The organism is Methylobacterium sp. AC832, from assembly GCF_979256025.1.
On the sequence record NZ_CEEDMV010000004.1, the window covers coordinates 396,045 to 452,013 of the forward strand.

Here is a 55,969-nt window from a genome sequence, read left to right on the forward strand (position 1 = left end):
TGCCTGCCGATGGCCCTCGGCTTCGAGCACGGAGGCCCGCTTCTCGCGCTCGGCCTTCATCTGGCGCGCCATGGCGCCGGCGAGATCGGCGGGCGGCAGGATGTCCTTGATCTCGATGCGAGTCATCTTCACGCCCCAGGGCGAGGAGGCCGCGTCCATGACATGGAGCAGGCGCTCGTTGATCTCGTCACGGTGCGACAGCAGCTGGTCGAGGTCCATGGAGCCGACGACCGTCCGGATGTTGGTCATCGTCAGCGTCATCATCGCGGTTTCGAGGTTCGAAATTTCGTAGGACGCCTTGGCCGCGTCGAGCACTTGGTAGAACACCACCGCGTCGATCTTCACCCCCGCATTGTCGCGGGTGAAGGCCTCCTGGCTCGGCACCTCGATGACCTGCTCCATCACGTTCACGCGTCGGCCGATCCGCTCCACATACGGTGCGATCAGGCCGAGCCCGGATTCCAGGGTGCGCGAGTACCGGCCGAACCGCTCCACCGTGTAGACGTGGCCCTGCGGGATGACGTTGATGCCGATGGCGAGGGTGACGACCACCAGGATCACGAGCGCCACCGCCACCACGCTCAACCCGATCGAGAGATCCATGCCTGTCCCCACATCCCTTCAAGGAAGGGCATTGAGGCCGAGCGTCTTCCCCTATGCAAGGTGAATCATCCTCGCGTCAGCGCGCCCAAACTCCGAGGCGTTCCGTCCGCGCACGGTCTTCGGCGGCAACGAGATCGGGTGTCGCCTCCGAAGAGGCCCGGCCTCCGCCGTTGAAGAGCACGACTTCGGACAGGTCGCGGCCTTCCACCGCGCAGAGATAGGCGGCACTTCCGGCGACCGGCTGGCACGTCACCGGACGGCCGGCGAGGTAGCGGGTCAGTTCCTCCGGCTGCCCGCCACGGACCCATTCCACGCCGAACAAGCGAACGAGCTTGCCGCCGACGCGCAGGGTTGCGGTGTCGATCACTTCGGTCTTGCCGGTTACGGCATTGGACGGCTGTGGGGGATTGGCCCGGCTCTCCTCGGCCGAGGGCGGGCTCGGCTCCTCTGCGGGAATCCCGGGGGGCGTCGCCGGCGGAACGGTCTCACGCGGGTTGGTCATGGTGGATGGCTGGTTCTGGGCCTGCTGCGTTTGGGGCGGCTGCGTCGGCGGGGCCGAATCCTGTGCCTTCGTTTCCTGGCGCGGAGCTTCCGCATCCGGTGCGGAGGCCGGCCTGTCTTCCCCACCGCCCTGGGTGAGGAGCAAGATGAGGGCGAGGCTGCCAAGCAGTCCCGCGCCTGCGAGCACGCTCGGCCGGGTCAGGATCGTGCCGTCATCCCGCCGAAGGCGACGGACCCGGTCACCGGCGCGGGCGAGCAGCCCGGGCCAGCGGGCTGGTTGCGCTCCTTGGCCTGGGGTCGCCAGAGGAGACGTCGTGCCGTTCTTTGCAGCGAGGCCCGAGAGACGCTCACGAGCGATGGCGACGGTCTCGCGGGCCCTGTCGCCGAAGGAGGCCCCGATGCGCATGCCGCGCTCGCGCAGACTCGGTTGCGGCTCGGCGCCTTGCCCGTCGCTCGGGCGATCGGCCAGGGAGTGGCGGACGTTGCTCAAAGTGCCCGCCAGGGTCGCCGAGACCGCAGCCGCGGCGGACCTTCCCCTGGCGACCGAACGGGCCATAACGGAGCGGGCCAGCTCAGACTGCGTTTCCACGAACCGGGACGTGGCCGCCTTGATCTCGTCCGATGCGGTGGGCTCGGGCGGCACGTCCACCATGGGTTCGGGTGGCACCGGTACGAACAGCGCCCCATGACGCTCCCGCAATTCGGCGAACAGCTCCGATAAGGTCAGGGGGCCGGTCTCGCCCTGACGCGGTGTCCCGGAACGGTCGACGATTCGGTAGAAGGGCGGAGTGGATGTCGGCTCGACCACGGCCTCAGCCAAAAGCTGAAGCGTCCGCCGGGCCACCGGGAAAGCGTTCTGGCGCCGGATCTCCGCATCGATCAGGGATCTGACTGCCTCTCGGGCAGCCCGAGCAGCGACAATGGCCGGAGCCTCTGCCTCGTCGGACGGATTCGTTTTCGAAGCCTTGCCGGTGGCGCGCGTCTTGTCAGCGGCGCGTGACGTGTCCGTTGCGCGTGTCTTTGGGGCGGTCGCGATCATTGGTTCGACTGTGGCTCAGGCACCATGCCGTGTCGATACGGCCGCACTCAGCGGTCCAGGTGCGAAGCGGCGCAGGACGCGGCTCGACTCAGACACGATCACCGGGCGTGATCCGGCGAACGAAATCTCGAGGGTCAGTTCCGCCACGCCCTGCGAGCGGGCACCGTTCCTTGCGTTCGCGGCACGGAAATCGAAGGTCGAGCGCACGATACAGCTGCTCGTGTTGACGCTGCAGGCCGTGCGCGGGGAGCCGTCCTGCACCACGTAGCGGCGGTCCGGCCAGCGTCGGACGAAGCGGCGCTTCTCTGCCATCACCGCCGTCAGCGACAGGGTGCGACCGTGGAAGCGGACATGATCGGCGTAGAAGCGTGGTGCTGCGGCGACCATGCCATCGCCGGGCTCAGAGATCGCGTCGAGATAATCCTCGTTCAGCCTTTGGGCCTTGCGTGCCCATTCGGGAAAGCGATCCTCGGAGGCCATCGCCAAGCTCGGGGGCGGTGCGCCGGGGGAGACGGTGAGGGGAAGCGCATTCGGCGGAACTTGCGAGAGCCGGCGGGGGGAATGCCTGGTCTCGGCGTGGCGGGTGCCACGACGAGCCCGCCGCGGTGCCTCCGCGCCTCTCTCCGCGACGGATGCGGCGCGCGTCGTGGTCTCGGGCTTCGCCGCCTGGGCCGGACTGCTCTGGGGGGCCTCCTGCACCGCCTGAGGGGAGACAGGTTTCGCCTCACTCTTGGGTTCGGGCTTCACATCGGCCTTGGCCGGGGGGTCGACCCAGGCCGGGCGCCCCTGCGCCTCGGCGCTGACCGTAGAGACCAGGGCCACGAGAAGGGCGGCCGAGCAGGTGGAGAACAATCCGTGGTGCATGGCATCTCACCGCTGTCGCGAACGACGTGGAAGGCGGGCACGACCGCATCAGAGCGCCCGGCCGAAGGAAAACGTCGAAGGGAAACGTCAGGGTCGCGTGTTCGGTTGCCCGCGTCGAACCGGGTCGTTCGCCAAAGGACCTCGCCCCGGCAAGAGACCTAGCATACCGCCGCGCCGACCGGTCGGGTCAGCCTTCGTTCCCCGCGCTATGCCCGTTGTTCCCAACGGTTGGCGGGCATTCTCCGCCGCAGTTGCAGGCACGCTTTCTCCCAGGGAGTATCCTGTCCCCGGGGCGTTGCCGCCGATCTCCTGAAGCCGATCTCCTGGGCATGACCTCTTGCCATCCTCGCGGGAGCGCCCACCTCTTGAGAGCTTGACGGGTCCGGGCCCCTCTGGCGGCCGAGGCGTCGGCCGCGATGTCGGACTCCTTCTCTGCCTTTGCGCTGACGCGGCGCGAACGCACCGGGGGGTTCTGACACACGTGGTTGTATCGATGATTTTTTGCGGCATCTCGGGATGCTCGTTTTCGGAGGTGGCCTCATGAGTGCCGCATCCACTCGCCGGGCCCTCCTCCTCGTCAATCCGAACGCTCGGAACGGCTCGTTTTCCCTCGACGCCGTGCGCGATTCCCTGCGCGCCGCCGGCATCGAGCCCTTCGAGCCGCCGGGCGATCCCGATTGCACGGCAGTGATCAAGCGCCACGCGAAGGCGTGCGATCTCGTCATCCTCGGCGGTGGCGACGGTACCATGAACTCCGCCGCTCCCGCTCTGGTCGAGACCGGATTACCGTTGGGGATCCTGCCGCTCGGCACCGCCAACGACCTCGCCCGCTCCCTCGGCCTGCCCACCGACCCGGTGGAAGCCGCCGAGCTCATCGGCACGGCGAAGCCCCAGGCGGTGGATCTCGGCTGGGTCAACGGCCGCTACTATTTCAACGTCGCGAGTATCGGCTTCTCCGCCGATCTTGCGGGTGACCTCACCGCCGAATCGAAGAAGAAATGGGGCACGCTCGGCTACGCCATCGCGGCCATGCGCGTCCTGAGGCGGGTACGTCCCTTCACGGTCTATCTCGAACATGACGGACTGACCGAGACCATCACCACGATCCAGGTCTCGGTGGGCAACGGGCGCCACTATGGCGGCGGAATGACCGTGGAAGAGACCGCCACCGTCGATGACGGCAAGCTCGATTTCTACAGCCTGGAAGTCGGGCACTGGTGGCGGCTCATCGCGCTGCTGCCGGCCCTCCGTCGGGGCACCCAGGGCAAAGCCGCCGACGTTCGTGCCTTCAACACCACCGAGATCGTAGTGAAGACGAAGAAGCCTCGTCCGGTGAACACCGACGGGGAACTCTCCACTTATACGCCGGCGCATTTCAAGGTCGTGCCCAAGGCCCTCCGGATCTTCGCGCCGGAACCTTCGGAGCGTCCCGGTATCGTGCCCACCGCATACTGATCTTCCGCCGCTTTCCGACCTGACGACGTTCGAGGTTTTCTCCCCGTGGATTCGCTTCTTCAACTCGCCGCCGACCCGACCGCCTGGGTGGCGCTCGCCACCCTGATTGTGATGGAGGTGGTGCTGGGTATCGACAACCTGATCTTCATCTCGATTCTCACCAACAAGCTGCCGGCCCATCAGCAGACCAAGGCCCGCCGCATCGGCATCGGCCTCGCTCTGATCCTTCGCCTCGGCCTGCTCGGTACCGTCGCCTACATCGTCCACCTGACGCAGCCGGTCTTCGAGATCTTCGGCAAGGCCTTCTCCTGGCGGGACATGATCCTCATCGGCGGTGGCCTGTTCCTGCTGTGGAAGGCGACTAAAGAGATCCACGAGACCGTCGATCCCGATGACGGCCACGAGGATGCGTCCGCCCCGGTGGCGCTGAGCTTCGCCGCCGCCGTCGGGCAGATCCTGGTCCTCGACCTCGTCTTCTCCATCGACAGCATCATCACGGCCGTCGGCATGACCGATCACGTGCCGATCATGGTGATCGCCGTCATCACGGCCGTCACCGTCATGCTGCTGGCAGCCGACCCGCTGGCGCGCTTCATCGCCGCCAACCCCACCGTGGTGATGCTGGCTCTCGGCTTCCTCATCATGATCGGCATGACGCTGATCGCGGAAGGTTTCGGCGCCCATGTGCCGAAGGGCTATATCTACACCGCCATGGCCTTCTCGGCCGGCGTCGAGGGGCTCAATCTCCTCGCCCGGCGCCGGAAGCGCGGCAAGACCAGCGCGGGGTAGAGGCAAAGCCCCTCCCCTTCCGTTTCACGGGAAAACGAAGAAAGGCCCGACCGGGATAACGGTCGGGCCTTTCTTCGTTCGATCATCGATCGGTCTTGGCGGATGGGCTGAAACTTCCTCGCTTGCCTACGCAGCCGGCTGACGGTCAGCGGCCAACGTCGCAGGTCGCTGACGCGTCTTCGTGACCGCCTACAGGATCGGCTCGCGTAGGGCCGAGGTCTCGCGGGCACAGATTGCCGCGTCCGGTGGCAAGCCTTCTTGCGAGAGGTTCTTGCCGATCTCCACCCGTGCCTTTTCGAGATCGGCCCGGAAGCCCGCATCGCCCTGGAGCGCGCTGATGACGACGCTGGCCGTGGTGCGTCCGGCCTCCACGTCGCTGGCCCAATGCACGCCGCAAACGATGCGGTTCTCACCGTAAGCCTTGCCGCGCAGGAAGAACTGTGTGGCCTTCTCCGGAACCAGGGCCGCGAGGATGGATGCGTAGGCCCAGCCTTGAGTCGCGTGACTCGAGGGGAAGCTGAACGCGTCTCCGAGTTCGCGGGTCCGCGCCACGCAGATCTCCGCGTCGTTGCCGACGAAGGGACGCAGGCGACGGTAATGTTCCTTGAGTGGGCGGGTGGCCCGGCTGATATCGAGGCGAGTGCGTTCGAGCAGCATCATCAGGGCCGGCGAGCGGGACTGATCGATCTTGCGCCCGAGTACGCAGGCGAAATCATCGAGGATGGCCGAGGGGCCGTCCGCCACATCCGCCGTGGCGAGTTCCCAGCGCGCGCTACCCTTCAGGGCGCGGGTCGCCGAGAAGATGGTCTTATCCGCCGTTTCGGCAGCCGATTGACCCCGCGGGGGCGGAGGCAGGATCGCGACTGTATCGGGTGCTGTGGCGTCGGACAGATAGGGCGTGCGTGCCGGCATCCCCGGCGTCAACGGTGTCGCTGCGACGGCCGGTGCCGAACGAGGCTTTCCGCTCGTGGCTTTGGTGTCGGCGGGGTTCGGCGTGGGCGCCTGCGCCATGACGGGAGCCGCCATGAAGGCGCAGGACGTGAAGGCAAGCGACGCGAGAGCGGGAAGCAGAGGAGACATGGCAGCGGCTCAGGGTGAAATGCGTCGGGAATGGCAAGCGATAGGAGAGCCATAGGGTTCCTGAACGACACTCGTATGGCACTCGAAACGCATGACATTTCGCCATTCCGTAACGAATGTGTCCCTCAACGGCCGCGGGATCCCCCTAACGGATGCCCGCGCGGATCGCGGCGGCGACCTCCCACGGATATTCCTCGTGCGGGCTGAGGGCCCCCGGAACCGAAGCCTTGGCCACATGGCCGGCGGCGATGAGGGCGTCCATCTCGGCGCCGGACCGGCGCGGGGCGCGTTCGGGACGCAGGACCAGGATCGGCGGAAGCCCTTCGGCTTCGAACAGGGCCAGGAAGTCCTTGCGAGCCTTGAACGGGTCGAGCCCTCCGGTGACGAAGGCCGCCGTGCCGAAACGGCCACCCGGCTGGAGCGTCACGGCATGTTTGTCGGCGATGATGCCCGGTGTGACGTGGTCCGGATCGGCATAGACATGCGCGCGCATCATCCGGCCGATCACCGGGGGACTGATATTGATGCGGTAGAGCGCCTCGCCGAGAAGCGGAAGCTCGATGGCCTTGCGGATCCCCGAGAGCCAGCCACGGCGCGCGTCGCCGAGCGCGGTGGGCAGCGGTCCACGCCATGTGGGAGCGACGAGAGCGAGCTGGTCGAACTGGCCTGGATGCCGTTGGGCGGCTGCCACGAGATAAGGGGCCGCATGACCCGCCGCGATGCCGATGGCGTAGGGGCCCGGCACGGCTGCGATCAGCGAATCCATGAAGGCATGGAAAGTCTCCGGCTCCATGGCGATGCGGGATCGCGGATGGTTGCCGAAGCCGGGCCAGTCGGGAATGAGGCAACGGTAGTCGTGGCCCAGGATCTTGGCCAGGGGCCGCATCTCCGCCCGTGCTGAGATCGACGACAGGGCGGGCAGGAGCAGAGCGGCCGGGCCGCTCCCGACGATGTCGCACGGCGTAGGGACCTTGCGCTCCAGCACGTAGAGCTGAAAGCCACGGGTGGAGTGGGCAGGCTCGATCATCGTTGGCAACGCCTCATCCGGGACGGTCTGCATCGGATTGGAGATCTAACGCGCCGGTCGCTGCCGCATAGGCCGGCTCGGTGTCGCGCCAGGGCCGAGGACGAGCGTCCGCCTCCCCTCTTTCCTCGACGGGAAAGAGGGGAGTGCCGATCCGCGTCGAATGCGTACGGGTCTCAGGTCCGGAGCAGCTCGTTGATGGCGGTCTTGGAGCGGGTGCCGGCATCGACGCGCTTGACGATGACGGCGCAGTAGAGGCCGGGGCCGGGCGTGCCGTCGGGCAGGTCCTTGCCGGGCGTCGTGCCCGAGACCACCACCGAATAGGGCGGCACGCGGCCATACATGACCTCGCCCGTGGACCGGTCGATGATCTTCGTCGACGCGCCGATATAGACGCCCATGGAGAGCACGCTGCCCTCACCGACGATCACGCCCTCGGCCACCTCGGCGCGGGCGCCGATGAAGCAATTGTCTTCGATGATGACCGGGTTGGCCTGGAGCGGCTCGAGTACGCCTGCGATGCCGGCGCCGCCGGAGATGTGGCAGTTCTTCCCCACCTGCGCGCAGGAGCCGATCGTCACCCAGGTGTCGACCATCGTGCCCTCACCCACATGGGCGCCGAGATTGATGAAGGAGGGCATCAGCACCGCGCCCGGCGCGATGTAGGAGCCACGGCGCACGAAGCAGCCCGGCACGGCCCGGAAACCGGCCTCACGAAAATGCTTCTTCTTCCAGCCCTCGAACTTCGATGGCACCTTGTCCCACCAATTGGCGCCATCGGGTCCGCCATGGATGATCTCCATGTCGTTGAGGCGGAAGGACAGCAGCACCGCCTTCTTGAGCCACTGGTTGACCTGCCATTCCTCGCCGACCTTTTCGGCCACGCGGGCCTTGCCGGTATCGAGAAGATCGAGAGCCTCGTCCACGGCGTCGCGCACGGCGCCCTTGGTCGAGACGTCGATGCCGGCACGCTCCTCCCAAGCAGTCTCGATGGTGGTGGAGAGATCGGCGTGGGACATGGTGGCGTTCCGGTCGGTTAGGGGGAAGGGCCGTGCTTACAAAAGGCGGCCCGGCCTGTCACCTCGGGGCATCAGGCGAGACGCAGGCTCACTCGCGGCAGCCGTTACGGGTTTCCTCCCGCACGATCTCGCCGACCTTCGCCCGGTCGCGGGCAGAGAGCGGGACGTCGCGGATGTCGGAGAAGCGGCAATTGACGTTGCCGAAGGCCGAGATCGCCCGCTGCGTCTTGAAGCAGTAGCCGGCCTCCGCATAGACCGCGTTGCGCTCGCCCCAGAGCTCGTCGCAGGGGGATGCGGCCAGGGCGGGGGCGGCGGGCAGGAGAGCGAGGCAAAGAATCACGAGGGCACGCATGGGCACTTCCTGGGCAGGTGTGAGGACCTGAAGGCTTGTGGCCCGTCTGTGCCGGTTTCGCCAGATCTCGGAGCGCGCCGATCGGCCGTTAGAACGCATCGATCCTGGCGCGGACGCCGTCGAGCCCCTTCACCAACGCATCCAGGTCGTCGGCGAGGGTGGCGTGGATCGTCTCGGCCGCGTCGGGAAATTCCTCGAGCACCCGGCGCATCAGCGTGGGCGTGATTCGGACGACCTCCGCCGGTGTCACGGCATGGGCATCGGTGGGGCGCTCGCCGCGCAGGAACAGGGCCATCTGTCCGATCAGGGCGGAACGGCCCACCCGGACGGGCTCGGCTCCGTCCACGCGGGGCGCCAGTTCGATCGTTCCGGACATGACGACGAACCCGCCATCGCTGCGCTCGTCGCGGGCGAACAGGACGTCGCCCGCCGTCAGGCTGCGGCGCTCGGCGGCGAAGGAGAGGAGTCTCAGGGCATCGCGCGCCATGTGGCTGAACAGGGGCGCGGCCGCCAGGATCGCGATGTCGTCGTCGAGCCCCAATGCCGTGCGCTCCCTCAAGACGGAGGTAACCCCTCCGACGGATCAAACCTTAGCCGAAGGCGGGCGAGGGGGAAATCCGGCGCTGCACCGGCGCAGGGACGGAGCGTCGATCAAACAGATGTCATGAAACCGGTCGATAGACGCGTCTCTCAAGCAAGACGAAGACGGAAATTCCGGTGTCCAATCACTTCTGCCTGGATCCGAACGATCCCTATGCGCAATCCGAAGTCCTGGTTTTCTTCGAAGGCCAATATCCGGATATCCGCCTGCTGTCGGTCATCGACCGCAACGACGACGAAATCCTGTCGGATCTCGTCTACGAGCAGCAGCGCGACCTCATCCGGGAGATTGCGGCCTTCTACACGTCCGGCGGTGATGCGCCGAACGCGGCTGCCTGATCCTCAGGGCAGCAGCTTGTAGCCGCCGCCTTCCGTCACGAGGATGGCGGTAACGGCCGGGTTCGGCTCGATCTTCTGGCGCAGGCGGTAGATGTGGGTCTCCAGCGTATGCGTGGTGACCTGCGCGTTGTAGCCCCAGACCTCGGCCAGGAGCGTATCACGTCCCACCACCTCGCGGCCGGCACGGTAGAGGAAGCGCAGGATCGCGGTCTCCTTTTCGGTGAGCTTCAACTTCGAGCCACGCTCGCAGACGAGGAGCTTCGCGCCGGGGCGGAACGTGTAGGGGCCGATCTGGAAGACCGCGTCCTCGCTCGCCTCATGGCTGCGCAGATGCGCGCGGATCCGCGCGAGGAGCACGGCGAACTTGAAGGGCTTGGCGACATAATCGTTGGCGCCCGCCTCCAGGCCCTCCACCATGTCGTCCTCCGAATCCTGCGCGCTCAGCATGATGACCGGTCCGCGATAGCCGTTGCGGCGCATGGCCCGCACCGCCTCCCGCCCATCCATGTCCGGCAGGCCCACATCCATGATCGCGAGGTCGATCCGGTCCTCGGCCACACGGGCGAGGGCGGATTTCGCGTCTTCCGCGCTGACGATGACGAACTCCTCGTACAGATCGAGTTGCTCGATCAAGGTTTCGCGCAAAGACTCGTCGTCGTCGCAGATGAGCAGGCGATGGGTGGTCGACATCGGCCGGGATACTTTCACACGCAGCTGGGAAGACCGGACGGGCCGGTTTCGAAAACCTGAGAGATGGCCGAATCGTCGGCCGCGAGCGTAAAACAGCAGAGTGATGGATGTTTTATGTCAGAACCTTGAACGACTTCGCGGCGGGGCCAGACTTCGCACATCCTCGACGGCTCGACGCCTCGAAAAGTTTCTCGCCGGCGCGACCATCGAGCGCCGTGACGAGGAACGCGCTGGTCGGAACCGGTCCGTTCGGACGATAAGTCGGGCATGATCCCGCTGACCCTCTCTCTCATCCGCGTCCGCCGGCTGGTGGGTGACCCGACCCGCGGGCAGATTCTCATGGCGGGCTCCATCATTCCCTGTGCGCTCGGCCGCTCCGGCATCGGGCAGGTCAAGCGGGAAGGGGACGGCCTGTCCCCGCGCGGTCGTTTTCGCCTCCGGGCCGGGGCCTATCGGCCGGACCATTTCGGCGCGCGCCCCCGCACCGCCCTGGCTCTGCGCCCGACGCGGCCGAACGACGGCTGGTGCGACGACCCGCGCGACCGGCGCTACAACCGCCCGATCACCCTGCCCGCCCCCGGCGTGAGCGCGGAACGGATGTGGCGGGAGGACAGTCTCTACGACCTCGTCGTCGATCTCGACTACAACCGGCAGCCGATCCGGCCGGGACGCGGCTCGGCGATCTTTCTGCATGTGGCACGGCCGGGATACCTGCCGACGGAGGGCTGCGTGGCGGTGAGGCGAGCCGATCTCATTCGGCTCCTGCGGCGCGTCGGGCCGCGTACGCGGCTGCAGATCCTCTGACGGCCGCATCCCGCTATCCACGCGTCGGCAGGGCGACGGGTGAGACGCCCCGCCGGTCTCCCGGACGGGACAGGGTCATGACCAGGATGGCGGCGAGGATGCACAGGGCGCCGGCGGCGAAGAAGGCCGGCAGGTAGCTCGACAAGGCCGTGCGCGACAGTCCGGCACCGTAGGCGATGGTGGCGGCCCCGAGCTGATGGCCCGCGAACACCCAGCCGAAGACGAGGTTCGCCTTCTCGCGCCCGAACCGGGATGCGGTGAGCCGTACGGTGGGTGGCACCGTGGCGATCCAGTCGAGCCCATAGAAGGCGGCGAAGACCGACAGGCCGACGAAGGAAAAGTCGGAGAACGGCAGGAACATCAGTGAGAGGCCACGCAGGCCGTAATACCAGAACAGGAGCCAGCGGTTGTCGTATCGGTCGGAGAGCCAGCCGGACGCCACCGTGCCGATGAAATCGAACACCCCCATCGCAGCGAGCACGCTCGCCCCCTGGACCGGGCCGATGCCGTAATCGGCGCAGAGGGGGATGAAATGGGTCTGGATCAGCCCGTTGGTGCTGGCTCCGCAGATGAAGAACGTGGCGAAGAGAACCCAGAACACGCCCGTGCGCGACGCCTCCGCCAGGACCCCGAGGGCGGAGCCGTTCACGGCCGGCGGCGCGACGGCGCCGGTAACGGCGGTCTCGCCATAGGGGGCGAGGCCCATCTCCTCCGGCCGGTCGCGCATCAGCGCCGTGACGGCGAGCCCCGCCGCGAGCAGGAGTCCACAGATCACCAGGAGTGCTGCACGCCAGCCGAGATGCTCGGTGAGGGCAGCGAGGAGCGGGAGAACGATGAGTTGGCCGGTGGCCGAACTGGCGGTGAGGAGACCGACGACGAGGCCGCGCGACCGCGAGAACCAGCGGGTCGCGATGGTGGCGCCGAGCACCAGGGCGGTAAGCCCCGTGCCGATGCCGACGACGACGCCCCAGAGCATGACCAGCTGCCAGACCTCGCTCATGAAGAGGGAGGTGAGCAACCCCCCGACGATGAGGAGAAGCGCCAGGAGCACGATGCGGCGCGGGCCGTAGCGGTTCATCAGCTGGGCCGCGCAAGGCCCCATCAATCCGAACAGCACGAAGCGCACGGCCAGGGCCGATGAGATCGTCGCCGTGTCCCAGCCGAACTCCTTCTGAAGCGGCAGGATCAGGACGCCGGGCGCACCCACGGCGCCGGCCGTGACCAGCATGGTGAGGAAGGTGACGGCGGCGACGACCCAGCCGTAATGAACGTTCCGGCGGGCGAGGGGCCCTGCGACGGCGTTCGACAACGATCCGACGGGAGCAGTGATGGACATACGGCCTCTTCGGGTTCCGCATGGTGGTTCGGCGTGACGACCCGGCGAGCAAGCCCGGCACCACGACGCGGTCGGCCTTGCTTAGGCGCATATGCACTCGTTAGACAAGCATCTCGTCCCCGGACCCCGTGATTCCGTATATCGAGGATTTCTCACGATGGATTTGGCGTCACCGTGCCACTGCATCGCCCTACGCCAGGCATCGCGACGGCTGACGCAGCATTACGACCAGCATCTCGCGCCCACCGGCCTGCGGACCAGCCAGTACGGCCTGTTGCGCAGCCTAGGTCGTGTCGGGCCGATCTCCATCAACACCTTCGCGGAGATCATGGTGATGGACCGGACCACGATGGGGCGCGCTCTTCGTCCCCTCACGCGGGACGGGCTCGTCGCCGTCGGTCCCGGACCGGATGGTCGCACGCGCTCCCTCACCCTCACCACTGCGGGGCGGAGGCGAATGGAGGACGCGCTTCCCCTTTGGGAGCAGGCGCAGCAGACGTTCGAGGAACGCTACGGAGCAGTGCCGGCAAGCGACCTGCGCCACGCGGCGCTCAGCCTGGCGAGGACGGAGCTGTCACCAGCCGAGTGAGAGGGGCGGCGGCCGAGTGATCCGGGGGGCGGGACCGCGCATGGCGCAGCCTCCGGTTGTCCCGGTCGCCTTCAGAAATGCCGCGCCAGCACCTCGCGGACACGCTCGACCATCTCGTCTTCCTTCACCGAGAACTGGGCCGGGCGCGCCGCCTTCCATTCGGCGTTGCTGGCGATGTCGCCCGCCGCCTTGGCACCCTCGATGAGGTCCTTGATCTGGACTTCGCCGGCCTCGCGCTCGTTGGAGCCCTGGATGATGGCGCAAGGGCTGCCGCGCCGGTCGGCGTATTTCATCTGCGCCTTCATGCCGGAGCCACCGAGATAGAGTTCGGCGCGAATGCCGGCCTCGCGCAGGCGCGCTACGAGGCGCTGGTAATCGGCGATGTTGTCGCGGTCGAGAACCAGCACCACCACCGGACCGGGCTTCGCGGTGCCCTCGAGGAGAGGGCTCCCGGTCAGTTGCAGCGCCGAGAACAGGCGCGACACGCCGATGGAGAAGCCCGTCGCCGGCACCGGCGCGGCGCGGAAGCGGCCGACGAGGCCGTCATAGCGGCCGCCGCCCGCCACAGACCCGAAGCGCACGGTCTGGCCCTCCTCGTTGGTGACGGGGAAGGTCAGCTCGGCCTCGTAGACAGGGCCGGTATAGTATTCGAGGCCGCGCACCACTGAAGGATCGGCCCGGATGCGGTCGTGGCCATAGCCCGCCGCCGCACAGAGCCGCATGATCGCATGCAGTTCAGCGATGCCCTCACGGCCGGTCTCGGACGAGCCGACGACATCGCTCCACGAGCCGAAGAATTGCTCCCAGAACGCCATCCGGTCGCCCTCTGCGTCGGGAGCGGCCTGGAAAGAGACGTAGGCGAGGATGCGCTCGATGGCGTCGGGTGCGAGGCCCGCACCTTTAGCGAAATCACCGCTCTCGTCCTTTCGCCCTTCGCCGAGAAGTTGGCGTACCCCGTCCACGCCGAGGCGGTCGAGCTTGTCGATGGCCCGCAGAACCGTGAGGCGCTGGCCGGCCTTGTCCTCGCCCGAGAGGCCGATAGCCTCCATGACGCCGTCGAGCACCTTCCGGTTGTTGACCTTGATGACGTACTGGCCAGACAGGCCGAGCTTTTCCAGCGTATCGGCCATCAACATGCAGATCTCGGCATCTGCCGCGACGGAGCCCGCGCCGACGATGTCGGCATCGCATTGCATGAACTGGCGGAAACGGCCGGGACCGGGCTTCTCGTTGCGGAAGACGTAGCCGGCGCGGAAGCTGCGGTAGGGCTTGGGGATCGCGTCGAAATGTTCGGCCACGTGCCGGGCCAGAGGCGCGGTGAGGTCGTAGCGCAGGGACAGCCAGGATTCGTCGTCGTCTTGGAACGAGAACACGCCCTCGTTGGGACGGTCGAGATCGGGCAGGAACTTGCCGAGGGACTCGGTGTATTCGACGAAGGGCGTCTCCAACGCCTCGAACCCGTAGAGCTCGAAGCTCTGGCGGATCGTCTCCAGCATCCGGTGCTGGGCGGCGATCTCATCGGCGCGACGATCGACGAAGCCGCGCGGCAGGCGCGCCTTCAACGTGTCGGCCTTCGTGGGATCGGCCTTCTTGGATTCGGCCTTGGCCATGGTGTCTTCGCTTTGCGTTCGGGCTGTCGATGTCAGGCGGGCTCTATCGCGGGTGCTCCCGAGCGGCAAGCGTGCCGGGCAAAGGGCGTGACACCGGGTGCCGTCGTTAGAGCTTGAGGCCGAGCAGCGCGCATAAGCTGAGAATGGCGATGGGGATCTGCAGCGGGCGAAGTCGAGCGAAGAAGAGCGGCGCCTCGCCGGTACGGGCGGCGATGGGATCGAGGATCGCCACGGCGGTGAAGCCGGCGATGAGAAGGGCGAGGGCCGCCACTGTCTGGCCGAGGGATGCGGACAGGAGCGCGAGAAAACCGAGGCCGAACAGGCCGAACATGGTGGCGATCTGGATGAAGGTCGGACCACCCTCGGTGCGGAAGCTGACGCCACGCCGTACGCCCGACAGAAACAGCAGGATCGCACAGCCCCATAGAATGGTGAGGTAGAGGACCGCATCGCCGAGATCGTCCCGCCGCCACCAGGCGAAAGCTGCACCGAGGGCGAACGGCACCATCGGCCCGTAGCCGAGAACGATGCTGAGCCAGGGCACGCGACGGGGCTCACTCACGTTGAGCGTGCGGTTGTCATCTCGCTTCATGCCGGGAGAGCTCCTCCATTCACCCAGCCGGGCAACCGTCGCGCCGTGGCCCAGTTCCGGAGCGCAACGTGCTTGAGATCGGCGCCGGCAGGCCAAGCGCGGCTGTTTTCACGTGTAACAGGTGGACTTGCCGCTTGCTCGTATCCCGAGACGAGAACGCCCCGGCACGCTGAAGGCAGCCGGGGCGTTCTCGGGATCGATGGCGGAAATGCCTTGGCAGATCCGTTCGTGGATCAGGAGGCGAGGGGACCGGTCGGAGTGTTGCCCTGCTGGTTCTGGGCCTCGAAGGCCTTCTGGCGGTAGAGACCCACGAAATCGATCGGATCGATATAGAGAGGCGGGAAACCGCCGTTGCGCACGGCCTCGGCGATGATCTGGCGCGCGAACGGGAAGAGAAGGCGCGGGCACTCGATCATCACGGCCGGATGCAGCTGGTCCTGTGGGATGTTGCGCATGCGGAAGATGCCGGCATAGTTCAGCTCGAAGGCGAACAGCACCTCGTTGTTGATCTTTGCATCGCCTTCCAGGGTCAGTTCGACCTCGAAATCGGCCTCGGCCAACTGCTTGGCATTGACGTTGACCTGGATATTGATCTGCGGGCCGCTTTCCTGCGGCTGGAGCGAGCGCGGCGCGTTGGGGTTCTCGAAGGAGAGATCCTTGGCGTATTGGGCCAACGCGTTGATGGCGGGCGACTGGTCCTCGGCGGGAGCCGCGCCGTTGCCGTTCGGTGCCGGGGTATCGGCCATGGCGATCTCGTCCTCTTTCGCGGGGTCTACTGGGCCACCTCGGCGATCCACTGCGCGGCGTATCGTCTGATCGTCGCAGGGCCGGGGCCGAGAGCACAGCGCGCTAACACGATGGGCCACCCCGGACAAGACGAGGGGCGGGAGGAGGCGATCCGCAGGCGCGTCGATCCGGTCGAGGAACCGGAGCCGTCTCCGAAGTCGGCGGTCTGCTCTTGACCCTGAGGCCTCCGGCATGGCTCCTCCCTGCCTGGATACGGCACGCGGGCAGCCCCATATGCAGGTTGACCTCGTGGGTCGCGCCCTCCTCTCGCGGGCGGGATCCTTTGAATTCTCCGGCTCGATCCTTGCGCAACGCTCCAATAAAGGGCGTAGCGGCGGGATTCTTGGGAGCCCCCTCGAACAAGCATGTCGTGCGACGGCCACGATCGGATCGGTGATGCAGGATTCTTTCGATTTGACGACCCTGATCTTCCTGGGACTCGCGGTGTTCGTCATTTGGCGGCTCCGGTCTGTGCTGGGACAGAAGACCGGAGCCGAGCGCTCGCCGTTCAAACCGGTGGACCGGAACCACAATCCGTCGCAGCCGACCCGGTCGGAAGGCGATAACGTGGTGCGTCTGCCAGGGGCGGACCGGGTTCAGCCGCAGCCTGATTCGGCACCGGCCGCCGCTGCCGTCGCCCGCGACTGGCGCGGCATCGCCGAGCCGGGCTCGGCTGTCGCCCATGGTCTCGAAGCGATCGTTCAGGCAGAACCGAACTTCGATCCCCGCGCCTTCGTCGAAGGTGCCAAGGGTGCGTATGAGGCCATCGTGATCGCCTTCGCCAAGGGCGACCGCAAGACCCTGCGCAGCCTTCTCTCGCGCGAAGTCTGCGAGGGGTTCGAGCGGGAGATCACAGCCCGCGAGTCGCGCCGTGAGACAGTGGAGACCACTTTCGTCTCTCTCGACAAGGCGGAGATCGTTGCCGTGGATGTCCGCAACAAGGTGGCACAGGTGACCGTACACTTCCTCTCGCATCTCATCACCGCGACCCGCAGCGCCGATGGTCAGGTGATCGACGGCAATGCCGAGGCCGTGGCCGAGGTGCCGGATGTCTGGACCTTCGCCCGCACGCTGGGCAGCCGGGATCCGAACTGGCAGCTCGTGGCCACGGAAGCCGGCGCCTGAGGATCCAGGGTTTGTCGTGACCGGGTTTATCAATCGGGCATCCTTCGCCGCCCTAGCTCTCGCTGCTGGCTGTCTTCCCGGCCCGGTCGCTCTTGCGACCGGGCCGCTTCGCGTCGGAGAGGCGATTCTCGAGCCCGTGGACCCGACCGCCTTGCCGGGCTTTCCCGGCTCCGATCCGGCCGCTTCCCTCGAGGTGTTCCGCCGGACCTGCGCCGCTCCACCGGTGGAGATCGCCGCGACTGTCGCCGGCTCGGCGGAGGATCTTGCCACCGCCTGCACCCGTGCGGCCTCGGTCAAGCCGGAAGAGGCCAGGGCCTTCTTCACGCGGAATTTCGATGCCTACCGTATCGTAAGAGCGGGCGAGGCGGGTGGTCCTTCGCGCCGGACGGGCTTTCTCACCGGCTATTTCGAACCGGAACTCACCGGTGCCCTCGCGGCCGGCCCCGGCTTCACCACCCCGGCCCTTGCCCGGCCGGACGATCTCGTGAGTCTCGCCCCCGGTGAGACGAAGCCCGGCCTCGATCCGACATTGCGGGCGGCACGGGCGACGCCGGGCGGCTTCGAGCCTTACCCCGACCGTGCATCCATAGAGGATGGCTCAATCGGGGAGCGGGCCCGGCCGCTCGTCTACCTGCGCGATCCGGTCGATCTCTTCGTGCTCCAGGTTCAGGGATCGGGGCGCGTACGCCTTCCGGATGGACGGGCGGTGAGGGTGCTCTATGACGGCCGCAACGGTCGTCCCTATACGTCGGTGGCCAAGCTCATCGTCCAGGCGGGGCATCTCCCCCTCGAGGGCCTGACGCTGGCCCGCTGGACCGGCTGGCTTCGCGACAATCCGGCCCTTGCCAAGCCACTGATGCGAGCCAACGCCTCCTACATCTTCTTCCGGCTCGCCGAAGTGGAGGATCCCCGCCTCGGCCCTCCGGGCGCGGCCGGCGTCCCCCTGACCCCGGGCCGGAGCCTGGCGGTCGACTCCACTTTGTGGCGTTACGGAACGCCGTTCTGGCTCGAGGGACGGATCGCCGGGGAGGACGCCCCAGGGCGCCTCGTCGTCGCGGCCGATACCGGTTCGGCCATCGTCGGCCCGGCGCGTGGGGACCTTTATCTCGGCACGGGAGAAGCGGCGGGGATCGCCGCCGGCAACCTGCGCGATGCGGTCGGCTTCGTCGTCCTGCTGCCGAAGCCGCGTGCGGTCCCATGAGGATGCCGCGCAGACCCCGCGGCCTGTCGGGGGAGGACGCCTTCCTCTGGGGCGAAATCGCACGGCTGATCACGCCGCTGCGCGGACGTGCTCCTTCTCCGAAGGCCAAAACACTGCCAACTGGGGATCCCCTTCCTCCGAAGCTTAAACCGGAAGTACCAGCGCTCGTCGCCAAGCCTGTTGCCAAGCCTGTTGCCGAAAGGGCCAGCTTGCCCGGTGGCGTGAAAGCGCCCCCGAAACGCATCGTGAAACCTGTCCCCGCCCCCGCTCTCGTGGCGGCCCCGGCGGCCATCGTCACCCCACCTGCCCTGCCGGGCCTGGAACGCAAGGCTCGCCTCGCCCTGCGGCGTGGATCGCTCAAGGTTGAGGCACGGATCGACCTTCACGGATTGTATCAGGCCGAAGCTCACGATGCCCTGATCGGCTTTCTGATGCGCTGCCGTTCGGCGGGCCATGCCCATGTCCTCGTCGTCACCGGCAAAGGGGGCGGGGCAGGCTATGACAATGCTTTCTCGGAGCGAGGGGTCCTGCGCCGCTCGGTGCCGCACTGGCTGCGTGCGCCGGAACTGCGCAGCGTCATCATCGGCTTCGAGGAGGCGGCGCGCCATCATGGTGGCGCCGGAGCCCTTTACGTCCGGCTGAGGCGACGCTGACGTCGTGAATCGAGGCGTCTCCCAGCGAGAAGAGCGCGATCCCGCATTCCGATCGCCTATGAGGGGCTTGAGCAGGATGCGGAAACGCGATATGGGGAGGTCCCTCCTTTTACGCCGTGTTGCATCCGAGAGCCATAGGCTCCCCATAGACGATGCGCGGAACCGGTCTTTACCGCTGTTCCGACCACAGGTGCCGACAAGGCATCCGGCGCTCCTCCGACTGTTCAGCCCGATCAACCCTCGTCCATCGTCGGTTCTCATTCTCCCATGACGTCACAGAACGATTCCCTCCTTCCCGTTGATCCGCCGGCAGAGGTCGGATTGGTCGCTGCCGATCTGAGCCCGCATCGCGAGGTCAAACTTCAGGATCTGAAGTCCAAGACCCCGACGGACCTGATCGCTTTCGCGGAGGAGGTCGAGGTCGAGAACGCCTCCACGATGCGCAAGCAGGAGCTCATGTTCTCCATCCTGAAGCAGCTCGCTGCCAAGGAGGTCGAGATCATCGGCGCCGGCACGGTGGAAGTGCTTCAGGACGGGTTCGGTTTCCTGCGTTCGTCCGAATCGAACTATCTGCCCGGCCCCGACGACATCTACATCTCGCCCACCCAGATCCGCCGTTTCGGCCTGCGGACCGGCGACACCGTAGAGGGGCCGATCCGCGGCCCGAAGGATGGCGAGCGCTACTTCGCTCTGCTCAAGGTGAACACGATCAACTTCGAGAACCCGGAGAAGATCAAGCACAAGGTCCATTTCGACAACCTGACGCCGCTCTTCCCGACGCAGCGCTTCAAGCTCGAACTCGACGCTCCGCCGAAGAAGGACTTCTCGCCGCGTATCATCGACATCGTCGCGCCCATCGGTAAGGGCCAGCGCGCTCTCATCGTGGCGCCGCCGCGTACCGGCAAGACCGTGCTGATGCAGAACATCGCGCAGTCGATCACCATCAACCACCCGGAATGCTACCTCATCGTGCTGCTCATCGACGAGCGTCCCGAGGAAGTCACCGACATGATCCGCTCGGTGAAGGGCGAGGTCATCGCCTCCACCTTCGACGAGCCGGCCACCCGCCACGTTCAGGTCGCCGAGATGGTGATCGAGAAGGCCAAGCGCCTCGTGGAGCATGGCCGTGACGTGGTCATCCTGCTCGATTCGATCACCCGTCTCGGCCGCGCCTACAACACCGTGGTGCCGTCCTCCGGTAAGGTGCTCACCGGTGGTGTGGATGCCAACGCGCTCCAGCGGCCGAAGCGCTTCTTCGGTGCCGCTCGCAACATCGAGGAGGGCGGCTCGCTCTCGATCATCGCCACCGCGCTCATCGATACCGGTTCGCGCATGGACGAGGTGATCTTCGAGGAGTTCAAGGGTACCGGCAACTCCGAGATCATTCTCGACCGCAAGGTCTCTGACAAGCGCATCTTCCCCGCGATCGACATCACCCGCTCAGGCACCCGCAAGGAAGAGCTTCTGGTGCCGCCGGATTCGCTTAAGAAGACCTACGTGCTGCGCCGCATCCTCAACCCGATGGGCGTCACGGACGCCATCGAGTTCCTCATGGACAAGCTGCGCCAGACCAAGAGCAACAACGACTTCTTCGACTCGATGAATACCTGAGGGAAGCTAAATCTCTCTTCCCTTCTGTGCCTGCGGGGTATCGAGGTTTTACCTCTTGCGCGTTAAAGGTTCTCGTTCGGGTCCCTCCTTCGCGCAAGATCCGCTAGCGCGAGTCTCAAGCGTGCGCTCAATGAGAATGGTTTCCGAAAGAAACCATTCTTTTCGTCGGCTATAGAGCGGACCGACATAGGAACCTACGCGGCGTCGTGGTTGAGCTATGAACGACGGCACTACCATTTTCGCGCCCGCCAGCGGTTTCGGACGTGCGGCCGTCGCCGTCATTCGAATCAGCGGACCTGCCACAGCCGACCTGGTCACGAGCGTCGCGAAGCGACTGCCGCCCCCTCGGCGCTTATCTCTTCGGATTCTCCGCGAACCTACGACCGGCGAACCACTCGATTCCGCCCTCGTGGCGTGGATGCCGGGACCTGCGACGTTCACCGGCGAAGATATGGCCGAACTCCACCTCCATGGTGGCCTCGCGGTGCGCTCCGCTGTCATGGCCGCGCTTGCTGCTCATCCCGGATGCCATATCGCCGAACCTGGTGCGTTCAGCCGACGTGCCGTGGAAAACGGTCGGATGGACCTGACCGCCGTCGAGGGTGCGGCAGATCTCATCGATGCGGAGACAGAAGCGCAACGACGCCAAGCTCTGCGTCAACTCGACGGAGTCCTGGGTCGTAAGGTGGCCGATTGGCGTGATCGTCTCATCGATCTCCTGGCCGGAGCCGAGGCCGCCCTCGATTTCGCCGATGAGGGCGATGTGGATGATTCCGCGCTCGATGCGGCGCTTCATGCCAAGGCTCGCGCCATCCGTGACGACATTGATCACGCTCTCGCCGATAGCCGGCGGGGAGAGCGTCTGCGGGAGGGCTACGTCGTGGTTCTCTCAGGGCCGCCCAATGCCGGCAAGTCCACGCTGCTCAATGCTCTGAGCCAGCGCGATGCCGCGATCGTTTCTGCCATTCCAGGCACGACCCGCGACCTTATCGAGATTCGTTGCGATCTCGGCGGGCTGCCGGTCATCATCGTGGATACGGCCGGCTTGCGGGATACGACCGATCCAGTCGAGGCTGAAGGCATCCGGCGCACCCGCAACCGGATGGACCAAGCCGATCTCGTCCTTGCGCTCCAGCCAAATGACGAACCACACGACCCAGCGAACGTCCTGCCAGATCGCACGATCCGGGTTCAAACGAAGTCGGATTTGGGCGTTGCCATGAATGGGGTACTCGCCGTATCCGCGTTGACCGGTGCGGGTATCGACAACCTGCTACGCTTCATTGAAGCGAGGGCGGAGCAAGCCCTTGGCGGCGGCGATGCTCTCATTACTCGCGAGCGGCACCGCGATGGGTTGACCCGCTGCAGCCATCACCTCTCCAGGATCGTGTCGGGCCCTGCCCTTCCGGAGCTGCTCGCCGAGGATCTGAGGCTTGCCGTTCGCGCCTTGGGCGAGGTCGCCGGTCGGGTCGGCGTCGAGGATATGCTCGATCGCCTCTTCTCCGGGTTCTGTATCGGTAAGTGACGGGTGGCGCCAAGGCTGGTGGTCCCTGGCCGTTCGCTGCGGGAAGCTAGGCCCCGTTCGAGATCTCGAAACGGCGACACAGGGCGTCGAGCTCTTCCGGCGTTTCGTAGCGGATGCGAATTTCCCCGCTGCCTTGAGTCTTCGACTTTAGCGATACCGTGACGCCAAGCGCGCGCGCCATGGCTTGCTCCAGGCTACGGACCTGTCCATCGCGTTCCGGCTTGCGCGGACGTCCCGGGCGGGGGGCATCGCCTTCCGGCACTTCAGCTGAGGCCAGGGCCTCGACCTCACGGACGGATAACCCTTCAGCCACGATCCGTCGCGCGACGGCTTCGGGCTCCCGCACCGCAAGAAGAGCGCGGGCGTGACCGGCTGTGATTTCCCCAGCGACGACTCGGTCCTGGATCGCGCTGGACAATTGCAGCAGACGCAACGTGTTGGCGAGATGGCTGCGGCTCTTTCCGATAATCTCGGCGAGCTCCGTTTGGCTGTAGCGAAACTCGCTCATGAGCCGCTCATAACCAGCCGCCTCTTCGATGGCGTTGAGATCACTGCGCTGGACGTTCTCGAGAATGGCGTATTCGAGGGAGGTCCGATCGTCGATCTCGACGACAACGACGGGGGCCTCGTGCAGCCCGGCACGCTGAGCGGCGCGCCAACGACGCTCGCCGGCGACGATCTCGTAGGTATCCGGAACGCCTGCCAGAGCGCGGACCACGATAGGCTGAATGATGCCGCGGATTTTGATCGAAGCAGCTAGCTCGTCGAGTTCGGCTTCGTGGAAGCGCCGACGCGGGTTTCGCGGATTTGGGCGCAGAAATTCGACGGCGACCTTGCGCTGTGCCTGCGGCTTCCCCGCATCGCCGCTATCGTCGCCGAAATCTCCGATCAGGGCCGCAAGCCCACGCCCGAGTCGAGGCCGCGCCACATCATCCGCCATCGCCACCTGCTTCAACTCCGATACGCTACGCATTCACGAAAAAGAACGAGCGACCTAAGCCGCGACTGGAAGCCGCCCCTCGCGTTGGATCACTTCCGAGGCCAGGCGCAGATAGGCCTGCGAGCCGGCGCATTTCAGGTCGTAGAGCAACACCGGCTTGCCATGCGACGGGGCCTCCGAAACGCGGACGTTGCGTGGAATCGTGGTCTCGTAGACCTTGTCGCCGAGGAAGCTACGGACATCGGCCGCAACCTGATTCGAGAGGTTGTTGCGCGGATCCACCATAGTCAGCACCACACCCTGAATGGTGAGACGCGGATTGAGCGCGCTGCGGACCTGATCGACAGTGCGCAGGAGTTGGCTCAACCCTTCCAGGGCGAAGAACTCACATTGCATGGGCACGAGCACGGCATCGGCGGCTGCCAGTGCATTGATCGTCAGCAGGTTCAAGGAAGGAGGACAATCGATCAGGACATAGGTCACGCCCTCGGTGGCACCGGCCTTACCGAGATCGATCATGGCGTTGCGCAGGCGGTGAGCCCTGTCGGACGAACTCGCCATTTCCAATTCGAGGCCAAGAAGATCCATCGTCGAGGGGGCGAGAAGCAGCCGCGGTACGGCCGTGGGCACTACCGCTTGGGCCAGGGACGCATCGCCGGCAAGCACGTGGTAGGTCGACAGCTTGCGCGAGCGGCGGTCGATGCCGAGCCCGGTGGAAGCGTTTCCCTGCGGATCGAGGTCGATCACCAAGACGCGTTCCCCGATAGCAGCGAGCGCGGTACCGAGATTGATGGCTGTCGTCGTCTTGCCGACACCGCCCTTCTGGTTGGCCAAAGCAAGGATGCGCAACGGCCGCTCGGGCGTCGCCCTGGAGGCGGAGGAGGGTTCGATGGTCATGAATCCACGCGGGAGAGGGCGGTGACGCGGACGATCCGCGCGTCCGACTCAGTACGGCTCGTCACCAGATCGTAAACGAATCTCCACCGTTGCGCTGCATTGGTCAATTCCGCCTGCGCATCACGGCCCTTCGGAAACAGCGCGATGGTGCCTGTTGTCAACAGCGGTTCCGTCCATTCGAGCAATTGGGGGAGGGGAGCCAAAGCACGGGCGCAGACGGCGTGAACTCCAACGTGTTCGGCGATCGCGTCCTCGATGCGGACGTTGCGAACCCGCGCCGGAGCTTTCGTCAATCGGGCCGCCTCCGTGAGAAAGGCGCATTTGCGCGCATTGCTCTCGATCAGGTCCACCTGAAAACCCGGCCGATCACGTCCTGCGATAGCCAAGATGAGGCCGGGAATTCCTGCCCCCGAACCGAGATCGAGCCACTTGCTGGCGTCGGGGGCGAGATCGAGCAGTTGGAGCGCGTCGGCGATGTGGCGAGTCCAAACCTCCGTGAGCGTGGCGGGACCGACGAGATTCTTGACGCTTTGCCACCTCCTCAGCTGCTCGACATAGATGTCCAAAGCCTCGGCTGTTTCACGTGAAACATTTGCCTGGGCGAGAACGCGCGTTCGGTCGTCATGCCTAGCGGCCATGGACAGCCGCCGGATTCGAGCGGTCGGCGCGGCGAGCATGGGCTGCCAGCAACGTCAGGGCGGCAGGTGTCACGCCCTCGATCCGTGCAGCCTGCCCGAGCGTGCCGGGTCTCACCGTTTCGAGCTTGGCCTGCATCTCGTTGGACAAGCCGGGAATGGCGCCATAGTCGAGCTTCGTTGGAAGCGACAGGGCTTCGTCTCGTCGGAAAGCCGCGATGTCGGCATTCTGGCGGTCGAGATAGACGGCATAGGTCGCATCTGTGCGGAGGCGATCCGCGATACGAGGAGACACGCTCCGAAGCTCGGGCCACACCTCGGTCAGACGGTCCCAGCCGATCTCCGGATAGGAGAGCAATTGAAAGGCACTTCGGCGAATACCGTCCTGGTTAAGCGCGATCTCATGCCGAGCCGCTGCGGCCGGTGTCAGGCTGAGCCTATCGAGCAGCCCCCGCGCTGCCTCCAGTTCACCTTGTGACCGAGCGAAATGCTCGGCCCTCTCGGAGCCGACACAGCCGAGAGCAGCCCCGCGCGGGGTCAGGCGCTCATCGGCATTGTCCACGCGGAGGGACAGCCGATATTCCGAGCGCGAAGTGAACATGCGATAAGGTTCGCTGACGCCGTGGGTCACGAGATCGTCGATCATCACCCCAAGATACGATTCGGCCCGGTCGAAGCGCGACAGGGTCGATCCCCCGGCGAGCCGGGCGGCATTGATCCCAGCCACCAGTCCCTGCCCCGCGGCCTCCTCGTAGCCGGTCGTGCCGTTGATCTGTCCAGCCAGGAACAAGCCGGGCAGTCGCTTGGCCTGGAGGGTCGTGTCGAGCTCGCGGGGATCGACGTAGTCATACTCGATGGCATAGCCGGGTCGCACGATGGCCGCACGTTCGAGACCCGGGATCAGTGCGATGACATCGCGCTGAACGCTCTCCGGCAGCGCGGTGGAAATACCGTTGGGGTAGACGGTCGGGTCGTCCAGCCCCTCGGGTTCCAGGAAGATCTGGTGACCTTCGCGGTCTCCGAAGCGCACCACCTTGTCCTCGATGGACGGACAGTAACGCGGCCCCCGGCTGCTGATCCCCCCCGAATACATCGGGGAGCGGTGAAGATTCGCACGGATGAGATCGTGCACCGCCTGGGTCGTACGCGTGATGCCGCATTGGATCTGTGGTGTGGTGATCCGTTCCGTGAGGGTCGAGAACGGCACCGGATCGTCATCGGCCGACTGCATGTCGAGGCCCGACCAATCAATGGTGCGGCCATCGAGACGGGCAGGGGTGCCGGTCTTGAGACGTCCGAGCGCAAAACCCAGCCGGTCCAGCGTCTGGGCGAGGCCGATGGATGGCCCCTCCCCGACGCGCCCGGCGGGAATCTGCACTTCTCCCATATGGATGAGGCCTCGAAGAAACGTGCCGGTGGTCAGCACGACAGCGGAGCAGGCAACCGTTCTCCCATCCGACAGAATCACCCCGGCGACCCGCGCGGCTGCAACGTGAATATCCCCGACTTCGCCCTCAATGATATGAAGGTTCGCGGTGCTGGCGACGGCTTCTTGGATTGCCCGCGCGTAGAGTTTGCGGTCGGCCTGGGTGCGCGGTCCGCGCACTGCCGGCCCCTTGCGTCGGTTGAGCAGGCGGAACTGAATGCCGGCTGCATCGGCGGCACGGCCCATCAGTCCGTCGAGGGCATCGACCTCGCGAACGAGATGACCCTTGCCGAGACCGCCGATGGCCGGGTTGCAGGACATCGCGCCGATCGTGGCAGCTGAATGCGTGACGAGGGCGGTACGGGCGCCGATGCGGGCTGCAGCAGCAGCGGCTTCCACGCCAGCATGACCGCCGCCGACCACGACCACGTCGAAGGAAAGACTTGTCTGGGACATAGGGTGATTAGGCGCGACCGGAGCGAGTCGTCAACGAGGAGTGCGAGCGTATCCTATCCTCTGCCGAATCCGGCCGCTTCACATTCGAAGTCGAAGCCCGTCCTGCCATGGCGGCATCGCGGGAAGGACGATCGGAGACGGACGACAGATCGCGTCAGCCACGCCGACGCGCCGCCTCCGTGGCGATGCGCAGGAGCGTCGCGGAAGCATGGGCATGGGCGAGGTCAGGCGGGGAGCGTCGACAGGCGAGCACGGCCTCCTGAAGCAACTGCACGGCGTGGCGGAGGGCAACGGGAGACCAGCGCCCAAGCTGGGCTTCGACGAGCGCCTTACGACGGAAATGCAGCCCACGCCAATTGCCAACCATCATGCTCGGACTCTGTCCTTCACCTGCAATCCGTGTCGACAGCAGAGTAAGAGCGTGGCGCAGCGCAGAGCCGAGCATCATCGACGGATCCATACCTTCGTGCCGGAAGCGGCGGTAATCCCGTTCGACCTCCTCGCTCCGTCCGACGAAGGCGGCATCGATCAGCGTATTGAGGACGCTGCCGGCGACGTCGCTGATCACGGCCTCAACATCGTCGAGGGTGATGTCGGTCTGCCCTCGGGCATAGAGGGCCAGTTTCTCGATCTCCGACAGGCTCGCTCGACGATCACCGCCCAGGCTCATCGCCAGGATGTCGCGCGCCTCGCGGGCGATCCGCTGGCCATTCTCCTGAAGCGTGCGGTCGATGAGCTCCGCCAGGGCCCGCTCGTCATCGGCGTAGCAGGGCAGGGCGAGCGCCCGTGTGGATTTCTCGCAGAGTGTTCGCAACGGTGCGCTCTTTGCGAGGTCTCCCGCCTCTACGACGATGCGGGCGCCGGCGATCTCTGCCTTCAATGCCGCGTCCACGGCCGGGGCGTAATTGCGGGTTCCGGCCCGTACCCAGATGCTACGCTGACCGCCGAACAGGCCGACGGTGCCGGCCTCGTCCACGAGGCGACCTGCATCCGAGGCGAGGGTATCGCCATCGATCTTGACCAGCGCAAAAGGATCGGAGGGATCGGTGACGAAGCTCTCGGCCAGACGCTTGGCGCGCTCGAAGACCAGGCCGGTATCCGGTCCGTAGACGAGGATCACCGCGATCTGCGACGCGGGTCCACGTCGCAGCAGCGCCTCGATATCGCCAGCCTTTACGGCGGTCAGGGCTTGGTCACCAGCACGGATGCGACCCGCGTCTTGATCTGGTCGGCCAAGGTCTTTGCCAGCCGGATCTCAGCGTCGCGGGCCGCACGCAGCGAGGCGAAGCGCTGGATCGAGCGGTCATAGGTGGTGGTGGCGACGGCCACACCCTCGGTGATGATCTTCGAACCGTCCAGGGATTCGAGCGAGAAGCGGATGGTGCCAACCAATGTGCCGGCCTCGGCGCGTCCAGTCTGTGACGACACGATGGGGGTCTTCACAGATTCGCTGCCCTGCATCTTCAGGCGGTAGCGCTTGGGAGAAGGCTGGCCCGAACCATCGAGATCGAAGATGAGTTCGCTGCGCAGATAATGGCCGAGCCGCTCCTGCCCGGCAGCGGTGGAGACGTCGTCGACTTGGATCGAGGCAAGAAGCGCGGCCATGGGCTCGCCCGACGCGGTCGGTCCATAGAGCGGGCGAAAGCAGGCCGAGAGATTGACGGCCATAAGGGAGACCAACGCGATTTTCGCCGCGCGGGACCGTACCGCCTGTCTCAGCCCATGGATCATCATCGCAGCAATGCTCTCCGTCCGGTCTCGCTCTTTACGGCGATCCCGCCTGTCGCGTCACCTGTATAAGCGGCAAGCTTTACGATTCCTCTGCGGCAGGACGATGGTGATGCCCGAAACGACATCGCCCTGGAGGGGCGTCCTTCGTCCTGCCGTTATGCGAAGTCTCGCCCTGCCCAGGCCTTGGCGAGATCTGACGTGCGAAGCCGCGCCTCGCTCACACCACGAGATTCACGATCCGGCCGGGCACGACGATCACTTTGCGGGGGACACGGCCTTCGAGCGCCTTCTGTACGGCCTCGTCGGCCAAAACAAGGGCCTCCACCGCGGCGGTGTCGGCCGTGCGCGGCACGGTGACATCCGCCCGCTTCTTCCCGTTGAGCTGAACGGGGAGGGTGATCTCGTCCTCCACAAGCAGGGCACGATCGACCACCGGCCACGCGGCTTGAGCGACCAGTCCCTGCCGTCCGAGGGCCGACCAGCATTCCTCGGCCAGATGCGGCATCATCGGCGCAACGAGCTGCGTGAGGATGCCCGCCGCTTCCGTCGCCGCATCTCGCGAGACGGTAGCCGTACGGATCGCCTCATCGAGAGCGTTCGACAGCGTGTAGATATGGGCGACGCAACGGTTGAAGCGGAGGCGCTCCACATCCTCTTCCACCGCAGCAAGAGCCTTATGGGCGGCCTTGCGAAGCGCAGCGTCCGACGCTCCGCTCGCTGCCGGCACGCCCACCGCGAGGGAGACCAAGCGCCAAACTCGCTGAACGAAGCGGGCCGCGCCCTGCACTCCATCCTCCGTCCAGATCACGTCACGCTCGGGCGGAGAATCGGACAGCATGAACCAGCGAGCGGTATCGGCCCCGTAGCTCGCGATGATGTCGTCTGGGTCCACCACATTCTTCTTGGACTTCGACATCTTCTCGATGGAGCCGATAGCGATCGGCGCATCTGTTTTCACGTGAAACGCTTGGCGCCCGCCGCCCCCGGCGGTGATGCGGATATCCGCAGGCTGAACCCATGCGCCCGCTGCGTCCTTGTAGGTCTCGTGGACGACCATGCCCTGCGTGAACAGGCCGGCGAATGGCTCCGAGACCCCGGACCAGCCCGTCGCCTGCATCGCCCGTGTGAAGAAGCGGGCGTAGAGCAGATGTAGGATCGCGTGCTCGATGCCGCCGATATACTGATCCACCGCCAGCCAGTGATCGACCGCCGAACGGTCGGTCGGCGCATCCTTCAGCCAGGGAGCGGTGAAGCGGGCGTAGTACCACGACGAATCCACGAAGGTGTCCATCGTGTCGGTCTCGCGCCGGGCAGCAGCGCCGCAGCGCGGGCAGGGCACGTTACGCCAAGCATGGTCGCGTTCCAGCGGATTGCCGGGTGTGTCGAACGAGACCTCGTCGGGCAATTTCACCGGCAGGTCGGAGACCGGCACCGGCACCGGACCGCAGGAATCGCAATGGATGATGGGGATTGGGCAGCCCCAATAGCGCTGGCGCGAGACGCCCCAATCCCGCAAGCGGAACTGAACCTTGCGCGCCGCCACCGGCTCACCGTCCAGGATCTCGCCCTCCAAGCGGTTGGCCACGGCATGGAACGCTTCGTCCGTCGTCATGTCGTCGAGGAAGCGCGAATTGATCATCCGTCCATCGCCGTCATAGGCGGTGTCGGTGACGACGAAGCTCGCCGCGTCCTGCCCCTCCGGACAGACGACAGGCGTATTGCCGAGGCCGTACTTGTTGGAGAAGTCGAGGTCGCGCTGGTCGTGAGCCGGACAGCCGAACACGGCGCCGGTGCCGTAATCCATCAGGACGAAATTCGCCACGTAGACGGGCAGCAGCCAGGACGGGTCGAGGGGGTGGCGCACCCGCAACCCCGTATCGAAGCCGAGCTTCTCCGCCGTGTCGATCGCGGCCTGAGCCGTACCGGTTCGGCGGCATTCCTCGATGAAGCTCTGGAGTTCGGGCCGCATGGCAGCAACCGATGCCGCGACGGGGTGGTCCGCCGCAATCGCCAGGAACCTCGCGCCGAACAGCGTGTCGGGCCGGGTGGTATAGACCTTGATCTCGCCGTCACGGCCATCGAACGCAAAGCGGACCTCGAGCCCTTCGGAACGTCCGATCCAGTTCTTCTGCATCACCCGGACCTTCTCCGGCCAACGCTCCAGGCCGTCGAGTGCGTCGTAGAGATCCTGCGCGAAATCGGTGATCTTGAAGAACCACTGGGTCAGCTCGCGCTGCTCTACCAGCGCGCCCGAGCGCCAGCCGCGCCCGTCGATGACCTGCTCGTTGGCCAGCACGGTATGGTCCACGGGGTCCCAGTTCACCTTGGCCGTGCGGCGGGTGACGAGTCCCTTGTCGAGGAAGTCGAGGAACATCCGCTGCTGGTGCTTGTAGTAGTCGGGATCGCAGGTGGCGATCTCGCGGCTCCAGTCGAGGGACAGGCCCATGCTCTGCAACTGGCCGCGCATGGTAGCGATGTTGGCATAGGTCCAATCGCGCGGGTTGACCTTGCGCTCCATGGCGGCGTTCTCGGCCGGCAAGCCGAACGCATCCCAACCCATCGGATGGAGCACGGCGAACCCCCTCGCGCGCTTATAGCGGGCCACCACGTCACCCATGGCGTAGTTGCGGACGTGGCCCATATGAATGCGCCCCGACGGGTAGGGGAACATCTCCAGCACGTAGTATTTCGGTCTCGGGTCGTCGTTGCGCGTGGCGTAGATGCCGTGCGCGGCCCAGGCCTCCTGCCAGCGCGGCTCGGCATCCTTGGCGTTGTAGCGCTCGGGAACGGGCATGGGGGAGGAGGTCATGAGAGGAACTCTGAGATACGGGCCAGGATGGCCTGGCAAGGCGCCTCACGCGGCGCCGGAGAGGTTGGATGCCGGACTAACACGGCCTGTTTGCCGGTCAACAGAGCCGTCACCGCCAAAGCCCGGCGCTTGCGGACCACGTTGCGGGTGTTAGGTCAGGCAGGACCTGCCCTTCCTCTCAAGGCCGACGAGACATCATGCCCGACTCTACCCCGCCGAGATACGCTCATCCGCACGCGGCCGACGTCGTCGCTGGCTTGAAGGCCGTGCGCGAGACCATCGTCCAGGCGGCCCAGGATTCCGAGCGGGATCCTGCCGAGATTTCGCTGGTGGCCGTTTCGAAGCTCATCGATGCGGATGGGATCATCCCCGCCCTAGAGGCAGGTCATCGGGTTTTCGGCGAGAATTACGTTCAGGAATCGAAGGCGAAATGGCCTGCTTTGCGTGAGCGCTTTCCCGATGTGGAGCTTCACCTCGTTGGGCCGCTGCAATCGAACAAGGCGCGCGAGGCGGTGGAATTGTTCGACGTGATCCATGCCCTCGACAGGCTGTCACTGGCGGCGGCCCTGGCCAAGGAGATCGACCGTACCGGGCGGACGCCAAAGCTGCTGGTTCAGGTCAATACCGGTGACGAACAGCAGAAGGCCGGCGTCTCGCCGTCACAGGTGGATGTTCTTCTCAGCGAATGCCGTGAGACCCACGGCCTGGCGATCAACGGTCTCATGTGCATTCCCCCCGCCGAGGACCCGCCGTCGGCGCATTTCGCCCTCCTGGCCCGCATCGCCGAGCGTCACAACCTGCCCATCCTCTCCATGGGAATGAGCGCAGATTTCCCGGCGGCGATCCAGATGGGAGCCACGCATATCCGCGTCGGCACGGCCATCTTCGGCGAAAGGCCGCGCCCCGCCGGAGCGTGATGCGGTTCCAAGTGGGTTAGCCGGCCGGGAAGGGGGCTGGTTGGTGAGGAATGGAACGCCCTTCCCCACCGGCGCCAGCTTTCCCAGGCCTGCGGAGCGGAGCCCGGGATTCGCCGCACCCTAGCCGAATGCGCCCACCTCATGCTGGATCATGCCCGACAACTCGCGGACACGAGCGAAGGACTGGCGGATCGGGCCGAAGATCGTCTTGTGCTCCGATTCATAGGTTCCGACATCGCGCGGGCCGGCGGGCTCACCGAAATTGAGCCCGAGAGTCGGGTCCGGCGTGATCGGAAAGATTTCGTCGAGCATGGCGAGGCAGCCGTCTATGTCGAGGCGCAGGAAGCGCTCGATCAGCTGCTCGCGAGTGATGCCCGATTGCGGGCGGAAGCCCGGAATGTGCACCGCCAGGAACCAGATCCGGTGGATCAGGGCGAGGCGCAGGGCATGAAGCATGGTCAGCCGCACCGACATCTTGCCGAGGTCCGGGGCGGCGGATTGCAGACTCAACCAATCGCTGGTGAGGCGGCCGAACAGACGGCGCAGATCGGGTGCAAGCCGCAAGCGGTCGAGGGCGGTGGCGATGACGAGGAGTTCGTCGCGCCGGTCGTCGCGTTGTGTGCGCCGTGCCCGTTCGAGCCACATGGCCGGGTCGAGCGTATCGATATAGGCGCGCAGCACATCGAGGTCGCCCACCGCCGAGGCATGCTGGGCGAGGCGGAACGCGCGCGAGAACCGAACCGAATCGCGGCGCATGTCACGGAACAGATCCGGTGCGCGGCTCGCCGCCCGGCCGAGGCCGTGGAGCGAATTCGCGAGATAGCCCAGCTGGTGCAGGATCGCGTTGTTCGGAATCGCCCGCATCTGGCGGGGATGGGTGATCATGCTGGGGCCGCCGCTATCGGTCTGGCGGGCCACGGGACGCGAGCCGGTGCGGTCGAGCAGGCTCGGGCCGAACGTGCCCAGCAGCGCCGCGTAGCCGGGATCATCCACCAGGGCTTCCATGTCCTGCCGGGCCACGGTGAAGAACTCGGCGGCGAAATCGGCCTCACCGTAGATCGGGTCGTCGGTCTCGTCGGCGCCCGGCGCGTCGGACAGGACATAGTCGGCAAAGGAATCGTCGTCGGCCGTGTCGAAGGCGAAGACGTGTTCGGCGATCCGCTCCACCGTCGAGCGGGCAAGAGCCTGGGTGCCGAACATGAGGTAGCCGTCCGAGCCCTGGAAGCTCGATTCCAGCCGCACCTTGATGCCGGCCTTGCGGTTCCGGTGCCGTGAATCCTCCGGGGCGAGATAGGCGAGGCGGTCCCGAAGTGAGGTCGGATGGGCACCGCGGCCGATCGATTCGCCGTGGGTATCGAAGATCGCCAGTTCGATGCCGGACAGGCCGTTCTGCGTCATCAGGTCGGTGATGCGCAGGCGCAGGCGCTCGATCCAGAAACTCGCGGCGAGCTGGCCGACATAGCGCCCTGAATCCGAGTAGCCGAACTGCACGGTCAACCGGCCGATGCGCTTGAGATAGGCGCGCCAATGCGGGTTGCGCAGCGCGTCGTCGAGGACGCGAATGCCCTGTTCCAGTGCACTCGCCGTCTCGAAGAGCGGCGTGATCTCGACCTTGTCGCTGATCCCGTAATGCCGGGCCAGCCAGAGGGCGGCGAGAAGGGTGTAGCCGGTCTCCGTCTCTGCGATGAGGAAGCGCACCGGATGGGTGCCGTCCACGTGCTTCAGGATCTGCGCGATGGTCATCATCAGGCGCGCGGCCGAGGCACGCTCGGCGGCGAGCGCGCCGAAATCCACGGCCACCGGCTGCACATCGTTGAGAAGGGCATGGATGGTGGCGAGATGCGAGCGCCGATGCGCTGCGTCCGTCGGCTCGCCGTCGAGATCGATGACCCGGCGCACGGCATTGTGGATCTGGCTGGCGTTCAGCCGGAAATGCGGCAGGGCGTTCGATAGCCCATGGGTCGCGATGCCGGAGCGCAGGAGGGCGATGGCGCGCCTGTCCTCGTCGCTCTCCACGCCGCCGATGGCTCCGGCGAGGCCGGCCAGGATCGGTCCGGAATCGGTCTGGGCCCGCTCGCGCTCGATGATGAGCGCCAGCGAGAAGCGGTGCACAGCCTCCAGGGTAGGTTTGGTCCCGAGGCGCGGGGCGACGGCGAGCTGCCGGTTCACGGCCGCCAGCGCGCCTTGCGTCAGCTCACGTACGACGTTCGTGGCGGGTACGACTGGGAGGTGGCGCATGACCCTGTCGAGCTGCATCCGCTTCGATTCCAGGCGATAGCGCAGGGTGTCCCACCAGCCGATATCGGTGCGTCCATCCGTGTCGCAGCCGACCCAGGATGCGATGGCGAAGGGTTTGGGCACCAACTCGGTCCAGCGGTCGGGCCAGCGCGCGCGGGCCGCATCGAGGAGGGCGGCGTTGAAGCTGTCCAAGGCCGTACGACCGTGATTGGCCGCGAGGCAGGCTTGTTCGAATTCATCGTCGAGGCTGATCTTTGCATCCGGCCGGGTCGAGAGGGCCGCGGCTTTCTCGAGCAGGGGCAGGCGTGCTGCCTCGCTGTCCTGCGACGCGGCCTCGGCGATGAGCGCCGCCACGGCCTTCGGCATCCCGAATGTCGGGTGGGCAGTGAACACCACGGCGAAGCCGGTACGGCCGACGAGGTCGCGGAAGGTCTCGAAATCCCCCGTTCCTTTCGGAATCGCAGCCACGAGACGGGCAGGCATCGTGTTGTCCGCCGATGTCTGGGTGTCCCGGTCCAGCCCGACATAGCCGCGCAGGCGCTCCGCCCGAGCGATCAACGATTGTGCGCGCAGGCGGGTGAACAGGCCGTCGAGGTCGTCGTCGTCAATTTCTTCGCGGTCGAAGCGGCGCGTAATCGCGAGCGTCACCGCCAAGACGGGATTGCGGAACGGATCCTCGCTCGAACGCTCGCGAGATTCCTCGATGAGGGCGATGAGATCCTGTTCCAGCTCGCCGGGATCGGGCACCGCATTGGCTGGGCTGCGGTCAAGCATGCGCATCGATCGACCTTGTCTGGACAGAAGAATGAGGACGGCCCCGGAGTCGAGTCGCCTTAGAACAGGTTGGGCATCGCGCCGAAGACAATGCGTGCATGACGACCCGTCATCCACCGACGGATGGCTTGGCCGAACAGCATCACCACCGTGCAAAGCCAATCCGTCCGCATGGTTTCGGCTCCACGTTCCCTCGGCGCAAGGGGTCGAAACGAGACGCAAGGACCGTTCCGACCGCGGTAACCCGAAGTGCTATGCCCGGCACTTGTGCGAAAGCGCTCCTGTGGTGCGAGGCAAGTGGATGCAACCCGGTTCCGGCTGGGGTAACCCTCTGGGCCATGCAGATCCGTCCGATCCCGTCCTGTCCTCCCGGCGACCCGAGCTCCGTGTTTCGGGCTAGGAGGATGCGGAGCGGGAGCCGCCTGGCGCTGGTCTCCTGCGTTGCCCTCTTATGCGGGGTGCTGGGAGCCGCTCCCGGACTCGCGCAAGAAGACGCTGCGGCACCGCTGGGCGAGGCCGAGGCACCGGCCCCCAAGCCTAAGCCGAAACCAAAGCCCAAACCGAAACCGAAACCCGTCGCCAAACCTGCCGAGGCGCCCGATGCTTCTCCGGCCGCGCCCCTGCCGATGCCGGCAGCCAATCTCGCTCCCGTGAAGCTGCCCGAGCTCATCGTCGTCTGCGACAACGGTCAGGGTGCGTTCTACGAAGGGCAGGGCGCGGTCTCGCTCTGGGTGACGCGGAGCGGCACGATCACCGTCGACAACCCGCTTCGCCCCCTGACGCCGGAGGCTACCCGCGTGCTGCAGGTCGTCATCGGCAACAAGGCCGCCACCGCCTTCGGCCCCGACCTCCTGGCCCTGCGCCGGGGCGGCAGCCCCGCAGCCCTGGAGGCCACGATAGGCGGACCGGTCCGTTGGGACGAGCAACTCACGGTCCTGCCCGATTTTCTCAACATCGTTTCCGAGGCGGGCGAGGTCCTGGCGCGCCTCGACTACCGCCGCTGCGGCGATGCCCCGGAGGTCAAGGCGGCGCCGGTCGCCAAGGTGAAGCCCAAACCCGTCGCCAAATCACCGCGCCCGCCCAAGGCCTCCGCCGCCGAGGGAGCTGGGCGAGGGGAGGGCGCAGCCCCTCGCGGTCTTCAATTGCCGCAGGGCGCCATTCCGGCCGGCCAATAGTGATCGCGGGACGAGGGAGACCGACATGAAAGCCGCCGAGGTGATCGCCAAGCTGGGGCTCCAGCCCCACCCGGAGGGCGGCCATTATCGCGAAACGTTTCGCGATCCGACGGAGGTCGATGGCCGTTCGGTGGGCAGCGCGATCTACTACCTGCTCGATCTCGGCGAGACCTCGGAATGGCACCGGGTCGATGCCAGCGAGATCTGGTTCTGGCATGCTGGCGCGCCGATGGTGATCACCACGAGCCCGAACGGTCACGATGCCTCCGCTACCTATCTCGGCCCCGACCTCGCCCATGGCCAGCAGCCGCAGATCGTCGTGCCGGCGGGGCATTGGCAGACCGCCACGAGCCTCGGATCGTGGACATTGGTGAGCTGCACCGTCTCCCCGGCCTTCCGGTTCGACGGGTTCGAGATGGCGCCTCCGGGCTGGCGGCCGGTGCCGCGCAGCTGAGGGAGAAGCGTTTCTCCGTTCGCCTTGCCCGGGGCCTAGCCCTCGATCTCGTCCTTCTTCGCGATTAGCGGCACGAGCGGGGTGATCCGCAGGGCGGTGATGCGGTTCTTCGCCTTGCGCAGGACCTGAAACCGGAAGCCGTGGAAATTGAAGGCGGTACCGGTATCGGGAATCGCCCGCGCCTCGTGGATGACGAGGCCGGCGATGGTCGTCGCCTCCTCATCGGGCAGATTCCAGTCCATGGCGCGGTTGAGATCGCGAATGGCGACGGAGCCATCCGCATTCACCGAGCCGTCGCCCTGGGGGCGCACCCCGGAGACTGTGACGTCATGCTCGTCGGCGATGTCGCCGACGATCTCCTCCAGGATGTCTTCCAGCGTGACGAGACCCATCACCTCGCCGTACTCGTCGACGACGAGGGCGAAATGGGTCTTCTTGGTGAGGAAGGCCTTGAGCTGGTCGCGCAGGCTCGTCGTGTCGGGCACGAACCAGGTCTCGAGGGCCAGGGTCTCGACCTTCAGACCGGAAGCGTCGCCCCCGGCGGCGTCGAGCGCGCGCAGCAGATCCTTGGCGTGAAGCACGCCGATGATGTTCTCCGAGGTGCCGCGCCAGAGCGGCATGCGCGTATAGGGCGAGGACAGAACCTCGCGGACGATCTCCTCCGAAGGAAGGTCCGCATTGATGGTGCGCATCTTTGTGCGGTGCACCATGACCTCGGACACGGATAATTCGTGCAGGTCGAGCAGGCCGCCGAGCATGTCGCGCTCGGCTTTGGCGACACCGCCCTCGCGGTGGAGCAGGGCGACCTGCCCGCGAATTTCCTCGGTGGGCGAGAGGATCGACTGATGCTGCCCGATACTGACGCCGAAGGGGCGCAGCATCAGCCGCACGACTTTCTCGATGGCGATGGCGGCGGGGCCGAGGAGCGCTACCGCGAAGGCGACGGGCCGCGCCATCACCAGGGCGGCCTGGTCCGGCTTGTTGATGGCAAGGGTCTTCGGGAGCACCTCGGCGAAAACGATGACGAGGACCGACATCACCCCGGTGGCGTAGAGCACCCCGCTCTTGCCGAAGATCGTGGTCAGCACGCTGGTGGTGAAGGCGGAAGCGCCGATGGCGACGATGTTGTAGCCGATCAGCATGGCGCCGATGAACCGCTCGCGCGAGGCGAGGATGCGGTTGACGAGGCGTGCCCGCAGGTCGCCGTTGTTCTCCAGGGAGAGCATCCGTGCCCGCGAGGCTGCGGTGAAGGCGGTCTCAGCCCCCGCGAAGAAGGCCGAGAGCAGCAGCGACATCACCACGATGCTCGCGGCGAGCCAGAGATCGGTATGCGTGTCCATTAGGCGGTCGTCGCACCAAGCCATGCCGCACCGGCACTGTGCCGGTTCCGGAAAGCCCCCTCATATACCAACCCAGGAGCGAATCGATGCCGCAGGCGTCGGGATCGGAGGGGATGCGGTTCATGGAGCGCATCATCCCCAGTTGAAGCTCCAGGCCTCCAGTACAGGGAGGCGATCCAGTCACGCCCCGCGTAGTTCGTCCGTCAGGAAGGCCTTTACCTCTGCGCGGTCGATGCCAGGTGCGATGAAGCTCTGGCCGATCCCCCGTGCGAGGATGAAGGTCAGCGCGCCGTCCCGGACCTTCTTGTCCTGGGCCATGGCGTCGAGGATGGCGTCGACGCCCCCGCATCCGCCGGGGACGGCCTGAAGCCGGGTAGGCAGGCCTGCCAGGGCCAGATGGTTGGCCACGCGACCGGCATCCTGGCCGGGGCAGAGGCCGAGGCGGGCGGAGAAGCGGAAGGCCAGCGCCAGGCCGATGGCGACGCCCTCGCCGTGGACGAGGCGGGCGGATTCGTAGCCGGTGAGCCGTTCCAAAGCATGGCCGAAGGTGTGGCCGAGGTTGAGCAGGGCGCGCTCGCCGTCCTCGCGCTCGTCGCGCACCACGACGCCGGCTTTTGCCCGGCAGCAGATCGCCACCGCCTCGTCGCGCTCCGGGCCGCCGGAGAAGATGCCGGCCCAGTGGCCCTCGCACCAATCGAAGAAACCGGAATCGGCGATGAGGCCGTATTTCGCCACCTCGGCGTAGCCGGCGCGCATCTCGCGTTCGGACAGGGTGTCGAGGGTGGCGGTATCGGCCAGGACCAGACGCGGTTGGTGGAAGGCGCCGATCAGGTTCTTGCCCAGCGGCGAGTTGATGCCGGTCTTGCCGCCCACCGAGGAATCGACCTGGGAGAGCAGGGTCGTGGGTGCCTGGACGAAGCGGACGCCGCGCCGGAGCGTCGCCGCCGCGAAGCCGGCGAGATCGCCGACCACGCCGCCGCCGAGGGCCACCACCAGGTCGTTGCGCTCGATCCGGTGGGCGAGGAGGCCGTCGCACACCTGTGCGTAGACCGCATAGCTTTTCGAGGCCTCGCCCGGCGCCACGGTGACGAGACCGGAGCGCAGGCCCGCCGCCTCCAGGCTCTCGCGCAGGCGTTCGCCATAGAGGCCCACGACCGTCTCGTCGGTCACGATGGCGGCGGCCCGCGCGCCGAGGGCGGCCACGCGTGCACCCGCCTCGGCGAGGAGGCCCCGCCCGATATGGATGTCGTAGTCGCGGCCCTGGTCGAGGGGGACGTGGACCGTCTGTCCGTCACTCACTGCGCGGCGACGCCTTGGTTCGAGGGGCCGTTGAGATAGGCATCGAGGGCCTCCATCACGTCCTCCACCACGCGATCATGCGACACGTCGCGCGAGGGGATCATCACGTCGGCACTGCCATAGACGGGATGCCGGATCTCCATCAACTGCCGCATCGTCTCCTCGGGGTCGTCGGTTTGGAGCAGGGGCCGGTTGCCGCGCTTGCGGACGCGGCGCATCAGCACGTCGAGTTCCGCCTTCAGCCACACCGAGACGCCGCCCTGAGCGATGCGGGCGCGTGTCGCCTCGCGCATGAAGGCGCCTCCGCCGGTGGCCAGCACCAGCGGCCCCTCGCGGATGAGCCGGGCGATCACACGCTCCTCGCCCTCGCGGAAGCTCGGCTCGCCGTAGATGGCGAAGATGTCGGGGATCGTGAGCTTGGCCGCCGCCTCGATCTCGTTGTCGGCATCCTTGAACATCAGCCCAAGTCGCGTCGCCAGACGTCGCCCTACCGTGCTCTTGCCGGCACCCATGAGACCGACGAGCACGATCGAGCGCGCGCCGAGAGCGCGGCGGAGCCTGACTTCAATGGGATCGGGAGCGATGTCGCCCTCCGATGGCTCGATCTCGGTCATCGTTGAAATCTTGATATACCTGTTCTCGCGATCCTAGCGCGTTTCACCGTCCGGGCGAAGCGAGGCCGTAAACCACGACGCGATTCTTAAAGGCGTCTTCATAGGGCCTGCCTCCAAAGCCGCGAAGCCTCCCGATCCGGTGAGGCCGATCGCCGCTCGTCGACCGGGATTCTCTTGCGGTGCACCCTGTGGCTCCGAAGTGCTTGCCATTGTGGGCCCGGCATGGTGCAACCCCTTGGCTTGGCTGTGCAATGACTTGCCTGCCGATCTCGCGGACCGAAGCCGTCCATTTCCGCAGAGTTCCCTCCGACCGAGGTTCGTCCGAGTGCCGACCCTGTTTCGTTTCCTCGCCACGCTCGCCATCCTCGGCGGATTGGTCTTCGCGGGCATGTTCGCGCTCGCGACCTTCGTTCAGCCCACGCCCCGGGAAATGAGCGTCAGCATTCCCGCCGCGAAGCTACAGCCGCCGAACCGGTGACGGGCTCGCCCGGGGACGAGGCGGGGACCGACGGCCCCGCTCTCATCGTCGCGTATCTCGACATGCTCGCGGCCGAGCGGGGTGCCGCCGCCAATACGCTCGCCGCCTATCGCCGCGACCTCGACCACTACCTCGCGGCTCTGACCGCTTCGGGACGTGACCCGCTCGTGACCGATGCGGGCGAGGTCCGCGCCTATCTGGCGGATCTCGAAACCCAAGGGTTGAAGGCCTCCTCCGCCGCACGCCGGCTGTCCTGCATTCGCGGCTTCCACAAGTTCCTCTACGCGGAGGGGTTCGCCGAGGCCGATCCGAGCGCGCCCGTGGGAGGTCCACGCAGGGGGCGCACCCTGCCCAAGGTGCTGTCGGTGGCCGAGGTGGACGACCTGCTGCGCACCGCCCGCGAGCGAGCCGTGGCGTCGGAGACCGGGGACGCTCCGGGCGAGCGGCAGCGCGCGGTACGGATGCTGTGCCTGCTCGAAACCCTCTACGCCACCGGCCTGCGCGTGTCGGAACTCATCGCCCTGCCACGCTCGGCCGCCACCACGAAACAGCGCTACCTCGTGGTGAAGGGCAAGGGCGGACGTGAGCGGCTTGTCCCGCTCACCGATCTCGCGCGGGGCGCCATGCGCGAGCACCTGGCTCATCTCAGCGGAGAGGGTCCCTTCCTGTTTCCGGCCGACAGCGAGAGCGGCCACCTGACCCGGCAGGCTTTTGCCCGCGACCTCAAGGTGGCAGCCGTAGCAGCGGGGATTCGCGGGGACCGCGTGAGCCCGCACGTGTTGCGCCACGCCTTCGCCAGCCACCTCCTTCAGAACGGGGCCGACCTGAGAATCGTGCAGGAGCTTTTGGGACATGCCGACATCTCGACGACCCAGATCTACACGCATGTCCTCGACGAGCGGCTGAAGAGCATGGTCCGCGATCTCCACCCCCTCATGGACGAACCGGCCGAACCCGACACCGCTCCCATCTGAACGGACTGCCACACCGCACCGATCCGGCTGCGTCTCAGCCGGCGATCTGACTTCCCCTGCTGACCGCGATCGTCGTCTCATTGGTCAGCGAGAACACGATACCCGCGCTGCGCAGGGCGCCAATCGCCTGATTGCGGTTGGCCACCGAGACGGAGGTGATGCAGCCCTCGAGCCGACGGACGGTCGAGAGCGACACGCCAGAGGCTCCGCTCAAATCCGCCATCGACCAGTCGAGCAGTGCGCGTGCCGCACGGATATGTCCAGCTTCGATGCGCTGTTCGAGGCCCTGCAGAAGGCGGCCTGTAGGCCTGATCTTCAGATGGATCGGACCAACGAAATTGGTCCAGCTTTCGACAGCCCCCGTCTCATTCAGCATGGGAATCATCACCATGCGGTAAGTCGCGGTTTCCCCATTCGCCAATCTGAGGTTCGGCATCGTATGGACGAGGCGCTTGGTGAGATACAGTTCCCGCCCGTAATCGCGCCAACGGATGCGCTCGCCCTTCAGGACCGGCAGGGTCGGCTCCTGCAGGAGTTCTCCTTCGGGAAGTCCGACGAGGTCGAGCCATTCCGTCGAGAACTTCCTGAACGGGTAGATATCCGTGGTCGACGTGAATGCACCGACACTGTCGAAGATCGCACGGTCCCGCTGCCGCTGCTCCGCTTCGGCACAGGCCTGCATGGCAGGGTCGCCGATCTCGGCGAGGATGCCATGGGCACTCAGGGGCCGTCCATTGGGCGCGGTCGTCACCTCCACACGGCTCAAGACGGTACAGACCCTTGAATCCGGCCGGACAATGCGGAAGATCGAGGGCGGAACCGCCTCCGATCGCCTGACGAAGCCGGGTGCCATGGTCCGCGGGCAATCATCCGGATGGATGAGCTTAAACAGGAGCGCGTAATCGGGCCTGACGAGGCCGTCGGGAATCCCCAGGATCGGATAGAGCCCGGGCGACCAGAAATGAGTGCCGTCGACGAAGTCCCAATGCCAATGCCCGACACTTACAAAGTGTCTGACTATGTCTGAAACGCCATCCGATAGGTTTTTAAACGTACCGCCGTGCATTGTGAGACCACAAACTCACGATGATCGTCGGAAACAGGACGGAGCCGGCGAGCCGAAACGACGATCTGAACCAACGAATATCTATCTTTTGATAGTATCGCAATATTCATTTGGGAAACATCCTTACCGTGATGCCAAATCGCAGGGCGATTGCCGATGTCATCGACCCGCCCTGACAAGGCTCTTTTGTAAGGGCGCCCGGATCTCTATCATGGGCTTTCGGCGAATCTCCATCGCCCCTGGAACAAGCATGGCCACTTGCGCGAGCATGCGAGTCTCATAGGCGGATCGTCCTCGTCCGGCCGGCCCCGCGTGGTCGTCTCCGGCGCCAGCGTCACGCCTCTCCACCGGCTCCGCGCTCAGACATCCGCCTCCTCGTCGAGCGTGTCCTCGATATAGACCTGTTCCAGTACGACCTTGATCACCGCCATCAGCGGCAGCGCGAGGGCGATGCCCCAAAGGCCGAACAGCACGCCGAGCACGAGCTGGCCTGCGAAGATGGTGGCCGGCGGGATGTCCAGAGCCTGCTTCTGGATGAAGGGCGTCAGCCCGTAGCTCTCCAGGCATTGCACCACGAGGTAGACACCGAAGGCGCCGAGAGCCGCGTTGGTGCCGGAGGCGAGGCCCGCCAGCACGATGACGACGCCGGCGATCAGCGGGCCGATGGTGGGGATGAAGGCGAGGAGCCCCGCTTGCAGGCCGAGGATGAGGGCGCCACCGATGCCGAGGAAGCTCAGGCCTGCCCAGATGCAGACGAAGATCACCGCCATGGTGATGAGCTGGCCGAACAGCCAGTGCCGGAGGGTCTCGCCCATCCCGTCGAGGAGGGCGGTGGCGCGGGGACGGTAATGCGGCGGCACGAACCGCACCGCGCCGTCGCGGTAGCTGGCGGGATCGGCCGCGCAGGCGAGGCCGAGGAACACGATCACCAGGACGTTGCCCAGCGCATTGAACAGGCCGGTGATGACGGTGGCCGCCGGTCCGAGCATGCTGCCGGCATCGGAGAGAAGGGAGCCGGGGCTCTTGATCGCACCCGAGGCGAGGCCGCCGAGGCCCCCGGCCTTCTTGTCCTTGTCGGTCTCGGTGTCCTTGGCTTTGTCAGTGTCCTTGGCTTTGTCGGCGTCCTGATCGCCCGGCGTTTCGCTCGGTACCGAGAAGGCCGGCAGGTCTATCCCGTATTCCTTCAGGCGGTCACGGACAGACCCCGCCTGTTTCGTGACGGTCTGGCCGAGCTCCCGTCCCTGCTGCACCACCGTCGCGCCGCCGAAGGCGAGGAAGCCGAGGGTGAGCCCGCCGAGGATCAGGCTGACGATGGTGAGCCGCAGCCCGCGACCGAGCCCGATGGCCTGGCCGAGCAGGCGCGTCAGCCCATCGAGGAAGACCCCGAGCAGGATTCCGGCGAAGATCAGGAGCAGGGTCGAGGCGGCGGTCCAGGCGAGGATCAGGAGGGCGATGAACGCCACCACGGCGATTCCCGAGGCCGTCGGTGACCAGTTGGCGGGGTGCGGACCCGGCTCGTCCTTGATCGGCGTACCCTGCTGCATCTGCCCGTCCCCTCGCGCGGTCTACCGAAGCGCGGTGCGAACGGGCGCGCGAAACCCGTTACAGACAAGGGGCGCAGGGCATGAGGCCCGCTCTCATCTGTGGACGGACCGGAGGCGAATCGCCGCCGGTCCGCCCTCACGCCCAGCGTGACGCAGCCTCATCGTCGGCGCCCGTGGCCTCGACCCAGCCACCCATGGTGCCGTCGGCCAGATGCTCACGCTTCCAGAACGGAGCCTTCGTCTTGAGATAGTCCATGAGGAAGCTCGCCGCCTCGAAAGCGGCGACGCGGTGGCTTGCCGCCGTCACCACGAGGACGATGCCGTCGCCCGGCACGACGAGGCCGTGCCTGTGGATCACCCGCACGGCCTGGAGCGGCCAGCGGTCCTGCGCCGCCTCGACCACTCGGCCGATCTCCGCTTCGGCCATGCCGGGATAATGTTCGAGTTCGAGTCCGGTCAGGCGCCCGCCCTCGTCGCGGCACAGGCCGGTGAAGGTGACGATCGCCCCGGTCCTGCCCTGGAGAGTCCCGCTCAGCGCGGCCATCTCGGCGGCCACGTCGAAGGGCGCGCTCTGGATGCTGATCGCGGGTGCGGGCCGCTTTCCCGCCGTCATCTCGCCTGCCGACATCCATCGATTCCTTGACGCATCGGCGCGAAAGCCCTCGCGACCGGGTTTGATCCCCCTTAAGGGATGCGCGACATTGCAAAGTCCGCGCGGTGGTTCCACGCTGTTGCGCGTCGTTCCGGCAACACCATTCCGGCGCCCGGCCTTTACCACTCGACCGGCATGGGTGCCATGCCCAGTCGGTTCCATACCCGGTCCACGCCACCGGCTTCGAAGGAATTCCCCTCGCGTGACGCCTGAGTTGATCCTGCCCCATGACGGCGTCCTGCCGGTCTTCTCGGCCCGTCCGGTCTGGTGCGGGCGCGGAAGCACGGTCATCGGCGCCGCCACGATCGGTGCCCAGGCCTGGCTCGGCGACGACAGCGTGATCCGTGCCGACGGCGAGGCGGTGACCGTCGGCGAGCGCTTCTGGCTCGGCCATCGCTCGACGCTCCATATCGCCACCGATTCGCATCCCACCCTCGTCGGTGACCGGGTGACGGTGGGCCGCAACGCCGTGGTCCATGCCTGCACGGTCGGGTCCGACGTGGTGATCGAAGACGACGTCATCGTCCTCGACGGGGCCACCGTGGAGGACGGGGTGCTGATCGAGGCCGGGGCCACCGTCTTTCCGCGCTCGCACCTCGCCGCCGGATTCGCCTATGCCGGCAGCCCGGCGAAACCCCATCGTCCCGTCACCGCGGCCGAGATCGCCGAGCGGGCCGAGCGCGTGCGCGAGGCCACGGGAGATACCCCGTCGCCCGTCGCCGGTGACGAGATCGATGTCGATCCCAGCGTCTACGTCGCCAGCACGGCGCGCCTGCGCGGCCGCATCGCCCTCGGCGCGGGATCGAGCGTGCTGTTCTCCTGCGACCTGCATGCGGAGGTCGGCCCCATCCTCATCGGCGCCGACACCAACATCCAGGACAACACCGTCATCCGCGCGCGGGCCGAGGGCGTCGTCATCGGTCGCGACACCACGATCGCGCATAACGTGCGGATGGCCGATTGCCGGATCGGCGCGCGCAGCCTCATCGGCATCGGCTGCGTTCTCGCCCCCGGCACCGTGGTGGCCGACGACGTGCTGCTCGCCGGCGGCTCCACCACCGATCCGGGCCAACTCCTCGAGAGCGGCTATCTCTGGGGCGGCCGCCCCGCCCGCATCCTCGGCCCCCTCGACGCGGACAAGCGCGCGATGATGACCCGCATCGTCGCCGGCTATTGCGAGCATGGGCGAGTGTATCGCCAGATGGAGGCGGGTGAGAACTGACCGGATGCCGGAAGTGCGTCTGCCGTCCGGTTCTCGAATGCGACGATCACCCGGTAGGTGCCGGTCCGCACCAGCGTCAGTGGCGGCATCTCTTAAGGCATGATGGCATGCAGGAGGGCAGCGCATGGTCGCTTCGTCCAATGATGCTCATGAGACGTGCTTCATCGCGTTGATCGGCGCGGTGCTTCTGGCCCTCGCCGCACCGGTCGCGGCTTCGGCCGAACCGGCACCCCAGCGCTTTTCCGTCACCTATCGCCTGCTCTTCCTCAACCTTCCGGTTGGTGAGGCGGATCTCTCCGTCGATCAGACCGGTGGGCGCTACGCCTACGATCTGAAGGCGGGCCTGCGCGGACTGGCCGGCGTCTTCTTCGAAGGATCGGGGACGGCATCCGCGTCGGGGGAGCGGTCGCGGAGCGGAGCGCTCACCGGCACGTTCCGGTCCGACAGCCTGTACGGTCGTAAGCCGGTTCAGGTCTCCATGACCCTGTCGAACGGCCGCGCGCACGACGAGAGCGTGGAGCCGCCTCCGACGCCGATGCCCGACAGGATTCCCGTAGCGCCGCAGGACAAGGTCGGCGTCGTCGATCCCCTAACCATGCTGGCGATTCCGCTGGGTCGGGCATCCCTCGACCCCACCCTCTGCGAGCGGCGCATCCCGGTCTTCAACGGGGTGACCCGGGCGGATATCGTCCTTTCCCGCGGGGTGCTGGTGACCGTCCAGGAGGGACCCTATCGCGGACCGGCACTCGATTGCCGGGCGCGCTGGGTGCCGATCTCGGGCCACCGCCCCAATGGCAGCAGCGTGCGACGCATGGCCGAGAACGACGACATCCGCGTACGGCTCGCGCCCGTTCCCGGCGGGGCGATGCTGTTGCCGCTGACGATCTCCCTGCCCACCGGCTGGGGCAATGCGGGGATCGAGGCGACGCAATGGGGCCCGAAACCGGAGCCCTCGGGCCGCACTTCCGTGAAGGTCCATTTGCCCAACGCACGGTAAGGCGTCCAACCTATTCCTCCGCGAACAACCCCGTGGGCAGGCCATCCATGCTGCGCGCGTTCTTCTGGCGGCGATAGGCGTCGAGTTCGGCCTCCGTCTTGGCCTGGGCCCAGCGGTCGAGGGTGGGACGTTCCTCGCGATAGTCGAACAGGGGCACGCCGAAGCCGCAGGAGGTCTGCACGAGATCGATCGTGAGGCGCACCATCTGGCGCGCTCCGGGCGGCTCCTGTCCGTAATACGCGCCTGCCAGCAGACCGGCATAGGCGTCGCTGCCGCGCGCCAAGATCTCCCCGCGCCCATAGAGCCGCAGGATCGTCGGCGCGCCTTCGAAGGCGCAGAACATCACCGTCAGCCGTCCATCCACCCGCAGATGTGCAGCGGTTTCGTTCCCGCTCCCGGTACGGTCGAGATAGATCACGGTGTTCGGGTCGATGACCCGAAACGTGTCGGTTCCGCGCGGTGACAGGTTGATCCGCGTGCCCTCCGCCGCCGATGCGGTGAAGACGATATGCTGCTGGGCGATGAAATCGCGATGGCGCTCGTCGAGGGCCGGAAACTGCTTGGCCATGGGGCTTTCGGACGACAGGGGCGGGCTTTGAAACCTACAGCATCGTGCCGGATCTCGCATCCACGGCGATGCTGACGAACGCTTCCGAGAAGGAATGGCGGATCAGCGCAGGAACCGCCCGACCAGCAGCCGCGCCAGGTCGCGCGGCGGCTCGGGGGTCAGGACGGCGAGCTTGTTGGAGGTGGACAGGGAGGCGAGCCCGTGAAGGCCGGCCCAGAGGGTCGCCACCGCCTGCCGTCTCTCGCTCGCATCCGGAATCATGGGTTCGAGCACCCCATCGACGAGGTCGGTCGTCTGGGCCAGCGCGGCGGCGTACCAGTCGGGAAAGGCTGAATCCGGTGCCAGGGAATGTTCGAAGACGAGGCTCCAGACTCGCGGGTCTGAAGCCACGAAGGCGAGGTAGGCATCGGCGAGGGCAAGGGCGTTGTCGCGCGGGTCGGCGTCGGGACGGATCGCGCCGGTGAGCGCCGCGTGCAGGCGCTCCAGGGTGCGGGCGTTGACCCGCATCACCACCGCATCGAGATCGCCGACACCGTTGTAGATCGAGTTCGGTGCGTAGCCGATCACCGAGGCGAGCCGGCGCATGCCGAGGCCGCGCAGGCCCTCTAGGCGGACCAGGCCCTCTGCCGCCTTGGTCACCAGGGCCTCGAATTCCTCGCGGTTATGCTCGCCTCTCGGGCCGGTGCCGCGCCGTGCCGGTTTGGTTGCCTTCGCCACGCTGTCCCCACGCTCGCGTGCCGCCCGGCACGCCACCAGCGCATAGATTGCACGACGTGCAAAATCAACGTTGCCGCCATCCCTGCCGGGCATTAATTTGCACGACGTTCAAAAATCGTGGCCGTACCGGATTTGACGGTTCGTTACAGGGTGGGCAGTCATGGTCCGCCCCGAGGAGACCAAGATGTTCCGTAGCTTGATGACGACGCGCCGGTTCGCGCCCCTGTTCTGGTGCCAGTTCTTCTCGGCATTCAACGACAATTTCCTGAAGAACGCCCTGGTCTTCCTGATCCTGTTCAAGGTCGCGGGCGCCGGGGGAGAGGCCGCCCATCCGGGCATCCTGGTGACGCTGGCCGGTGCCGTCTTCATCGGCCCGTTCTTCATCCTGTCGGGTCTCGGGGGTGAGCTTGCCGACCGTTACGACAAGGCGCTCATCGCCAAGCGGCTGAAATTCGCGGAGGTCTTCGCCGCCGCCGCCGCAGCGATCGGCTTCTTCCTCCATTCCGTGCCGGTCCTGTTCGTGGCGCTCGGCCTGTTCGGCACAGTGGCGGCCCTGTTCGGCCCGATCAAATACGGCATCCTGCCCGACCACCTGAAGCGCAACGAGCTCACCGCCGGCAATGCGCTGGTCGAGGCCGCGACCTTCCTCGCCATCCTGCTCGGCACCATCGTGGCCGGCTTCGCCAGCGCGCTCGGCGGCGATGCGCTGGCCTTCAGCGCCCTGATCATGGTGTTCGCGATCCTGTGCTGGCTCTCCGCGCGGCAGATTCCCTCCACCGGCGAGGCGGCGCCGACGCTCAGGATCGATCCCAACGTCGCCCGATCCACCGTGGCCCTGCTGCGTGACCTCTATGCCGACACCCGCCTGTGGCGCGGCTCGCTCATCGTCAGCTGGTTCTGGCTGGTGGGCGCGGTGGTGCTCGCCCTGCTGCCGGTGCTGGTGCGCGAGAGCCTGAACGGCTCGGAGACGGTGGTGACCCTGCTGCTCGCGATCTTCTCGGTTGGCATCGCCATCGGCTCGGCGCTGGCCTCCTGGCTCGCCAGCGGACGCATCGTCCTGCTGCCGACGCCGATCGGCGCTCTGTTCATGGGCCTGTTCGCCCTCGACCTCGCCTGGACCATCTCGCACCTGCCGCCGGTCTCCGGCGAGGTGATGGGGGCCGGCGCCTTCCTGTCCACCGGGACGGGCCTTCGCGTGGCGGCGTCCTTCGCCGGCCTCGCCATCGCGGGCGGCCTCTACATCGTGCCCTCCTTCGCCGCCGTGCAGGCCTGGACCGACAAGGACAAGCGCGCCCGCGTCATCGGCGCGGTGAATGTTCTCACCGCCGCCTTCATGGTCACCGGGGCGCTGGGCCTCGCTGCTCTGCAGGGAGCGGGCTGGTCGATGGCCTCGCTCCTCACCCTCATCGGCGTCGCCAACCTCGCCGCTGGCGTGATCGTCCTGAAGGTGATGCCGACGAGCGCCTTCCGCGACTTCCTCTCGATCCTGTTCCGCGCCTTCTACCGGCTCGAAGTGCGTGGCCTGGAGAATGTCGAGAAGGCCGGCCCCAACGCCATCATCGCCCTCAACCACGTCTCGTTTCTCGATGCACCGCTGGCCCTTTCGCTCCTCGACAAGGAGCCGGTCTTCGCCGTCGACCACGGCATCGCGCAGCGCTGGTGGGTGAAGCCCTTCCTACGGGTGACCAAGGCGATGCCGCTGGACCCGACCCGGCCGCTGGCCACCCGCACGCTCATCAATGCCGTCAAGAACGGCGAGACGCTGATCATCTTTCCCGAGGGGCGCCTCACCGTCACGGGCAGCCTGATGAAGGTCTATGACGGTGCCGGCCTCATCGCCGAGAAATCCGGAGCCAAGGTGGTTCCGGTGAAGATCGAGGGGCTGGAGAAGACCGCCTTCTCGCGCCTCTCCCGCAATCAGGTCCGCCGCCGCTGGTGGCCGAAGGTCATCGTCACGGTGATGTCGCCGGTGGCGCTTACCGTCGATCCCGCGCTGAAGGGCAAGAACCGGCGGCGCGCGGCAGGAGCGGCACTCTACGACATCATGTCCGATCTCGTCTTCGACACCGCCTCCATCGACCGTAGCGTGATGAGCGCCCTGATCCAGGCCGGTGCCGACCATGGCTGGCGCCGCACCGCGCTGGAGGACCCGGTCACGGGCACGCTCAGCTATTCCCGCCTCGTCATGGGCGCCAACATCCTCGGCCGGAAGCTGATGCCGCTCGCCGCCGAGGGCAAGGCCATCGGGCTGATGCTGCCCAATGCCAACGGCGCGGCCGTGACCTTCTTCGCCCTGGCCAGCGCCGGGCGCGTGCCGGCGATGATCAACTTCTCGGCCGGCCCCGCCAACGTCCTCTCGGCCTGCTCGGCGGCGGAGGTGGACACCATCCTCACCTCTCGCGCCTTCATCGAGAAGGGCCGCCTCGGCGGCCTGATCGAGGCCATCCAGGGCAAAGTGAAGCTCGTCTACCTGGAAGATATTCGCGCCAGCATTACTACCGGCGACAAGATCCGGGGCTTCCTCAGCCCCCGCAAGCCCCTCGTGCCGCGGAGCGGCGACGATCCGGCGGCGATCCTGTTCACCTCGGGCTCGGAGGGCACGCCCAAGGGCGTGGTACTCGCCCATCGCTGCATGCTCGCCAACACCGCCCAGGTCGCCGCTCGAATCGATTTCGGGCCGACCGACAAGGTCTTCAACGTGCTGCCGGTGTTCCATGCTTTCGGACTGACGGCGGGCCTGATCCTGCCCCTGGTCTCCGGCGTGCCGGTCTATCTCTACCCGTCGCCGCTGCATTACCGGATCGTGCCGGAACTGATCTACGGCTCGAATGCCACCGTCCTGTTCGGCACCGACACGTTCCTCTCCGGCTACGCCAAGACCGCTCATTCCTACGACCTGCGCTCGCTCCGCTACGTGGTGGCCGGGGCCGAGGCGGTGAAGCAGGCGACCCGGAAGACGTGGAGCGAGAAGTTCGGCCTGCGTATCCTCGAAGGCTACGGCGTCACCGAATGCGGGCCGGTGGTCGCCCTCAACACGCCGATGTTCAACCGCTTCGGCACCGTCGGCCGGCTCCTGCCGGGGATCGAGTCCCGGCTCGAACCGGTGCCCGGCATCGAGGAGGGCGGCCGTCTCTCGGTGAAGGGCCCGAACGTGATGCTCGGCTATCTCAGGGCGGAGAAGCCCGGCGTGCTGGAAGCGCCGCCGGAGGGCTGGCACGATACCGGCGACATCGTCGCCATCGACGCGGAAGGGTTCGTCACGATCAAGGGCCGCGCCAAGCGCTTCGCCAAGATCGCCGGCGAGATGGTGTCGCTCGCCGGCATCGAGGCCATTGCCGGCGAGCTCTGGCCGGATACACCGAGTGCGGTGGCGGCGGTTCCGGATGCGCGAAAGGGCGAGCGGCTGATCCTGTTCACGGAGCGCAAGGACGCCACACGCCCCGCCTACCAGGCCTTCGCCAAGGCCAAGGGCGCCACCGAAATCGCGATCCCGGCCGAAGTGGTGGTCTTGGACAAGCTGCCGATGCTGGGTACCGGCAAGGTGGATCAGGTCGGCGTGGTCAAGCTCGCGCACGAGCGGGCCGGCGGCGAGGCCACCGCTGCGGCGTAGGTCTAGCGAACCCTCTCCCGGAAAGGGGGGAGGGTTCGTGGCCATTGTCCCCTTACCGCGTTGGCCAACCCCTCCACCTGCGCCTCCGTATGCGCGGCGGAGAACGCCACTCGCAGCCGCGCCGTCCCGGCCGGGACCGTTGGCGGGCGGATGGCGACCACGAGATAGCCCCGCTCCTCCAGAGCGGCCGAGAGGCCGAGCGCGGCGTCCGCTTCGCCGATGACGATGGGGACGATGGGGCTCTGTGCCTCGGGGAGACCGAGTTGCGCGGTGAAGCGGCGGGCGAGGGCGAGCGGACGCGCGGCAAAATCCGGTTCGGCCTCGACGATGTCGAGGGCGGCCAGGGCGGCGGCGGCCGAAGCCGGCGGCAGGCCGGTGGTGTAGACGAAGCTCCGGGCGCGGCTCGTCATCAGGTCGACCACGGCGCGGGACGCGCAGAGATAGCCGCCATAGGAGCCGAGCGTCTTCGACAGGGTGCCCATTTCGAGGGGCGCCCGCGCGTCCTCCCCGATGACGCCGAGGCCGTGGGCGTCGTCCACCAGGGTCCAGGCATCGTGCGCGTCGGCGAGAGTCAGGATGTCGGTGATCGGCCCCCGGTCGCCGTCCATGCTGTAGACGCGCTCCGTGAGGATCAGTGCGTGCTGGTGGCGAGAGCGGTGCTTGGTCAGGAGCGCTTCGAGATCGCCGATATCGTTATGGGCGAACCGCATCACTTTCGCGCCAGAGAGCCGCGCACCCGCCCAGAGGCAGGAATGGCCGAGTGCGTCCACGAGGATCAGGTCGCGTGGGCCGGCGAGCCCGGAGACGATGCCGAGATTGGCGAGATAGCCGCTGCCGAAAACCAGGGCCGCCTCCGTCCCCTTATGGGCGGCGAGGCGCTCTTCGAGGGCCGCGAGGGGCGGGTGGCTGCCGGTGACGAGACGGGAGGCGCCGGCGCCGGTCCCGTAGAGTGCGGTCGCGGCCTGAGCTGCTGCGATGACACGCGGATCCTGCGACAGGCCGAGATAATCGTTGCAGGAAAACGAGACGAGGCTGCGCCCGTGCCGCGTCGCCGCCGCCTGCGGGCCACGCGTGGTGGGATTGAGATGCCGGCGCAGGGAGGTTTCGTCGAGGCGGGCGAGATGGTCGCGGGCGAACGCTTCGAGGCTGGTGGGGCGGTCGAGGTCGGACATGGGAGCGGGAAGGAAGCTCGCGCCATCGCGATGTCAAGCGAGTGGCGCGACCAATCGCGCGGCCGATCCCTTTCGATGAGGCTAGGGCGTGGAGCGTGAGGAACTGTGCCGGGGACGAACTTGGGTCTCTCGAGAGGCATAGGATGGTCCCGGAGAAAAACCGGATCCCTTTGGAAGGCCGGTCACCGACCCTGCCTCCGGCGGCTTTCAGATCGGGTTGCGGCTCGCTCCCTTGACCGTTCGGCCTCGCGCGCTCATCCCCCGACCCATGCCTGCCTCACCTCCGCCCGCGCTTCCGAAAAACTCCCTCTGGCGGCCCTACACGCAGATGCGGAATGCCGCGCCGCCCCTCGAGGCCGTGCGTACCTCGGGCTCGCGGATCGTGCTCGCCGACGGACGCGAACTCATCGACGGCATCGCCTCGTGGTGGACCGCGGTCCATGGCTATAACCATCCCCACATCCGCGATGCGGTCGCGGCCCAGCTCGATGCCATGCCCCATGTGATGTTCGGCGGGCTCACCCATGCGCCGGCAGAGCGCCTGGCGTCCCGCCTCGCCGCCTTGGCGCCGGGCGACCTCGACCACGTGTTCTTCACGGATTCCGGCTCGGTGGCGGTGGAGGTGGCGCTCAAGATGGCGGCGCAGATGTGGCTCAACCGGGGCATCGCCGGACGCAGCCGCTTCCTCGCCTTCCGTGGTGGCTACCATGGCGACACGATGGGGGCGATGTCGGTCTGCGACCCGGAAGAGGGCATGCACCGGCGCTTCGGCGCCTATCTGCCTGCCCAGGTCTTCTGCGATCTTCCGCGCGACGACGCCACCGCCGACGCCCTCGACCGTGCCCTGGCCGAGCATGGCGCTACCCTCGCGGCGATCATCGTCGAGCCCCTGGTCCAGGGGGCCGGCGGCATGGTGATGCACGCGCCCGAGACATTGGCACGGGTGGCGCGGGCGGCCGAGCGGCATGGACTGCCCCTCATCGCCGACGAGATCTTCACGGGTTTCGGCCGCACCGGCACTCTGTTCGCCTGCGAGCAGGCCGGAATCGTGCCCGACATCCTCTGCCTGTCGAAGGCGCTTACCGGCGGCACCATGGCGCTGGCCGCGACGATCGCACGGCGTCCGGTCTTCGAGGCTTTCCTGTCCGACGATCCCGCGGCGGCGCTGATGCACGGGCCGACCTTCATGGCTAACCCTCTCGCCTGCGCCGCCGCCAATGCCAGCCTCGACCTGTTCGAGACCGAGCCGCGCCTGGATCAGGCGCGGGCGATCGAACTCCGCCTGCGTAATGGGCTCTCCGGCCTTCGCGGCCTCGCCGGTATCGCCGACATCCGCGTCCTCGGAGCCATCGGAACTGTCCAGTTCGCACGCGCACCCGATCTCGCGGCGCTCAAGGCGCGCTTCGTGGAGCAGGGGGTTTGGGTCCGTCCCTTCGGCGACATCGTCTACCTGACGCCGGCCCTGACCATCGCGCCGGGCGATCTCGACCGGCTCTGCGAAGCCGTGACCCATGTGGTCCGGGCATCAGTCGACGCTGAGGCGCAGAGCTGAAAATCTGTCCGCTTCCACCCTGCAACCTGAACGGATGTTTATCGTTGGATCAGGTTGGGTCAAACGGTGAAGGGTGGGCATCGTGGTGAATGAGACGACGCGCTCGGACGACGACAGGCCGGTGATCCTCCTCGTCGAGGATGAAGCCCTGACGATCATGGACCTCGGGGATGTCCTCGAGGATGGCGGCTACGAGACGGTGCAATGCGCGTCTGCGGAGCGCGCCCTCGGCATCCTGCAGGCCCGGCCCGATATCTGCGGGCTGATCACGGATGTGGAATTGTCGGGCAAGGTCAACGGGTTCGAACTCGCCAACGCGGTGTCGGAGGCCCGGCCGACTTTGCCGATCGTCATCGTGTCTGGCCGCGCCGCGCCTGATCCGGAGCGGATTCCCGCAGGCGCCCGCTTCATCTCCAGGCCTTGCACCGGAGAGGACATCCTTCAGCAGATCAGGAGCCTGATGCCCTGCTGAGGCCTCCGCATAGGTTCGGACCTCCTCAGCACGGAGCTGGTCGGCGATGAGTCCTTTGCCGACCGTCGATTTGGCGCGAATTTAAGCCGACTGTCATCCCAGCTTCACGAGCCGGACGCCACATGCGCCCAAATAGCCCGCTGATCCCGCCTGTGCCATCTGGCCGTGCGGGAAGAGCGTGGCTGTCTGCAAGTGTGGAGTCGGGCGGCGATGGTTTCGGCTGATCAGCGAGGGACGGTGTCGTCCGGCAAGGCCTCACCCTCGGGCAAGTCCGCAATGGACAAATCCGAAACAGGCAAGCTCGGCGAGGCTGATAGGGATAGCGAGCAGACGATGGGCAAGTCCGACAAGCGTATCCGTCCTCCCGGTTCGAAGAGTGTCGGCTGGGCCCTCGTTCAGGCCGCGCGGCTGCATCGTTCCAGAGTCGGCGACCGCTTGGCCGCCCTCGACCTTTTCGCCGGTCAGGAACAAGTGGTGCAGGCACTGGCTGTTGCCGGAACCATGACTATGGGAGATCTGGCCGCCACTTTGAGGGTTCGTCCGCCCACCGCCTCCAAGACGATCTCGCGCCTCGCGGCCCTCGGTTTCGTCGAGCGTCGTGCAGAAGCCGGGGATGGTCGCGTCGTGCGCGTGCGGCTTACCGATACGGGCCTCGCCAAGGCGGAGGCCATCGAGCGCATCTGGGACGATGTCGAAGCCGAAATGCTCGACGGTTTCGACGGCAAGGAACGGCGTCGCCTGCGCAAGCTCTTGCGCAAGGCCGCTCGCAACCTCGCCGACGTGTCCGGCGTCACCGGCCACGAGGTCGACGGAGACTCGGATATCGAACTCGACGACGACGAGCCCGATGCGCTGGTCGTGCCGATCCAGGCCGACCGCCTCGACTGAACCCTTTGGGATTCTGCTCTTCGGTCAGCGAATCGGTGAAGCGTCACTGGGGGGGAAACCTGCGCGTGCCGAACTGAGGAGCGCCCTCAGATTTTTCTGGCGATGCCCGAGTTCGCGTGGACACCCAGCTTAGGCTTGGGCGCGCGCCGCAGCTTGCGGCGCTCC

The 55,969-nt window shown here is 66.6% G+C and carries 52 protein-coding genes (2 of these 52 only partly in view); 21 read left to right on the top strand and 31 right to left on the bottom strand.

Annotated features, from left to right (window positions below; translation table 11 throughout):
- The 3 genes from AC0IXR_RS16505 to AC0IXR_RS16515 all read right to left on the bottom strand — a co-directional run.
- Window positions 1-603, bottom strand: the 5' portion of a protein-coding gene (locus AC0IXR_RS16505) for an SPFH domain-containing protein (RefSeq protein WP_056423036.1). The gene continues 390 nt to the left of window position 1, outside the view; only the first 603 of its 993 coding nucleotides appear in the window; its start codon is at window positions 601-603; its stop codon lies beyond the left edge, outside the window.
- Between the two features lie 76 nt (window positions 604-679).
- On the bottom strand, window positions 680-2,143 hold the full coding sequence (locus tag AC0IXR_RS16510; RefSeq protein WP_471761489.1) for a thermonuclease family protein: 1,464 nt from the start codon (window positions 2,141-2,143) through the stop codon (window positions 680-682).
- Between the two features lie 15 nt (window positions 2,144-2,158).
- Window positions 2,159-3,007, bottom strand: coding sequence for a hypothetical protein (locus AC0IXR_RS16515; protein WP_471761491.1), 849 nt, complete (start codon window positions 3,005-3,007; stop codon window positions 2,159-2,161).
- Window positions 3,008-3,547: 540 nt separating this feature from the next.
- Between AC0IXR_RS16515 and AC0IXR_RS16520 the strand changes: the two genes are divergently transcribed.
- Window positions 3,548-4,462: a lipid kinase gene (locus AC0IXR_RS16520; protein ID WP_471761492.1), complete on the top strand. Its 915-nt coding sequence runs from the start codon at window positions 3,548-3,550 to the stop codon at window positions 4,460-4,462.
- 45 nt (window positions 4,463-4,507) lie between these two features.
- On the top strand, window positions 4,508-5,251 hold the full coding sequence (locus AC0IXR_RS16525; protein ID WP_056423044.1) for a TerC family protein: 744 nt from the start codon (window positions 4,508-4,510) through the stop codon (window positions 5,249-5,251).
- Window positions 5,252-5,440: 189 nt separating this feature from the next.
- Here AC0IXR_RS16525 and AC0IXR_RS16530 read toward each other — a convergent pair whose 3' ends face one another.
- The 5 genes from AC0IXR_RS16530 to AC0IXR_RS16550 all read right to left on the bottom strand — a co-directional run bounded on the left by AC0IXR_RS16530 (window position 5,441) and on the right by AC0IXR_RS16550 (window position 9,267).
- Window positions 5,441-6,331, bottom strand: coding sequence for an acid phosphatase (locus AC0IXR_RS16530; protein WP_471761494.1), 891 nt, complete (start codon window positions 6,329-6,331; stop codon window positions 5,441-5,443).
- A 145-nt stretch (window positions 6,332-6,476) separates the two neighbouring features.
- Window positions 6,477-7,358, bottom strand: coding sequence for an alpha/beta fold hydrolase (locus tag AC0IXR_RS16535; RefSeq protein ID WP_471761496.1), 882 nt, complete (start codon window positions 7,356-7,358; stop codon window positions 6,477-6,479).
- A gap of 173 nt (window positions 7,359-7,531) precedes the next feature.
- Complete coding sequence (gene dapD, locus AC0IXR_RS16540; protein WP_056423053.1) at window positions 7,532-8,374, bottom strand: 2,3,4,5-tetrahydropyridine-2,6-dicarboxylate N-succinyltransferase; 843 nt, start codon at window positions 8,372-8,374, stop codon at window positions 7,532-7,534.
- Between the two features lie 88 nt (window positions 8,375-8,462).
- Window positions 8,463-8,726, bottom strand: coding sequence for a YARHG domain-containing protein (locus tag AC0IXR_RS16545; protein ID WP_056423056.1), 264 nt, complete (start codon window positions 8,724-8,726; stop codon window positions 8,463-8,465).
- Between the two features lie 88 nt (window positions 8,727-8,814).
- A complete protein-coding gene (locus tag AC0IXR_RS16550; RefSeq protein ID WP_056423059.1) occupies window positions 8,815-9,267 on the bottom strand; it encodes a cyclic nucleotide-binding domain-containing protein in 453 nt (150 codons plus the stop codon).
- A 176-nt stretch (window positions 9,268-9,443) separates the two neighbouring features.
- Here AC0IXR_RS16550 and AC0IXR_RS16555 point away from each other — a divergent pair, with 176 nt between their 5' ends.
- A complete protein-coding gene (locus AC0IXR_RS16555) occupies window positions 9,444-9,665 on the top strand; it encodes a hypothetical protein (protein WP_056423062.1) in 222 nt (73 codons plus the stop codon).
- A gap of 3 nt (window positions 9,666-9,668) precedes the next feature.
- Here AC0IXR_RS16555 and AC0IXR_RS16560 read toward each other — a convergent pair whose 3' ends face one another.
- Complete coding sequence (locus tag AC0IXR_RS16560; RefSeq protein ID WP_056423065.1) at window positions 9,669-10,355, bottom strand: response regulator transcription factor; 687 nt, start codon at window positions 10,353-10,355, stop codon at window positions 9,669-9,671.
- Window positions 10,356-10,622: 267 nt separating this feature from the next.
- Here AC0IXR_RS16560 and AC0IXR_RS16565 point away from each other — a divergent pair, with 267 nt between their 5' ends.
- Window positions 10,623-11,159: a L,D-transpeptidase family protein gene (locus tag AC0IXR_RS16565; protein ID WP_471761497.1), complete on the top strand. Its 537-nt coding sequence runs from the start codon at window positions 10,623-10,625 to the stop codon at window positions 11,157-11,159.
- Between the two features lie 13 nt (window positions 11,160-11,172).
- On the opposite strand, the gene AC0IXR_RS16570 is transcribed toward AC0IXR_RS16565, so the two are convergent.
- Window positions 11,173-12,495, bottom strand: coding sequence for an MFS transporter (locus tag AC0IXR_RS16570; RefSeq protein ID WP_471761498.1), 1,323 nt, complete (start codon window positions 12,493-12,495; stop codon window positions 11,173-11,175).
- A gap of 157 nt (window positions 12,496-12,652) precedes the next feature.
- Here AC0IXR_RS16570 and AC0IXR_RS16575 point away from each other — a divergent pair, with 157 nt between their 5' ends.
- Window positions 12,653-13,084 (top strand): MarR family winged helix-turn-helix transcriptional regulator, encoded by a 432-nt coding sequence (locus AC0IXR_RS16575; RefSeq protein WP_056423073.1) that lies wholly within the window; start codon window positions 12,653-12,655, stop codon window positions 13,082-13,084.
- A gap of 71 nt (window positions 13,085-13,155) precedes the next feature.
- Here AC0IXR_RS16575 and hisS read toward each other — a convergent pair whose 3' ends face one another.
- From hisS to secB, 3 genes are all read right to left on the bottom strand, one after another.
- Window positions 13,156-14,694 (bottom strand): histidine--tRNA ligase, encoded by a 1,539-nt coding sequence (hisS, locus tag AC0IXR_RS16580; protein ID WP_471761499.1) that lies wholly within the window; start codon window positions 14,692-14,694, stop codon window positions 13,156-13,158.
- 106 nt (window positions 14,695-14,800) lie between these two features.
- A complete protein-coding gene (locus AC0IXR_RS16585; protein WP_311275675.1) occupies window positions 14,801-15,286 on the bottom strand; it encodes a DUF3429 domain-containing protein in 486 nt (161 codons plus the stop codon).
- Window positions 15,287-15,519: 233 nt separating this feature from the next.
- Complete coding sequence (gene secB / locus AC0IXR_RS16590; protein WP_056423082.1) at window positions 15,520-16,032, bottom strand: protein-export chaperone SecB; 513 nt, start codon at window positions 16,030-16,032, stop codon at window positions 15,520-15,522.
- Window positions 16,033-16,468: 436 nt separating this feature from the next.
- Here secB and AC0IXR_RS16595 point away from each other — a divergent pair, with 436 nt between their 5' ends.
- The 5 genes from AC0IXR_RS16595 to mnmE all read left to right on the top strand — a co-directional run bounded on the left by AC0IXR_RS16595 (window position 16,469) and on the right by mnmE (window position 22,187).
- A complete protein-coding gene (locus tag AC0IXR_RS16595) occupies window positions 16,469-17,197 on the top strand; it encodes a Tim44/TimA family putative adaptor protein (protein ID WP_207413072.1) in 729 nt (242 codons plus the stop codon).
- Between the two features lie 16 nt (window positions 17,198-17,213).
- A complete protein-coding gene (mltA, locus tag AC0IXR_RS16600; RefSeq protein ID WP_471761500.1) occupies window positions 17,214-18,398 on the top strand; it encodes a murein transglycosylase A in 1,185 nt (394 codons plus the stop codon).
- Complete coding sequence (locus AC0IXR_RS16605; RefSeq protein ID WP_471761501.1) at window positions 18,395-19,051, top strand: Smr/MutS family protein; 657 nt, start codon at window positions 18,395-18,397, stop codon at window positions 19,049-19,051. The genes mltA and AC0IXR_RS16605 overlap by 4 nt, the downstream gene beginning before the upstream one ends.
- Before the next feature lie 267 nt (window positions 19,052-19,318).
- Entirely contained in the window at window positions 19,319-20,662 is a 1,344-nt protein-coding gene (gene rho / locus AC0IXR_RS16610; protein ID WP_056423088.1) for a transcription termination factor Rho, read from the top strand.
- Window positions 20,663-20,879: 217 nt separating this feature from the next.
- On the top strand, window positions 20,880-22,187 hold the full coding sequence (gene mnmE / locus AC0IXR_RS16615) for a tRNA uridine-5-carboxymethylaminomethyl(34) synthesis GTPase MnmE (protein ID WP_471761502.1): 1,308 nt from the start codon (window positions 20,880-20,882) through the stop codon (window positions 22,185-22,187).
- 46 nt (window positions 22,188-22,233) lie between these two features.
- Here mnmE and AC0IXR_RS16620 read toward each other — a convergent pair whose 3' ends face one another.
- From AC0IXR_RS16620 to leuS, 7 genes are all read right to left on the bottom strand, one after another.
- The gene (locus AC0IXR_RS16620; RefSeq protein WP_056423097.1) at window positions 22,234-23,127 is read right to left on the bottom strand and encodes a ParB/RepB/Spo0J family partition protein; all 894 of its coding nucleotides are present in this window, start codon (window positions 23,125-23,127) and stop codon (window positions 22,234-22,236) included.
- A 54-nt stretch (window positions 23,128-23,181) separates the two neighbouring features.
- On the bottom strand, window positions 23,182-24,024 hold the full coding sequence (locus AC0IXR_RS16625) for a ParA family protein (RefSeq protein WP_056423099.1): 843 nt from the start codon (window positions 24,022-24,024) through the stop codon (window positions 23,182-23,184).
- The gene (rsmG, locus tag AC0IXR_RS16630) at window positions 24,021-24,662 is read right to left on the bottom strand and encodes a 16S rRNA (guanine(527)-N(7))-methyltransferase RsmG (protein ID WP_156652702.1); all 642 of its coding nucleotides are present in this window, start codon (window positions 24,660-24,662) and stop codon (window positions 24,021-24,023) included. Before rsmG ends, AC0IXR_RS16625 begins: the two co-directional genes overlap by 4 nt.
- Window positions 24,652-26,541, bottom strand: coding sequence for a tRNA uridine-5-carboxymethylaminomethyl(34) synthesis enzyme MnmG (gene mnmG / locus AC0IXR_RS16635; protein ID WP_471761503.1), 1,890 nt, complete (start codon window positions 26,539-26,541; stop codon window positions 24,652-24,654). Before mnmG ends, rsmG begins: the two co-directional genes overlap by 11 nt.
- A 154-nt stretch (window positions 26,542-26,695) precedes the next feature.
- A complete protein-coding gene (gene holA / locus AC0IXR_RS16640) occupies window positions 26,696-27,727 on the bottom strand; it encodes a DNA polymerase III subunit delta (RefSeq protein WP_471761592.1) in 1,032 nt (343 codons plus the stop codon).
- The gene (gene lptE, locus AC0IXR_RS16645) at window positions 27,724-28,275 is read right to left on the bottom strand and encodes an LPS assembly lipoprotein LptE (protein WP_207413067.1); all 552 of its coding nucleotides are present in this window, start codon (window positions 28,273-28,275) and stop codon (window positions 27,724-27,726) included. Before lptE ends, holA begins: the two co-directional genes overlap by 4 nt.
- Before the next feature lie 214 nt (window positions 28,276-28,489).
- Complete coding sequence (gene leuS / locus AC0IXR_RS16650) at window positions 28,490-31,081, bottom strand: leucine--tRNA ligase (RefSeq protein ID WP_471761504.1); 2,592 nt, start codon at window positions 31,079-31,081, stop codon at window positions 28,490-28,492.
- 197 nt (window positions 31,082-31,278) lie between these two features.
- Between leuS and AC0IXR_RS16655 the strand changes: the two genes are divergently transcribed.
- Entirely contained in the window at window positions 31,279-31,998 is a 720-nt protein-coding gene (locus AC0IXR_RS16655; RefSeq protein WP_471761505.1) for a YggS family pyridoxal phosphate-dependent enzyme, read from the top strand.
- Between the two features lie 120 nt (window positions 31,999-32,118).
- Here AC0IXR_RS16655 and AC0IXR_RS16660 read toward each other — a convergent pair whose 3' ends face one another.
- Entirely contained in the window at window positions 32,119-35,010 is a 2,892-nt protein-coding gene (locus AC0IXR_RS16660; protein WP_156652701.1) for a phosphoenolpyruvate carboxylase, read from the bottom strand.
- 404 nt (window positions 35,011-35,414) lie between these two features.
- On the opposite strand from AC0IXR_RS16660, the gene AC0IXR_RS16665 reads away from it, so the two are divergent.
- Both AC0IXR_RS16665 and AC0IXR_RS16670 read left to right on the top strand, forming a co-directional pair.
- Complete coding sequence (locus AC0IXR_RS16665; RefSeq protein WP_471761507.1) at window positions 35,415-36,185, top strand: hypothetical protein; 771 nt, start codon at window positions 35,415-35,417, stop codon at window positions 36,183-36,185.
- Window positions 36,186-36,210: 25 nt separating this feature from the next.
- A complete protein-coding gene (locus AC0IXR_RS16670; protein WP_207413064.1) occupies window positions 36,211-36,639 on the top strand; it encodes a cupin domain-containing protein in 429 nt (142 codons plus the stop codon).
- A gap of 35 nt (window positions 36,640-36,674) precedes the next feature.
- On the opposite strand, the gene AC0IXR_RS16675 is transcribed toward AC0IXR_RS16670, so the two are convergent.
- The 3 genes from AC0IXR_RS16675 to AC0IXR_RS16685 all read right to left on the bottom strand — a co-directional run bounded on the left by AC0IXR_RS16675 (window position 36,675) and on the right by AC0IXR_RS16685 (window position 39,892).
- Window positions 36,675-37,979, bottom strand: a complete 1,305-nt coding sequence (locus AC0IXR_RS16675) for an HlyC/CorC family transporter (protein ID WP_461225209.1) — start codon at window positions 37,977-37,979, stop codon at window positions 36,675-36,677.
- Window positions 37,980-38,159: 180 nt separating this feature from the next.
- A complete protein-coding gene (gene aroB, locus AC0IXR_RS16680) occupies window positions 38,160-39,278 on the bottom strand; it encodes a 3-dehydroquinate synthase (RefSeq protein WP_311275686.1) in 1,119 nt (372 codons plus the stop codon).
- Window positions 39,275-39,892, bottom strand: a complete 618-nt coding sequence (locus AC0IXR_RS16685) for a shikimate kinase (protein ID WP_056423131.1) — start codon at window positions 39,890-39,892, stop codon at window positions 39,275-39,277. The genes aroB and AC0IXR_RS16685 overlap by 4 nt, the downstream gene beginning before the upstream one ends.
- Before the next feature lie 325 nt (window positions 39,893-40,217).
- Here AC0IXR_RS16685 and AC0IXR_RS16690 point away from each other — a divergent pair, with 325 nt between their 5' ends.
- Both AC0IXR_RS16690 and AC0IXR_RS16695 read left to right on the top strand, forming a co-directional pair.
- Window positions 40,218-40,370 (top strand): hypothetical protein, encoded by a 153-nt coding sequence (locus tag AC0IXR_RS16690; protein ID WP_056423134.1) that lies wholly within the window; start codon window positions 40,218-40,220, stop codon window positions 40,368-40,370.
- Window positions 40,367-41,344, top strand: a complete 978-nt coding sequence (locus AC0IXR_RS16695; protein WP_471761508.1) for a site-specific tyrosine recombinase XerD — start codon at window positions 40,367-40,369, stop codon at window positions 41,342-41,344. Before AC0IXR_RS16690 ends, AC0IXR_RS16695 begins: the two co-directional genes overlap by 4 nt.
- Window positions 41,345-41,378: 34 nt before the next feature.
- Here AC0IXR_RS16695 and AC0IXR_RS16700 read toward each other — a convergent pair whose 3' ends face one another.
- The 3 genes from AC0IXR_RS16700 to AC0IXR_RS16710 all read right to left on the bottom strand — a co-directional run bounded on the left by AC0IXR_RS16700 (window position 41,379) and on the right by AC0IXR_RS16710 (window position 44,582).
- Entirely contained in the window at window positions 41,379-42,095 is a 717-nt protein-coding gene (locus tag AC0IXR_RS16700; RefSeq protein WP_471761509.1) for a helix-turn-helix domain-containing protein, read from the bottom strand.
- 674 nt (window positions 42,096-42,769) lie between these two features.
- Window positions 42,770-43,954: an AI-2E family transporter gene (locus tag AC0IXR_RS16705; RefSeq protein ID WP_471761510.1), complete on the bottom strand. Its 1,185-nt coding sequence runs from the start codon at window positions 43,952-43,954 to the stop codon at window positions 42,770-42,772.
- Window positions 43,955-44,090: 136 nt separating this feature from the next.
- Window positions 44,091-44,582 carry a molybdenum cofactor biosynthesis protein MoaE gene (locus AC0IXR_RS16710; RefSeq protein ID WP_471761511.1) on the bottom strand — a complete coding sequence of 164 codons (492 nt, stop codon included), beginning with the start codon at window positions 44,580-44,582 and terminating at the stop codon, window positions 44,091-44,093.
- Between the two features lie 226 nt (window positions 44,583-44,808).
- Between AC0IXR_RS16710 and AC0IXR_RS16715 the strand changes: the two genes are divergently transcribed.
- Together AC0IXR_RS16715 and AC0IXR_RS16720 are read left to right on the top strand one after the other, a co-directional pair.
- On the top strand, window positions 44,809-45,828 hold the full coding sequence (locus tag AC0IXR_RS16715) for a gamma carbonic anhydrase family protein (RefSeq protein WP_471761513.1): 1,020 nt from the start codon (window positions 44,809-44,811) through the stop codon (window positions 45,826-45,828).
- Window positions 45,829-45,952: 124 nt separating this feature from the next.
- Entirely contained in the window at window positions 45,953-46,825 is an 873-nt protein-coding gene (locus AC0IXR_RS16720; protein WP_471761515.1) for a DUF3108 domain-containing protein, read from the top strand.
- Window positions 46,826-46,835: 10 nt separating this feature from the next.
- Here AC0IXR_RS16720 and AC0IXR_RS16725 read toward each other — a convergent pair whose 3' ends face one another.
- Together AC0IXR_RS16725 and AC0IXR_RS16730 are read right to left on the bottom strand one after the other, a co-directional pair.
- Window positions 46,836-47,393 (bottom strand): pyridoxamine 5'-phosphate oxidase family protein, encoded by a 558-nt coding sequence (locus tag AC0IXR_RS16725; protein WP_471761516.1) that lies wholly within the window; start codon window positions 47,391-47,393, stop codon window positions 46,836-46,838.
- Between the two features lie 102 nt (window positions 47,394-47,495).
- Window positions 47,496-48,110: a TetR/AcrR family transcriptional regulator gene (locus AC0IXR_RS16730; protein WP_471761517.1), complete on the bottom strand. Its 615-nt coding sequence runs from the start codon at window positions 48,108-48,110 to the stop codon at window positions 47,496-47,498.
- Between the two features lie 184 nt (window positions 48,111-48,294).
- Here AC0IXR_RS16730 and AC0IXR_RS16735 point away from each other — a divergent pair, with 184 nt between their 5' ends.
- Window positions 48,295-51,720, top strand: coding sequence for an acyl-[ACP]--phospholipid O-acyltransferase (locus tag AC0IXR_RS16735; protein WP_419953240.1), 3,426 nt, complete (start codon window positions 48,295-48,297; stop codon window positions 51,718-51,720).
- 2 nt (window positions 51,721-51,722) lie between these two features.
- Here AC0IXR_RS16735 and AC0IXR_RS16740 read toward each other — a convergent pair whose 3' ends face one another.
- Entirely contained in the window at window positions 51,723-52,892 is a 1,170-nt protein-coding gene (locus AC0IXR_RS16740) for an aminotransferase class I/II-fold pyridoxal phosphate-dependent enzyme (protein WP_471761518.1), read from the bottom strand.
- A 268-nt stretch (window positions 52,893-53,160) separates the two neighbouring features.
- Here AC0IXR_RS16740 and AC0IXR_RS16745 point away from each other — a divergent pair, with 268 nt between their 5' ends.
- The 3 genes from AC0IXR_RS16745 (at window position 53,161) to AC0IXR_RS16755 (ending at window position 55,804) form a co-directional block, all read left to right on the top strand.
- Window positions 53,161-54,444, top strand: coding sequence for an adenosylmethionine--8-amino-7-oxononanoate transaminase (locus AC0IXR_RS16745; RefSeq protein WP_471761519.1), 1,284 nt, complete (start codon window positions 53,161-53,163; stop codon window positions 54,442-54,444).
- A gap of 82 nt (window positions 54,445-54,526) precedes the next feature.
- Window positions 54,527-54,916 carry a response regulator gene (locus AC0IXR_RS16750; RefSeq protein WP_056423399.1) on the top strand — a complete coding sequence of 130 codons (390 nt, stop codon included), beginning with the start codon at window positions 54,527-54,529 and terminating at the stop codon, window positions 54,914-54,916.
- 333 nt (window positions 54,917-55,249) lie between these two features.
- Window positions 55,250-55,804 carry a MarR family winged helix-turn-helix transcriptional regulator gene (locus AC0IXR_RS16755; protein ID WP_156467655.1) on the top strand — a complete coding sequence of 185 codons (555 nt, stop codon included), beginning with the start codon at window positions 55,250-55,252 and terminating at the stop codon, window positions 55,802-55,804.
- 86 nt (window positions 55,805-55,890) lie between these two features.
- Here AC0IXR_RS16755 and AC0IXR_RS16760 read toward each other — a convergent pair whose 3' ends face one another.
- Window positions 55,891-55,969: the end of a hypothetical protein gene (locus AC0IXR_RS16760; protein ID WP_471761520.1), read on the bottom strand. Its footprint extends 170 nt past the window's final position; only the last 79 of its 249 coding nucleotides appear in the window; the start codon falls outside the window, past its right edge; it ends in the stop codon at window positions 55,891-55,893.

Bases quoted from the DNA above. Each gene is read 5' to 3' on its own strand.
- AC0IXR_RS16570 (WP_471761498.1), bottom strand. From the start codon at position 12,495: ATGTCCATCACTGCTCCCGTCGGATCGTTGTCGAACGCCGTCGCAGGG.
- AC0IXR_RS16545 (WP_056423056.1), bottom strand. From the start codon at position 8,726: ATGCGTGCCCTCGTGATTCTTTGCCTCGCTCTCCTGCCCGCCGCCCCC.
- AC0IXR_RS16510 (WP_471761489.1), bottom strand. From the start codon at position 2,143: ATGATCGCGACCGCCCCAAAGACACGCGCAACGGACACGTCACGCGCC.
- AC0IXR_RS16625 (WP_056423099.1), bottom strand. From the start codon at position 24,024: ATGACCATCGAACCCTCCTCCGCCTCCAGGGCGACGCCCGAGCGGCCG.
- AC0IXR_RS16515 (WP_471761491.1), bottom strand. From the start codon at position 3,007: ATGCACCACGGATTGTTCTCCACCTGCTCGGCCGCCCTTCTCGTGGCC.
- lptE (WP_207413067.1), bottom strand. From the start codon at position 28,275: ATGATGATCCATGGGCTGAGACAGGCGGTACGGTCCCGCGCGGCGAAA.
- mnmE (WP_471761502.1), top strand. From the start codon at position 20,880: ATGAACGACGGCACTACCATTTTCGCGCCCGCCAGCGGTTTCGGACGT.
- AC0IXR_RS16675 (WP_461225209.1), bottom strand. From the start codon at position 37,979: ATGGACACGCATACCGATCTCTGGCTCGCCGCGAGCATCGTGGTGATG.
- AC0IXR_RS16605 (WP_471761501.1), top strand. From the start codon at position 18,395: ATGAGGATGCCGCGCAGACCCCGCGGCCTGTCGGGGGAGGACGCCTTC.
- secB (WP_056423082.1), bottom strand. From the start codon at position 16,032: ATGGCCGATACCCCGGCACCGAACGGCAACGGCGCGGCTCCCGCCGAG.
- dapD (WP_056423053.1), bottom strand. From the start codon at position 8,374: ATGTCCCACGCCGATCTCTCCACCACCATCGAGACTGCTTGGGAGGAG.
- hisS (WP_471761499.1), bottom strand. From the start codon at position 14,694: ATGGCCAAGGCCGAATCCAAGAAGGCCGATCCCACGAAGGCCGACACG.
- AC0IXR_RS16595 (WP_207413072.1), top strand. From the start codon at position 16,469: ATGCAGGATTCTTTCGATTTGACGACCCTGATCTTCCTGGGACTCGCG.
- AC0IXR_RS16530 (WP_471761494.1), bottom strand. From the start codon at position 6,331: ATGTCTCCTCTGCTTCCCGCTCTCGCGTCGCTTGCCTTCACGTCCTGC.
- AC0IXR_RS16565 (WP_471761497.1), top strand. From the start codon at position 10,623: ATGATCCCGCTGACCCTCTCTCTCATCCGCGTCCGCCGGCTGGTGGGT.
- AC0IXR_RS16720 (WP_471761515.1), top strand. From the start codon at position 45,953: ATGGTCGCTTCGTCCAATGATGCTCATGAGACGTGCTTCATCGCGTTG.
- AC0IXR_RS16745 (WP_471761519.1), top strand. From the start codon at position 53,161: ATGCCTGCCTCACCTCCGCCCGCGCTTCCGAAAAACTCCCTCTGGCGG.
- AC0IXR_RS16740 (WP_471761518.1), bottom strand. From the start codon at position 52,892: ATGTCCGACCTCGACCGCCCCACCAGCCTCGAAGCGTTCGCCCGCGAC.
- mnmG (WP_471761503.1), bottom strand. From the start codon at position 26,541: ATGTCCCAGACAAGTCTTTCCTTCGACGTGGTCGTGGTCGGCGGCGGT.
- rho (WP_056423088.1), top strand. From the start codon at position 19,319: ATGACGTCACAGAACGATTCCCTCCTTCCCGTTGATCCGCCGGCAGAG.
- AC0IXR_RS16660 (WP_156652701.1), bottom strand. From the start codon at position 35,010: ATGCTTGACCGCAGCCCAGCCAATGCGGTGCCCGATCCCGGCGAGCTG.
- AC0IXR_RS16560 (WP_056423065.1), bottom strand. From the start codon at position 10,355: ATGTCGACCACCCATCGCCTGCTCATCTGCGACGACGACGAGTCTTTG.
- AC0IXR_RS16725 (WP_471761516.1), bottom strand. From the start codon at position 47,393: ATGGCCAAGCAGTTTCCGGCCCTCGACGAGCGCCATCGCGATTTCATC.
- rsmG (WP_156652702.1), bottom strand. From the start codon at position 24,662: ATGGCCGCTAGGCATGACGACCGAACGCGCGTTCTCGCCCAGGCAAAT.
- AC0IXR_RS16520 (WP_471761492.1), top strand. From the start codon at position 3,548: ATGAGTGCCGCATCCACTCGCCGGGCCCTCCTCCTCGTCAATCCGAAC.
- AC0IXR_RS16620 (WP_056423097.1), bottom strand. From the start codon at position 23,127: ATGGCGGATGATGTGGCGCGGCCTCGACTCGGGCGTGGGCTTGCGGCC.
- AC0IXR_RS16535 (WP_471761496.1), bottom strand. From the start codon at position 7,358: ATGATCGAGCCTGCCCACTCCACCCGTGGCTTTCAGCTCTACGTGCTG.
- AC0IXR_RS16685 (WP_056423131.1), bottom strand. From the start codon at position 39,892: ATGACCGAGATCGAGCCATCGGAGGGCGACATCGCTCCCGATCCCATT.
- leuS (WP_471761504.1), bottom strand. From the start codon at position 31,081: ATGACCTCCTCCCCCATGCCCGTTCCCGAGCGCTACAACGCCAAGGAT.
- AC0IXR_RS16705 (WP_471761510.1), bottom strand. From the start codon at position 43,954: ATGCAGCAGGGTACGCCGATCAAGGACGAGCCGGGTCCGCACCCCGCC.
- AC0IXR_RS16755 (WP_156467655.1), top strand. From the start codon at position 55,250: ATGGGCAAGTCCGACAAGCGTATCCGTCCTCCCGGTTCGAAGAGTGTC.
- AC0IXR_RS16575 (WP_056423073.1), top strand. From the start codon at position 12,653: ATGGATTTGGCGTCACCGTGCCACTGCATCGCCCTACGCCAGGCATCG.
- AC0IXR_RS16710 (WP_471761511.1), bottom strand. From the start codon at position 44,582: ATGTCGGCAGGCGAGATGACGGCGGGAAAGCGGCCCGCACCCGCGATC.
- AC0IXR_RS16665 (WP_471761507.1), top strand. From the start codon at position 35,415: ATGCGGAGCGGGAGCCGCCTGGCGCTGGTCTCCTGCGTTGCCCTCTTA.
- AC0IXR_RS16735 (WP_419953240.1), top strand. From the start codon at position 48,295: ATGTTCCGTAGCTTGATGACGACGCGCCGGTTCGCGCCCCTGTTCTGG.
- AC0IXR_RS16670 (WP_207413064.1), top strand. From the start codon at position 36,211: ATGAAAGCCGCCGAGGTGATCGCCAAGCTGGGGCTCCAGCCCCACCCG.
- AC0IXR_RS16585 (WP_311275675.1), bottom strand. From the start codon at position 15,286: ATGAAGCGAGATGACAACCGCACGCTCAACGTGAGTGAGCCCCGTCGC.
- AC0IXR_RS16655 (WP_471761505.1), top strand. From the start codon at position 31,279: ATGCCCGACTCTACCCCGCCGAGATACGCTCATCCGCACGCGGCCGAC.